This is a genomic window from Vibrio sp. C8, assembly GCF_054051265.1.
On sequence record NZ_JBPAOE010000005.1, the window covers coordinates 1 to 57,671 of the forward strand.

Annotated in this window: 52 protein-coding genes and 2 tRNA genes (1 of these 54 running past the window's edge); 19 read left to right on the top strand and 35 right to left on the bottom strand. The window is 43.3% G+C overall.

All coding sequences use genetic code 11. From position 1 onward, the window contains the following. Positions 1-134: 134 nt before the first annotated feature. Entirely contained in the window at positions 135-569 is a 435-nt protein-coding gene (gene flgP, locus ACRQQK_RS03010) for a flagellar assembly lipoprotein FlgP (protein ID WP_457510003.1), read from the bottom strand. Between the two features lie 9 nt (positions 570-578). Next, positions 579-1,214: a FlgO family outer membrane protein gene (locus ACRQQK_RS03015; RefSeq protein WP_457510004.1), complete on the bottom strand. Its 636-nt coding sequence runs from the start codon at positions 1,212-1,214 to the stop codon at positions 579-581. A 162-nt stretch (positions 1,215-1,376) separates the two neighbouring features. On the opposite strand from ACRQQK_RS03015, the gene ACRQQK_RS03020 reads away from it, so the two are divergent. Next, positions 1,377-2,510, top strand: a complete 1,134-nt coding sequence (locus ACRQQK_RS03020) for a flagellar assembly protein FlgT (protein ID WP_457510005.1) — start codon at positions 1,377-1,379, stop codon at positions 2,508-2,510. 53 nt (positions 2,511-2,563) lie between these two features. After that, positions 2,564-2,640: transfer RNA gene (locus ACRQQK_RS03025), tRNA-Arg, on the top strand. 141 nt (positions 2,641-2,781) lie between these two features. Here ACRQQK_RS03025 and ACRQQK_RS03030 read toward each other — a convergent pair. Beyond that, on the bottom strand, positions 2,782-4,257 hold the full coding sequence (locus ACRQQK_RS03030; RefSeq protein WP_457510006.1) for an EAL domain-containing protein: 1,476 nt from the start codon (positions 4,255-4,257) through the stop codon (positions 2,782-2,784). A gap of 776 nt (positions 4,258-5,033) precedes the next feature. Between ACRQQK_RS03030 and ACRQQK_RS03035 the strand changes: the two genes are divergently transcribed. Then, on the top strand, positions 5,034-5,564 hold the full coding sequence (locus ACRQQK_RS03035) for a GNAT family N-acetyltransferase (RefSeq protein WP_457510007.1): 531 nt from the start codon (positions 5,034-5,036) through the stop codon (positions 5,562-5,564). An 84-nt stretch (positions 5,565-5,648) separates the two neighbouring features. Here the strand turns inward: ACRQQK_RS03035 and ACRQQK_RS03040 are convergent, their stop codons facing one another. After that, positions 5,649-7,184 (bottom strand): methyl-accepting chemotaxis protein, encoded by a 1,536-nt coding sequence (locus ACRQQK_RS03040; RefSeq protein ID WP_457510008.1) that lies wholly within the window; start codon positions 7,182-7,184, stop codon positions 5,649-5,651. A gap of 523 nt (positions 7,185-7,707) precedes the next feature. Here ACRQQK_RS03040 and ACRQQK_RS03045 point away from each other — a divergent pair. Beyond that, the gene (locus ACRQQK_RS03045; RefSeq protein ID WP_457510009.1) at positions 7,708-8,214 is read left to right on the top strand and encodes a Fe3+-citrate ABC transporter substrate-binding protein; all 507 of its coding nucleotides are present in this window, start codon (positions 7,708-7,710) and stop codon (positions 8,212-8,214) included. Positions 8,215-8,324: 110 nt separating this feature from the next. Here the strand turns inward: ACRQQK_RS03045 and gltX are convergent, their stop codons facing one another. After that, the gene (gene gltX / locus ACRQQK_RS03050; RefSeq protein WP_042480045.1) at positions 8,325-9,752 is read right to left on the bottom strand and encodes a glutamate--tRNA ligase; all 1,428 of its coding nucleotides are present in this window, start codon (positions 9,750-9,752) and stop codon (positions 8,325-8,327) included. A gap of 191 nt (positions 9,753-9,943) precedes the next feature. Here gltX and ACRQQK_RS03055 point away from each other — a divergent pair, with 191 nt between their 5' ends. Both ACRQQK_RS03055 and ACRQQK_RS03060 read left to right on the top strand, forming a co-directional pair. Next, positions 9,944-12,715: a heavy metal translocating P-type ATPase gene (locus ACRQQK_RS03055; RefSeq protein ID WP_457510010.1), complete on the top strand. Its 2,772-nt coding sequence runs from the start codon at positions 9,944-9,946 to the stop codon at positions 12,713-12,715. A gap of 136 nt (positions 12,716-12,851) precedes the next feature. Then, a complete protein-coding gene (locus tag ACRQQK_RS03060) occupies positions 12,852-13,724 on the top strand; it encodes a TraB/GumN family protein (protein ID WP_457510011.1) in 873 nt (290 codons plus the stop codon). Between the two features lie 189 nt (positions 13,725-13,913). Here ACRQQK_RS03060 and ACRQQK_RS03065 read toward each other — a convergent pair. After that, positions 13,914-13,990, bottom strand: a tRNA-Pro gene (locus ACRQQK_RS03065). Between the two features lie 252 nt (positions 13,991-14,242). Between ACRQQK_RS03065 and ACRQQK_RS03070 the strand changes: the two genes are divergently transcribed. The 3 genes from ACRQQK_RS03070 to rluF all read left to right on the top strand — a co-directional run bounded on the left by ACRQQK_RS03070 (position 14,243) and on the right by rluF (position 16,448). Continuing rightward, a complete protein-coding gene (locus ACRQQK_RS03070; RefSeq protein ID WP_457510012.1) occupies positions 14,243-14,383 on the top strand; it encodes a DUF3149 domain-containing protein in 141 nt (46 codons plus the stop codon). 267 nt (positions 14,384-14,650) lie between these two features. Further along, positions 14,651-15,247 carry a DNA endonuclease SmrA gene (smrA, locus tag ACRQQK_RS03075; RefSeq protein ID WP_457510013.1) on the top strand — a complete coding sequence of 199 codons (597 nt, stop codon included), beginning with the start codon at positions 14,651-14,653 and terminating at the stop codon, positions 15,245-15,247. Positions 15,248-15,398: 151 nt separating this feature from the next. Beyond that, a complete protein-coding gene (gene rluF / locus ACRQQK_RS03080; protein WP_457510014.1) occupies positions 15,399-16,448 on the top strand; it encodes a 23S rRNA pseudouridine(2604) synthase RluF in 1,050 nt (349 codons plus the stop codon). 59 nt (positions 16,449-16,507) lie between these two features. Here the strand turns inward: rluF and upp are convergent, their stop codons facing one another. Beyond that, positions 16,508-17,134: a uracil phosphoribosyltransferase gene (gene upp, locus ACRQQK_RS03085; RefSeq protein WP_457510015.1), complete on the bottom strand. Its 627-nt coding sequence runs from the start codon at positions 17,132-17,134 to the stop codon at positions 16,508-16,510. 166 nt (positions 17,135-17,300) lie between these two features. Between upp and purM the strand changes: the two genes are divergently transcribed. Further along, a complete protein-coding gene (gene purM / locus ACRQQK_RS03090; protein ID WP_457510016.1) occupies positions 17,301-18,341 on the top strand; it encodes a phosphoribosylformylglycinamidine cyclo-ligase in 1,041 nt (346 codons plus the stop codon). Between the two features lie 3 nt (positions 18,342-18,344). Beyond that, a complete protein-coding gene (gene purN / locus ACRQQK_RS03095; RefSeq protein WP_102940339.1) occupies positions 18,345-18,983 on the top strand; it encodes a phosphoribosylglycinamide formyltransferase in 639 nt (212 codons plus the stop codon). 87 nt (positions 18,984-19,070) lie between these two features. Here purN and ACRQQK_RS03100 read toward each other — a convergent pair whose 3' ends face one another. Then, complete coding sequence (locus tag ACRQQK_RS03100) at positions 19,071-19,916, bottom strand: class II glutamine amidotransferase (RefSeq protein ID WP_457510017.1); 846 nt, start codon at positions 19,914-19,916, stop codon at positions 19,071-19,073. 99 nt (positions 19,917-20,015) lie between these two features. Beyond that, entirely contained in the window at positions 20,016-20,591 is a 576-nt protein-coding gene (gene lpcA, locus ACRQQK_RS03105) for a D-sedoheptulose 7-phosphate isomerase (RefSeq protein ID WP_167411531.1), read from the bottom strand. A gap of 334 nt (positions 20,592-20,925) precedes the next feature. Between lpcA and fadE the strand changes: the two genes are divergently transcribed. Then, the gene (gene fadE / locus ACRQQK_RS03110; protein ID WP_457510018.1) at positions 20,926-23,370 is read left to right on the top strand and encodes an acyl-CoA dehydrogenase FadE; all 2,445 of its coding nucleotides are present in this window, start codon (positions 20,926-20,928) and stop codon (positions 23,368-23,370) included. Between the two features lie 69 nt (positions 23,371-23,439). Here the strand turns inward: fadE and ACRQQK_RS03115 are convergent, their stop codons facing one another. After that, positions 23,440-24,690, bottom strand: coding sequence for a TIGR03503 family protein (locus tag ACRQQK_RS03115; protein ID WP_457510019.1), 1,251 nt, complete (start codon positions 24,688-24,690; stop codon positions 23,440-23,442). A 24-nt stretch (positions 24,691-24,714) separates the two neighbouring features. Further along, a complete protein-coding gene (dnaQ, locus tag ACRQQK_RS03120; protein WP_457510020.1) occupies positions 24,715-25,458 on the bottom strand; it encodes a DNA polymerase III subunit epsilon in 744 nt (247 codons plus the stop codon). A 56-nt stretch (positions 25,459-25,514) separates the two neighbouring features. Between dnaQ and rnhA the strand changes: the two genes are divergently transcribed. After that, positions 25,515-25,979, top strand: a complete 465-nt coding sequence (rnhA, locus tag ACRQQK_RS03125) for a ribonuclease HI (protein WP_457510021.1) — start codon at positions 25,515-25,517, stop codon at positions 25,977-25,979. Positions 25,980-25,982: 3 nt separating this feature from the next. On the opposite strand, the gene ACRQQK_RS03130 is transcribed toward rnhA, so the two are convergent. Beyond that, positions 25,983-26,717 (bottom strand): class I SAM-dependent methyltransferase, encoded by a 735-nt coding sequence (locus tag ACRQQK_RS03130; protein WP_457510022.1) that lies wholly within the window; start codon positions 26,715-26,717, stop codon positions 25,983-25,985. Between the two features lie 37 nt (positions 26,718-26,754). On the opposite strand from ACRQQK_RS03130, the gene gloB reads away from it, so the two are divergent. The 3 genes from gloB (at position 26,755) to ACRQQK_RS03145 (ending at position 29,846) form a co-directional block, all read left to right on the top strand. Next, positions 26,755-27,513 carry a hydroxyacylglutathione hydrolase gene (gloB, locus tag ACRQQK_RS03135; protein WP_457510023.1) on the top strand — a complete coding sequence of 253 codons (759 nt, stop codon included), beginning with the start codon at positions 26,755-26,757 and terminating at the stop codon, positions 27,511-27,513. Positions 27,514-27,585: 72 nt separating this feature from the next. Then, positions 27,586-29,163: a LysM peptidoglycan-binding domain-containing protein gene (locus tag ACRQQK_RS03140; RefSeq protein ID WP_457510024.1), complete on the top strand. Its 1,578-nt coding sequence runs from the start codon at positions 27,586-27,588 to the stop codon at positions 29,161-29,163. Beyond that, positions 29,160-29,846 (top strand): YIP1 family protein, encoded by a 687-nt coding sequence (locus ACRQQK_RS03145; protein WP_457510025.1) that lies wholly within the window; start codon positions 29,160-29,162, stop codon positions 29,844-29,846. The genes ACRQQK_RS03140 and ACRQQK_RS03145 overlap by 4 nt, the downstream gene beginning before the upstream one ends. Here ACRQQK_RS03145 and ACRQQK_RS03150 read toward each other — a convergent pair. The 21 genes from ACRQQK_RS03150 to rpsB form a co-directional block, all read right to left on the bottom strand. Then, positions 29,830-30,681: an endonuclease/exonuclease/phosphatase family protein gene (locus ACRQQK_RS03150; RefSeq protein WP_457510026.1), complete on the bottom strand. Its 852-nt coding sequence runs from the start codon at positions 30,679-30,681 to the stop codon at positions 29,830-29,832. The genes ACRQQK_RS03145 and ACRQQK_RS03150 overlap by 17 nt on opposite strands. Before the next feature lie 100 nt (positions 30,682-30,781). Then, on the bottom strand, positions 30,782-31,120 hold the full coding sequence (gene glnB / locus ACRQQK_RS03155) for a nitrogen regulatory protein P-II (protein ID WP_042480092.1): 339 nt from the start codon (positions 31,118-31,120) through the stop codon (positions 30,782-30,784). Positions 31,121-31,201: 81 nt separating this feature from the next. Further along, positions 31,202-31,513 carry a c-type cytochrome gene (locus ACRQQK_RS03160; protein ID WP_457510027.1) on the bottom strand — a complete coding sequence of 104 codons (312 nt, stop codon included), beginning with the start codon at positions 31,511-31,513 and terminating at the stop codon, positions 31,202-31,204. A 71-nt stretch (positions 31,514-31,584) separates the two neighbouring features. Continuing rightward, a complete protein-coding gene (tilS, locus tag ACRQQK_RS03165; protein ID WP_457510085.1) occupies positions 31,585-32,886 on the bottom strand; it encodes a tRNA lysidine(34) synthetase TilS in 1,302 nt (433 codons plus the stop codon). A gap of 142 nt (positions 32,887-33,028) precedes the next feature. Beyond that, on the bottom strand, positions 33,029-33,988 hold the full coding sequence (accA, locus tag ACRQQK_RS03170; RefSeq protein WP_457510028.1) for an acetyl-CoA carboxylase carboxyl transferase subunit alpha: 960 nt from the start codon (positions 33,986-33,988) through the stop codon (positions 33,029-33,031). 45 nt (positions 33,989-34,033) lie between these two features. Beyond that, positions 34,034-37,513 (bottom strand): DNA polymerase III subunit alpha, encoded by a 3,480-nt coding sequence (gene dnaE, locus ACRQQK_RS03175; RefSeq protein WP_457510029.1) that lies wholly within the window; start codon positions 37,511-37,513, stop codon positions 34,034-34,036. A 76-nt stretch (positions 37,514-37,589) separates the two neighbouring features. Beyond that, complete coding sequence (gene rnhB, locus ACRQQK_RS03180; RefSeq protein WP_457510030.1) at positions 37,590-38,228, bottom strand: ribonuclease HII; 639 nt, start codon at positions 38,226-38,228, stop codon at positions 37,590-37,592. A 2-nt stretch (positions 38,229-38,230) separates the two neighbouring features. Further along, on the bottom strand, positions 38,231-39,373 hold the full coding sequence (lpxB, locus tag ACRQQK_RS03185; protein ID WP_457510086.1) for a lipid-A-disaccharide synthase: 1,143 nt from the start codon (positions 39,371-39,373) through the stop codon (positions 38,231-38,233). Positions 39,374-39,506: 133 nt separating this feature from the next. Next, on the bottom strand, positions 39,507-40,295 hold the full coding sequence (gene lpxA, locus ACRQQK_RS03190; protein ID WP_457510031.1) for an acyl-ACP--UDP-N-acetylglucosamine O-acyltransferase: 789 nt from the start codon (positions 40,293-40,295) through the stop codon (positions 39,507-39,509). Between the two features lies 1 nt (position 40,296). Next, the gene (gene fabZ, locus ACRQQK_RS03195; RefSeq protein WP_174435408.1) at positions 40,297-40,728 is read right to left on the bottom strand and encodes a 3-hydroxyacyl-ACP dehydratase FabZ; all 432 of its coding nucleotides are present in this window, start codon (positions 40,726-40,728) and stop codon (positions 40,297-40,299) included. Positions 40,729-40,855: 127 nt separating this feature from the next. Further along, positions 40,856-41,890 carry a UDP-3-O-(3-hydroxymyristoyl)glucosamine N-acyltransferase gene (gene lpxD, locus ACRQQK_RS03200; RefSeq protein ID WP_457510032.1) on the bottom strand — a complete coding sequence of 345 codons (1,035 nt, stop codon included), beginning with the start codon at positions 41,888-41,890 and terminating at the stop codon, positions 40,856-40,858. A gap of 31 nt (positions 41,891-41,921) precedes the next feature. Continuing rightward, on the bottom strand, positions 41,922-42,431 hold the full coding sequence (locus ACRQQK_RS03205) for an OmpH family outer membrane protein (RefSeq protein ID WP_457510033.1): 510 nt from the start codon (positions 42,429-42,431) through the stop codon (positions 41,922-41,924). Positions 42,432-42,445: 14 nt separating this feature from the next. Then, the gene (bamA, locus tag ACRQQK_RS03210) at positions 42,446-44,860 is read right to left on the bottom strand and encodes an outer membrane protein assembly factor BamA (RefSeq protein WP_457510034.1); all 2,415 of its coding nucleotides are present in this window, start codon (positions 44,858-44,860) and stop codon (positions 42,446-42,448) included. A gap of 48 nt (positions 44,861-44,908) precedes the next feature. Next, on the bottom strand, positions 44,909-46,267 hold the full coding sequence (gene rseP, locus ACRQQK_RS03215) for a sigma E protease regulator RseP (protein WP_457510035.1): 1,359 nt from the start codon (positions 46,265-46,267) through the stop codon (positions 44,909-44,911). After that, complete coding sequence (gene ispC, locus ACRQQK_RS03220) at positions 46,264-47,472, bottom strand: 1-deoxy-D-xylulose-5-phosphate reductoisomerase (protein ID WP_457510036.1); 1,209 nt, start codon at positions 47,470-47,472, stop codon at positions 46,264-46,266. The genes rseP and ispC overlap by 4 nt, the downstream gene beginning before the upstream one ends. A gap of 51 nt (positions 47,473-47,523) precedes the next feature. Further along, on the bottom strand, positions 47,524-48,366 hold the full coding sequence (locus ACRQQK_RS03225; protein WP_457510037.1) for a phosphatidate cytidylyltransferase: 843 nt from the start codon (positions 48,364-48,366) through the stop codon (positions 47,524-47,526). Positions 48,367-48,382: 16 nt separating this feature from the next. Next, positions 48,383-49,135 (bottom strand): polyprenyl diphosphate synthase, encoded by a 753-nt coding sequence (gene uppS, locus ACRQQK_RS03230; protein ID WP_457510038.1) that lies wholly within the window; start codon positions 49,133-49,135, stop codon positions 48,383-48,385. A gap of 94 nt (positions 49,136-49,229) precedes the next feature. Continuing rightward, positions 49,230-49,787 (bottom strand): ribosome recycling factor, encoded by a 558-nt coding sequence (gene frr, locus ACRQQK_RS03235; protein ID WP_457510039.1) that lies wholly within the window; start codon positions 49,785-49,787, stop codon positions 49,230-49,232. Between the two features lie 42 nt (positions 49,788-49,829). Then, a complete protein-coding gene (gene pyrH, locus ACRQQK_RS03240) occupies positions 49,830-50,555 on the bottom strand; it encodes a UMP kinase (RefSeq protein WP_188232735.1) in 726 nt (241 codons plus the stop codon). Between the two features lie 196 nt (positions 50,556-50,751). Continuing rightward, complete coding sequence (gene tsf, locus ACRQQK_RS03245) at positions 50,752-51,594, bottom strand: translation elongation factor Ts (protein WP_042480138.1); 843 nt, start codon at positions 51,592-51,594, stop codon at positions 50,752-50,754. A 131-nt stretch (positions 51,595-51,725) separates the two neighbouring features. After that, entirely contained in the window at positions 51,726-52,454 is a 729-nt protein-coding gene (gene rpsB / locus ACRQQK_RS03250) for a 30S ribosomal protein S2 (RefSeq protein WP_457510040.1), read from the bottom strand. Between the two features lie 349 nt (positions 52,455-52,803). Between rpsB and map the strand changes: the two genes are divergently transcribed. From map to ACRQQK_RS03265, 3 genes are all read left to right on the top strand, one after another. Further along, the gene (map, locus tag ACRQQK_RS03255) at positions 52,804-53,697 is read left to right on the top strand and encodes a type I methionyl aminopeptidase (RefSeq protein WP_457510087.1); all 894 of its coding nucleotides are present in this window, start codon (positions 52,804-52,806) and stop codon (positions 53,695-53,697) included. Positions 53,698-53,835: 138 nt separating this feature from the next. After that, positions 53,836-56,460 carry a bifunctional uridylyltransferase/uridylyl-removing protein GlnD gene (gene glnD / locus ACRQQK_RS03260; protein ID WP_457510088.1) on the top strand — a complete coding sequence of 875 codons (2,625 nt, stop codon included), beginning with the start codon at positions 53,836-53,838 and terminating at the stop codon, positions 56,458-56,460. 161 nt (positions 56,461-56,621) lie between these two features. Next, positions 56,622-57,002, top strand: a complete 381-nt coding sequence (locus ACRQQK_RS03265; RefSeq protein WP_457510041.1) for a DUF3461 family protein — start codon at positions 56,622-56,624, stop codon at positions 57,000-57,002. A gap of 124 nt (positions 57,003-57,126) precedes the next feature. Here the strand turns inward: ACRQQK_RS03265 and pgpA are convergent, their stop codons facing one another. Further along, entirely contained in the window at positions 57,127-57,633 is a 507-nt protein-coding gene (gene pgpA / locus ACRQQK_RS03270; protein ID WP_457510042.1) for a phosphatidylglycerophosphatase A, read from the bottom strand. Positions 57,634-57,642: 9 nt separating this feature from the next. Then, positions 57,643-57,671: the 3' end of a thiamine-phosphate kinase gene (gene thiL, locus ACRQQK_RS03275; protein WP_457510089.1), read on the bottom strand. The gene runs 946 nt beyond the window's last position; 29 of the gene's 975 nt are visible here — the last part of the coding sequence; its start codon lies off the right edge, out of view; its stop codon occupies positions 57,643-57,645.

The following is a 57,671-nucleotide window of genomic DNA, read 5'->3' on the forward strand; positions in this document are numbered from 1 at the left end:
CTTAAAATACAAAACGCCCGATGAAGTACACCGAGCGTTTTAACTAAAATGTGTCAACCCATATCAGGACGGGTCACCGATTTTAAGTATCTGGAGAGTGATAATTAAAACTACAATAGATAGAACCGAGATAGTTAGAACAGTGTTTGCTGACGTTTTTCAGGCACCTGCTGAACTTCACCATAATCTCGAAGCATGTTCATCTTATTAATGTCTAGACGTAATTCCGTTACATAGCTGTCGCCAACTTTATAGCTACGAACCACTTCTGCGCCACGAATAACACCATCAACTTCACCGCTGGTACGTTCAGTACCAAGACGTTGATCGCTTAGCTCAGAACGGCCGCTAACACGCATGCCATACACTTGTTCAGCCAACTCTCGGTAAGCATCAATTTTTGAAGCTCGCATCGCTCTAACTCGTTTCTCTTCAACATCACGCCCTTTCTGCTCACTGATACTCGCGTATCCCACCGCAGTTAACCAATCATCGGCTCTTGTTGTTTGAAGAGGCTGGCATCCCATCATTACAAACGCTGTCACTAGGACCAATAACCATTGTTTCATCATAAACTCCTATGGGCGCAGAATGACGGTGTAAGGTTGCTTCATCGTTGGATCAGAACGAATGAGAACACCATCTTGAGTACGCATACTGTTCAAAGTATCTAGATCTCTACCGATGCGATCAGCAGGTAGGAAACCTTGCGCAGTCGCCACAACAATACGAGATTGCAAACCAACAACTCGAGCGTTGACAATAACCCCGCCATCTTGACGAAGCATAGTACCTGTTAGCACGTATTGGATTTCTTGCTCTTGAGCCAAGTCTTTCCAGTCACGGCTAAAGGCGAAATCACCTTGCTGCGTTACTTGAATCGTACCTGTGGTTTTATAGTCAACAACTTTGAAACCACGGCGCTGAAACTGGTAAATAAAACCTTCAGATACCGAATTACCTAACCAGTTAGTCGTATCCATATTTTGCAGATCAACAAACGAAGTAACAGCAATGGAATTACGAGAAGTAATGCTCGTATTCGATATCATTAAATCTTCAGTCATACTTTCTACGAAAAAATCCAATGTATGCCTTGGACTTTCCATCAACATAAATTGTGAGCCCGTGTACGGTTCTTTACCGTTATAAATCGGGGCATAGGCACAAGCAGTTAAAAAAACTGCTGGCACTAAAGGAAGCCATTTTCTCATTCTCTTCATCTCCAGATATACTAAGGCATCGGTTCCATTTCACTCTCACTGATGAAACTGGAACACTCTTTGCTTTTCTAAATTCGTCTACTATTCAGAAACGCTATACCTACATCAGCTACGAATTAAGAAGCAAAATTTATACCTAACTGGTAATTCATAATGAAAAAAATTATTTATTGTTTAATTTCAATGCTTTCAGCAACACTCAGCGTACCAAGAGCTTATGCAGAATGGTATGAAGTGACAGGTACTGCCGCTGTTGTTTCGACAGAAAGTGCCGCCAGACTCCACGCATTAGAAAACGCCATTTATAAGGCGGTAAAATTTGCCGGGGCAGATATTGGCAGTATCAGCAACTTAATGCCGCTATTAGAATCGGAACGTACCGAATACCAGTTTTCAAACCACGAAGTCCGTTACATTCTGGTTGAAGAGACGATTTCCAGAAGTGATGTAATGAGTATTCGTGCTCGTATTGATATTTATCCTTCGGCAACTGGTTGCCAGCAAAACCAATATAAAAAGACCTTCTTAGTCGGCAATATTGATTTAGCATCACCTCAACAAGCGGTCATGGGTCAGATTTATAGTCTGGGTGATGATTTTGCTGAAGTGGTAAACCGCCAAATCGGTCAGGAGTCAGGAAGTTTTGTCTCTGTGGGTACCACCAACTATGATATCAACGCCCGTAATCCTGAACGAATAAAAATGATTGCTCAAGATACCGGCGCACAATACATCATTGGGGGTGTAATTACTGACCTTACGGCGACTATCGAGCAGAAGTTACTACAAGATGATGTCATTAACCGTCAGTTCGCTTTAGAGATGAAAGTGTTCGATGGCAAAACTGGCAGTGAAGTCTTTAAACATAACTATCGTGAAGTCGCCCGTTGGCCTTTTGCGAAAACCAGCCAAATTGATACACGAAGCGCACGCTTCTGGGCTTCTACTTATGGCGATATGTTACTTAGAGTAAGCCGAAATATTATGTTGGACTTAGAGTCTGAAATTTCGTGCAAGATTACGCTTCCTGAAGTTGTTGCCAAATTTGGCAACACACTAACCATGGATTTAGGCAGAATTCACGGCGTTCAAGAAGGCGATAAACTGCAACTGTGGCACACCGGTGCATTCATTGACCAAAAAGGATTACCACGTAATAAAGTCACCCAAAGTGATATCACTCTAACGGTGTCTCGTGTTTATGAAAACGATGCTGAATTGATGATTGATCAGCCAGAGCTACTATCGAGTGTGCAAATTGGCGACGTTATGCACAAACAGAATTAAAAGTGTTTATCAGTGGTTAACTTATTCAAATAATTGAGTAATATAAGAGCCCTGCTCCCGTGGCACAGCTGGATAGCGCGGCCCCCTCCTAAGGGGCAGGTCTCAGGTTCGAATCCTGTCGGGAGCGCCAAATAAAACAACGCCTTAGCTAACATTTAAGCTAAGGCGTTTTTGTTTATGTCCACATATTGAGCTCGTTTATTACCAATTAGTTTCTCATTACGGCAGCATTGAACTGTATTCGTTATCTCTAACAACTGATTAGATGATGTTATGAAAAATATTTTTCAATAAATTCTTCTATTGGCATTGGTTTATCAAAATAAAAACCTTGATACTGACCAATTTCTCGTCCATGTAAGTAGTTGAACTGTTCTTGAGTCTCTACTCCTTCAGCAAGCAGTTCAATATTTGTAGTCTTAGCCAAATTAATAATTGCATCAAGTACATGAGTACTCTCTCCATTCGAGATTGTATTAATGAAAGCACGATCTATTTTAATAATATCTACTTTTGTATTTATCAAATATTTTAAAGAACAGTGGCCAATACCAAAATCGTCAAGTGCTATTACAACATTCTTATCTTTTAGCCTGCTGATATATGAAGTAAAGACCTCATTTTCAAATTCTTGGCGTTCAGTAATTTCTAAAGCTATTTTAACTTTGTGAAATAACTCTTTCTGGATTTTCAATACATCTTCATACAATCGATTCGAATCAAATTGTATCGCACAAACATTGAATCCTAAATGAAAGTCGTTATTTCTCAAATATTCAACATTACGCAAGTGCAATGAACACTTGTTCATAAGAATCCTGGTTATGTCTTTTATTTTTCCATTTGCTTCAACTTCATGTATGAAATCACTGGGTGGAATTATACCTTTGGTAGGATGGAGCCAACGAACAAGTACCTCAGCCCCAGTCAGTGTTCCATTAATGTCGAACACTGGTTGAAGATAAGGATGAAACTGAGAGCGTTTAATTGCTTTATCTATAGACCAGTAGCTTGCTTTAAACTTATCAAAAATTGGTGAACTTCTATTGACTACAACCAGATAAGCTACAGTCCAAAAAACAACAATGAAGCCATGGTTCATGAAGAAGTAAGCCAAGAATGAATATAACTTCAGATTAAAATCGACTTTGTATAAATCACCTGTTGGCAAAAGATTGCTTCGACCAACTGATCCTCCTTTGTATAACGATGCATTTTCAAGTTTGATAAACACATCATACTCAGAATAATCGTCCATCAGCTCAGTTAATGCCTCTGGATAAAAAGCAAAGTAAGTAGCATAGGTTGGTGTATAAGAAATCTTGAGTAAGATAGCTCCGGCATCTTTTGGCACCAGAGAACCAGTATAGGGCGCTCTTGGAAGGTAAAACAGTCTGATTCTACCGGATACTTCTGTTTGAGTGGGGACATCTATTCCGTTTAGGGACACTACGGAAGAACAGCTAATTGTATTCTTATCAGTAACACCGATACTTCTAATATCCCTATTGAATAGCAACAGCTCTGTATTTTTCTGCAAAAAAGCAGCGCAGTCTTTCAATGGGATGTCTTGACTAATTTGTTCTTGATAGTACTTAATATTTTCGTCGACGATACTTCGCAGCTCAGTAGACACTTTTCCAGCAACTTCTTGAGAGTCGAAGTAGTACTTCGCAAATGACAAGAGCGTTATTAATGACAAGCCTGCAATGTAAATGTAGTTCTTTGTTGATCTCTTAAGCTTCATCTTAACTCTCAATCTGCCTTCAAATTACTAAAAGCAATTAACTCAAATAAGGCAGGCTCATCCATAAGTACAATCCCACTTCCTTAATTAGAATCCCACTATATACCTAGAAGATAATCACACTTTTCCTATGCAACAAAAGTACGGGATACAAAAACGCGTGATTTTTAATCAAAACACAAATGCAATGCAAGCAATAATTCTCATTTTTGATAAAAACATGCACTAAGTATAATTATGCCAAGAATATTACTGATAATTGGATCAATAGCACATTAATCAGTATTGTTTATTAACAGATTGGAAAAAGATTTAGTTAAATGTGATTGAACGCACTTACTAAGCGAAACAGAACGCAACTTTGCATAGAAAGTCTGCAAAGTTGCATTTTTTGAAAAGAATGAGCTCAAAAAATAATAAGTAGTGATTCAGGTCTGAGTAGATAGGTTCAAAGCAAAATCAATGTCCACATTTTGTCCACAAACATCAATTTTCAGCATATCCAACCACAACACAATTAACATATCACACTGAATTTATTAATAAATCTTACTTATCATTTTTTAACATTTTTAATTTCCGTCCCTCCTAAGGGACAGGTCTCAAGTTCGAATCCTGTCGGTAGCGCCAACTTTACAGAGACTTAGTGGGATATCTCGCTAAGTCTTTCTTATCCGATTAATCTCTATAGCTATAATTTAAAAACGTTGCCATTGCTTAAAATTTCTTTGTTTATATGATGACGGAATACAAGCAACATCAAAGGAATAATAACAATGAGTAAGGACGAGGCAGAACATCTTCGCATTTCACTCCGTGGTCTAGACATCACTATCAGACCAATTACCCCTGAAGACAATGATGCTATTGCTGACGTCATTCGTAACAGCTTCATAGATAATAAAATTGACCATCTAGAAGGCGTAAGCCTACATGACCCAGCTTTAGCCAGCCTGAGTACCGCTTACACCCTTGATAAATCCGGTTACTGGGTAGCAACGCTTAATGGTCAAGTTGTTGGTGGAGTAGGCGTTGCACAGCTATTAGGGGCTGGTGAAGAGTATGGCGAAATGCAAAAGCTGTACTTGGATAAATCCGTGCTCGGTATTGGTCTTGGACGGTGTTTAATTGATTTATCGATAAAGAAAGCGAGAGAGTTTGGGTACAGTTTCTTATATTTGGAAACACTGGAAGAGTTGAGCTCCGCGGTTTCTTTATACGAGCAATTTGGTTTCGAACATATAGAGGGAAGTATCGGTAATACAGGGCACGGCAGTTGCGAAATTTGTATGCTTAAAACGCTTTAACTTGTCAGAACTTTTTGTTTAGAGACAAAAGACTAACCTAGCGCCGTTAGTCTTTTGTATTTGTAAGATTGATAAGAGTTATAGCTATCGAAAGTTAGTACTTAACGCATTAATATTGTTAGCACTTAAATGTGCTTCACAAGCATTCTCACTAGCCTGACCAACTAGTGACACATTCTTGTTAGATACGGTTTGAATGTGATGAACGTTTTGACTTATCTCAGAGGTCACTGCGCTTTGTTCTTCCATCGCAGTAGCAATCTGAATAGATTTATCCTCAAGTAACGACATCATATCAATGACACTGGACATGATATCCTCAACAGTATGAGCCTCACTATTACAACTTTGTGACTTATCTTGATTAGTCATCATCGACTTTTGCCACGTCTGCATTGAGCTTTGAAGATTGGTTACTGAACTCTGAATATTCTGTGTCGCAATCTGCGTTCTGCCCGCGAGTGTGCGAACTTCATCAGCAACAACAGCAAAGCCTCGACCTTGTTCGCCAGCCCTTGCCGCCTCAATTGCCGCGTTTAATGCCAACAAGTTAGTTTGATCAGCAATACCCTGAATTTCTGCCATTACACCTGAAATTTTGTTGGTATCTTCTACTAACTGAAGCAAACTTTGAGCGGCAGCTCCAATATCGTCGGACAACTCGTTTAGGTTTTTTCCATTTCTAGAGAGTGTTTCAGCGGCGTTACTGCACTTAGATTTCACTTCTCTGACGAATTCTCGAGTATCTAAAGTGGCGTTATTTACCTCTTGTATTGATGCATTCATTTGGGTAGCCGCTGTTGAAAGCTGCTCCAAAAGTTCACTCTCCGCTTTCAAGCTTTCTAAGGACGACTCGCTGGTAGATTTTAACTGCTCAGAAATGCCCACTAATGCCTTACCTGAATCCGAGCTTCTTCCCAAGATTGTTCTAATTTTGGCTAATTGAATATCGACGTTATAGGCCACTTTGCCACTTAATCCTGTACCGCAAAAAACGACTCTGGAAGGGCTGTTTACCGTATCAGATTGTTTTTGCATCAAAGCAGGTAATTTGAAAATTTCGTCAAAAAACAAACCACTGAAAATAACGAGTGATGCCAAAATTAATGCAAACATCGTCAATCCTGCTATCCAATAAGCGCTGCCCAACAAAGCTATTGCGACTATCGCAGCGGCGATTCTCTGAAATAAAATATGTTCTGTGACTGGGAAGGGTTTCTTTCCATTATTAATACGCTTATATAACTGCTCCGCAGAGGCAATATCTTTGCGTGACGGACAATGTCTGACAGACTGGTAGCCAATGATTTTGTCTTTGTCGTAGATGGGTGTTACGAATGCATCAACCCAGTAGTAGTCTCCATTCTTACAACGGTTTTTGACCATCCCTCGCCAACTGTTGCCTTTTTTTAGCTGCCCCCACATATCTGCAAAAGCCGCTTTAGGCATGTCAGGATGTCGAACAATGTTGTGAGGTTTGCCAATCAGTTCTTGAGCGGTAAAACCCGCCACACGGCAGAACTCATCATTAGCATAAGTGATGATACTGTTTGTATCCGTTGTTGAGACCAAAAACTCCGATTGGGAGAAGGTCACTTCTTTTCCTTTATGAGTAGACATAGCCAATTGCGTCCTTACTTGCTCATTTTTATTATTAAAATAGATATATAAAATTGTATATTTCTTGCTCTAGAGCCCAACAAACAAAGGTTAATGACAAGACACACAATATTAACAATATAGTTACGAGAAGGTATTCGGTATGGCAAATATGGCAAAATGTGACAAACATTCACCTCGGTGCATAGCTGTTACATTATCTACATTCCATCAGATCGCATATTGAACAACATGGTTAATTAGCCATCTATGAAAACTCTTTCGAGATAAACGTGTAAATGTTTATCTCGCAGAATCTTTACTCAATTTTGATATAAAAAATTAACATTCAACTAGACTGTTTATTCTCGTTATTCGGGATTTCATCTAAAATTACTATTAACAAAAATATTTATAACCCCAAGGCACTTGCTGCTTTGGGTGGTTGGTAGAGTCATCTAACTTACGGCACGTCTAAGTTCTGGAATTAGGAGAGAAGCCCGCCACCTAAAAACCATCAAGTTGTAAGGGAAACCGCTAGCCTATGAAAAAAAGTAACCTTGAAACCAATACAGGCCACCGATTTATCTCTAAAGCTAAAACGGCTTACAAAATTCATATTCACACTCCCGATGACAGCGTTCTGCACAGATCGGTCGGTTACATACGTCTAGGAGAAACAAAAGGACTTAAAAAGGCGATTAAGCTGAGAAACGAATTAGGCACAGAGATGTGGGGTAAGCATTGGCGACGCATATTGAAAGATCCTTATCTGATGACCCGTTTACCTCATAGCTTAGAGCCTAAGATCATCTATAAGCCTCGCCCAACAAGCGATAATCCGGATAGTCGAGATGCTTGCTATATTGCCGCTTGGCGCGATTACGACAATAAAGGCAAATGCACCTTTAGGAGTGTGGTTTGCTCTATCAATAAACACGGCAAACTCGCCGCTTATACCAAAACGAAAAAAGCGCTATTGGAAGCCCATAAAGACTGTTTGGATATTCTTATTTATATGGGACGTTTGAGCAGTATTGATTTGAAATAATCTCGTTTAAACAGAGAAATCCAGAGCCATTTCAACAGTTTCCCGAACACCAGATAACAAAAAAGCTGTGGTTGTTACACCACAGCTTTTTTCGTCACTCAATAAATAGCTTATTGTGCGTTAGCTTCACGCTCTTCGATAAACGCTAGAGCCATCTTGATACGTGCAATAACACGCTCTTGACCAATTAGCTGCATTACCGCGTCTACAGAAGGTGATTGACCGCCACCAGTGACTGCTACGCGTAGAGGCATACCGATTTTGCCCATACCGATTTCAAGTTCTGCACATACTTGTTCAATCACTTGGTGCAGTGCTTCAGTTGTCCACTCAGTCAAAGCTTCAAGTTTGCTTAGCGCAAGCGCTAGAGGCTCTTTTGCTACACCTCGCAGGTGCTTTTTAGCTGCGCCTTCTTCAAACTCAGAGAAATCTTCATAGAAGTAACGAGACTGCTGAGCAAGCTCAACAAGTGTATGGCAACGCTCACCAACAAGACTCACGATCTCTGCTAATGCTGGACCGTTGTCTTTGTTGATACCTTGGTTGTCAAAGTGCCATTCTAGGTGCTTCGCCACATACTCAGGATCAGAAGACTTGATGTAGTGATTGTTCAACCAAAGTAATTTGTCAGTATTAAACGCTGATGCAGATTTAGAAATCGCATTCAGGCTAAACAAGTTAATCATTTCTTCTTGAGTAAAGATCTCTTGGTCGCCATGACCCCAACCTAAACGAACTAGGTAGTTGATCAACGCTTCTGGCAAATAACCTTCATCACGATATTGCATTACAGATACCGCGCCATGACGTTTAGACAGCTTAGCGCCATCGTCGCCTAGGATCATTGCACAGTGCGCAAACGTTGGAACTTTAGCGCCAATCGCTTCGTAAATGTTAATTTGACGAGGCGTGTTGTTGATGTGGTCTTCACCGCGAATAACGTGAGTAATACCCATATCAATATCGTCAACCACAACACAGAAGTTGTAAGTTGGAGAACCATCAGTACGGCGGATAATCAGATCATCAAGTTGGTCGTTGCGAATTTCGATACGGCCACGGATTTGGTCATCAAATACTACGCTGCCTTCTTTTGGGTTACGGAAACGAATAACGCAAGGATCACCCTCTTTCGCTGCTTCATTCACCGCTTTGATTTTAGGGTGGTTCGCATCGTAACGAGCCATCTCTTTATTGGCTTCTTGCTCAGCACGGATCTCGTCGAGAAGCTCTTTAGACGCATAACATTTGTAAGCTTTGTCTTGAGCTAGAAGCTGATCGACCACTTCGTTATAACGATCAAAACGTTTTGTTTGGTAGTAAGGACCTTCATCCCATTCCAAACCTAACCAACTCATACCTTCAAGAATCGCATCTACTGCCGCTTGAGTAGAACGTTCAAGGTCAGTGTCTTCGATACGTAGAACAAATTCACCACCTTGGCTTTTTGCGTATAACCAAGAGTAAAGTGCTGTACGTGCACCACCAACGTGAAGATAGCCCGTAGGACTTGGGGCAAAACGAGTTTTAACCGTCATTTGACTTCCTTAGATATAAAAACAACAGCGGCACATTAAGCCACTGCGACTGAAAGGATAAAATTTGGCGCCATTTTACCATTGATGACTAATTCCACAATGGAAGATTAAATCATATTCCATAACACCGCTTGACCTTACCTTTAGGTTAAGGTTTATGCTTTTCTTACTGTCGATTGGAGGAAGAGAAAATGGGCCATTACGCATTACCTTTATCAGGCTTGAATTGCATGGGTTGCGCTCGAAAAGTTGAACGTCAACTCAACACTGAATTCACGGTTGAAATCCAAACCCTATCACCCACTTTTATAGAATTGGATGTCAACTCTCCGCTCGAAAAGGTCATCGACAGTATCGAATCGCTGGGCTATCACGCAGGCAACACCCTGCAATTTAGTCTGCAAGGACTAAACTGCGGCAATTGTGTAAACAAACTCACTAAACATTTGCAGGCCTTTGACGATATAGCTCGTCTGAATGTTTCCAAAGAATCTCTAACACTGATTACTTCAAGCTCACACGAAGAAATTATTAACCGAGTGGCAGAGGTTGGTTACCAAGCGACTCTTATCAACACCCCTCAAGTTGATGAAGAAGAACAAATTAAAGCAGCCGTTGCTGAGCCAGCTCAAAAAGAGAAAGTTGCAGAGCCGAAAGTCGCCACTGAAGAACCAACATCGGCTGACCCCGAATCGGCAGAGCTAACGCCAACGCAAGCTGATGATTTAGTAAATACTCACTTACTGATTAAAGGTATGACGTGTGCCAGCTGTGTTTCATCTGTAGAGAAATCTCTGCTTTCAGTTTCAGGAGTAGAAAAAGCGCAGGTCAATTTGGCTGAACAAAGTGCTCTCGTCATTTCAAATCAAGATGTCACATCGGCATTGGTGGCAGCGGTAAGCCAAGCAGGATATCAGGCTGAATGGGCCGGTGACCCAACCGAGCAACAAAAGAAACAACAACTCCATTTAGATAATATCCAGAAAGAACATAAACGTAATGCGTTTCTTGGTTTAGTCATGGGTGTGCCTTTAATGGCATGGGGTGTATTGGGTGGCAACATGATGATCCAAACCACCAGCGACCAAATGGCTTGGGGTGTAGTTGGATTACTGTGCCTTGCACTTTTATCTACCGCAGGGAAAGGATTTTTCACCAGCGCTTGGCAAGCGTTCACTCACCGCCGTGCCACTATGGATACACTCGTTGCCTTGGGCACAGGTGCAGCTTGGTTCTATTCAACACTGGTTGTCATTGCGCCAAACTGGTTCCCAGATAATGCTCGTCACGTTTATTTTGAAGCGACAGCAATGATCATCGGTTTGATTTCTCTCGGTCACTACATCGAAGCCAAAGCCAAAGCCAAGACGACGCAATCACTGCAAGCTCTAATCAATTTACAACCACAACAAGCCACTTTGGTTGTGACCAATAACGGAGAGACAACAGAGCAAACTATTGCTATCGCAGATATCAAACAAGGGATGACTTTACGCGTAAAACCGGGTGAACAATCTCCGGTAGATGGTGTGGTATTAGAAGGCAGCTCTTACGTTGATGAATCCATGCTAACCGGCGAACCGATCCCTGTACATAAATCGGCTTCAAGTCATGTCTCTGCAGGCACCATCAATCAGGATGGTAGCTTATTAATTGAAGCTACAGGTATTGGTTCGCAAACCATGCTATCACGCATTATCAAGATGGTTCGTCAGGCTCAAAGCAGCAAACCAGCCATCGCAAAAATGGCTGACCAGATTTCGGCGGTATTTGTTCCGACCGTAGTGTTAATCGCTATTTTTTCTGCGCTAATCTGGTATTGGTTTGGCCCTGAACCGAAAGCCAGTTATATGTTGGTTATTGCAACCACAGTACTGATTATTGCTTGTCCTTGTGCGCTTGGTCTGGCAACACCTTTGTCTGTAACAGTGGGTGTGGGTAAAGCGGCTGAAATGGGAATCTTGATTCGAGATGCCAACGTTTTGCAATCTGCCAGCAAAATCAATACGGTGGTGTTTGATAAAACAGGCACTCTTACTCAAGGCAGACCGAGCGTTCAACAGCTTGTGGCTTTTAATACAGACCAACAACAGGTGTTGAGTTTAGCTTACGCCTTGGAATTACAGTCAGAACATCCTTTAGCTAAAGCGGTGTGTCTGTATGCCAAAGAAAATGAAATCACGGCAGCTACGATTGAAAACTTCGTTAACTCTCGCGGTCAAGGTATACAAGCAGATTATCAAGGCCAAACGGTACATATTGGTTCAGTCGGTTACTTCCAGTCTTTAGCAATCGACCTAACAGAAGCACAGCAAACGCTTGATTATTTCTCATCAAACGCTTGGACACCGGTTGCCATTGCTCTCGACAAACAACTGATTGGTCTGTTTGCGATAGCTGACCCTGTAAAGGAAAATGCGTCACAAGCAATTCAAGCTCTTAACGAGATGGGAATTCATACCGTGATGCTGACAGGTGATAATCAAAGCGTAGCGAATTCTATCGCCAGCGAGCTGGGCATAAGCCAAGTCATTGCGCAGGTACTGCCTGACCAAAAAGCTCAGCATATTGAAGAGCTACAAAAACAAGACCGTATTGTTGCTATGGTTGGTGATGGCATTAATGACGCACCAGCCCTTGCTCAAGCTGATATTGGTATCGCAATGGGCAGCGGCAGTGATGTGGCAATAGAAAGCGCGCAAATGACACTGTTAAACTCATCACCGTTGTCTGTAGTCAGTGCTATCGAACTGTCACAAGCGACAATTAAGAACATGAAGCAAAACCTGTTTGGCGCGTTCATTTACAACACCTTTGGTATTCCGATCGCCGCAGGTGTGCTCTATCCGGCATTTGGATTTTTACTCAGTCCAGTAGTAGCTGGCGCAGCAATGGCGCTGTCATCCATTACCGTTGTGAGCAATGCCAACCGACTACGACTAGTCAAAACACGCTTTCATTAGTCGAATGATCTTAAACATAGCGGGGGGAGACCGAAGGTATCATCAACGATTAAATAGAGCGTTCTGAGTACAACTAAGCTAATCTCTTCTAAAGTAAGGTGTTTATCCTAGTTTTAGTATTGGTATAGGGAACTGCATGTCTGGCATTACTCAAACACTCCGTTGGTTGCTACCTTTATTTGTCTTTTCTGCTCAAGCAGAACCTTTGTACTGGAACGCAACAAACGGCAAAATAAACCTCACCATTATTGGTTCGGTACATGTCGGGGAACCATCCATGTTCCCCTTACCTGATGATATTTACCAAGCGCTCAATAACAGTGACGGTCTGATTGTTGAATCAGATACAACCCAACAACAGAAAATCGTCTATCCCACAACTTCCAAACAGGCAGAGCAAGTACTTTCCCAAGAACAATTATTCAACCTTGATCAAATCGCCTCTGAGTTTGGGTTGAATGTTGAGCAATTCCATACACTTCCGCCATGGAGTGCCGCTTTATCACTTCAATTCTTACAATTGCAAAAGCTCGGCTATGAAACAAAAGATGGCGTTGACCTTCATCTGATGCAAAAGGCAACAGAAACTAAGGTTCCACTGATACCTTTAGAAACAATGCAGTTCCAAATTGATCTGTTAACCCGTCAACCAGAAGACGGTAAAGAACTGTTAGTTAGTATTATCGATGAGTGGGAAAGCAATGAAGCCATGACTCACTGCATGATCGAAAGTTGGAAAGCTGGCGATAGACTGAACCTTGAAAAGATGATGCATCTGACTGAGATGTCGCCAGAAATGGAGCTAGCTTTTGTAATTGACCGTAACCAAGATTGGGCCAATAAGATAAGTTCAGACAAGTTCTTACCTAAACCGAAAGGTCAATACGTCATGATTGTTGGCGCACTTCACTTAATCGGTCAGCAGAGTTTTATTGAACTACTGGAAAAGAAAGGTTTCAAAATCACACAGAAGAACCGAAGCCAAAAAGCAAACTGCGAGTTCTTTTAACCCCACTCTGTTCAACATGATTATTGATATCCCAAAACGACAAAAGCCCAGCATTTCTGCTGAGCTTTCTAAATGTGCTCGGTGAAGAGCCGAATTCTGAACATCAGGCGAACCCCACTCTGTTCGAATCCTTAAACAACCTGAAACGAAAAAGGCTCCAGTCTTTCGACTAGAGCCTTTTTCTAAATATGGTCGGTGAAGAGGGATTCGAACCCCCGACCCTCTGGTCCCAAACCAGATGCGCTACCAAGCTGCGCTATTCACCGAGATTGTTCCGTTCATTGGGAACGGATGCGTATATTACGGATTCTGTTTCGTTACGCAAGTCATTTAATTAACTTTTTCTTAAATTCAGTTCGTTCGCTCAAAAAGCACTCAACAAATTATAAAATGTGACCAAATACACAGCTAAAGAAACATTCACACAACCTATCAATCACAATTGATCCAGATCAGTGTCGGTTTTTTATCCAGAATTTAACTTATGCAGTGTCTCAAGCACTTCTAGAGGAAATACTATGGACTTATGGCTAGATCTCCTGTTCGGTAATGCAGTTGGGTTATCTTCAATGCTGGTTATATTCGGCACTATAGGGCTGATGCTATTTTATGGCAGCTATTTCATCTACAAAGTGCTGAACGACAAATCTCCTCACTAGATCGCTTAGCATCTATTTTTAAATAGAATCACGCTTTGCACCGGAGTTGATCGCTTGTCTGCTCCGGTTTTTTATTGCCCGCTATTTTACTTCTAATCGAAGTAGCTATTTTGTTAGTTTAATTATTCGCTAGCTAGTTCCTTGGTTAGATCAGTTAGTCCCCGCCTTCTAATCACAAACTCACTTTGACTACACAAACAGAACAGGTTGCTTGAGCAGTCTCGATTGTTATACTTCCGACATCCGTGATTAATTCGAGATGGCACTATGTCTAACGATGACTTCGAGTCTCAAGATGATTTCGAACTATTTCATCAAATGATGGGTGATGTAAGACCGATCAAGCAAGATACTGCTGAACTTAGTAAGTCTTATCAGGTTACAGAGGCTCAACTCGCTAAACGAGAAGCCGCCATTACCCATTCAGAAAATGACCCTGATTATCTTTCTATCGACCATGCTCCAATGCTAAAACCAGATGACCACGTTGAGTTTAAGCGTAATGGCGTTCAGGACGGGGTCTACAAAAAAATGCGCTTGGGTAAGTACCCGATTCAGGCTCGCCTTGATTTACACCGCAAAACACTCAAACAAGCGCGTGACGAGGTGGTAGCCTTCGTTAATCAATGCATGCGAATGGATGTCAGAACCGTGATTATCGTGCATGGCAAAGGAGAACGTTCTAATCCTCCCGCATTGATGAAAAGTTTTGTCGCACACTGGTTAACTCAGATGAAAGAAGTGCAATGCATTCATAGCGCACAACGCTTCCACGGCGGCACGGGGGCTCTTTACGTATTGTTTAAGAAAAGTGTAGATAAGAAAAACGAAAACAGAGAGCGCCACCAGAAACGGCTTGGCTAAGCATAGATACCTGTTAGAATGCGCCCTCGCCAAATTTTGAACACTTTAATTATTTCGAAAGCATTCTTGATTTCGAAAACATTATTTATTTTGAAAACATTACTATCATCGTTTTCAAGAAAAGCCGTTGTGAAACGTTACAGGAGACAACATGTCACAATCTGAAGGCAAACGCCTAAACAAATACATTAGTGAAACTGGTTATTGCTCTCGTCGCGAAGCCGATAAGCTCATTGACCAAGGTCGAGTCACCATCAATGGTAAAGTGCCTGAGATGGGTACCAAAGTCACCGATGATGATGAAGTGCTGATTGACGGTAAGTCACTTCGCACCAAAGAAAAACCTATCTATATCGCACTCAACAAACCTACTGGTATCACTTGTACGACTGAACGAGATGTTCCGGGGAATATTGTCGATTTTATCGGCCATAAGAGCCGTATTTTCCCTATCGGCCGCTTAGATAAACCTTCAGATGGCTTGATTTTCCTGACTAACGATGGCGACATCGTTAACAAGATCCTGCGCGCGGGCAATAACCACGAAAAAGAGTACGTGGTTCGTGTCGATAAGCCAATCACACCGGATTTTATTAAGCAGATGTCTTCTGGCGTCAGAATTCTCGATACGGTGACCTTGCCATGTAAAGTGGAAATGGAGACCAAATTTTCATTTCGTATCGTTCTGACCCAAGGTCTCAATCGTCAAATTCGCCGTATGTGTGAAGCTCTAGGGTATGAAGTATTTAAACTGCGTCGTGTTCGTATTATGAATATTTCTTTGGATGGTATTCCAAACGGGAAATGGCGCTATCTTACCGACGCTGAAGTGGCAGAGATTTTGGCTATGTGTGAGGGTTCTACTGGTACTGAAGAAGCATCAAAAGTTGACGCGAAAGGACACAGTATACGCAAAGCGACAGATGCAAAATTGTTCGATAGCCGAGAAGAAAACCGAGAATCAAAAGCTCGCAGAAACCAGAGTTCTAGCTCTTTCAAAGATAAAACATATCAAGGTCACAATGCAGATACCTTCCGCCATGCGCCAAACTCAAAGAAAGGCAAAGCGAGAAGTGACAACCAAGGCAGAGCTCAGCAAGGTAAACCTCAACATAGCAAACCGAATCAGCAAATTGCGAGAGGCAACAATAAGCCATCAAACACACCTAGAGTCGGTGGAACCTTAGGTTTAAAGAAGTAAGACTTTCAGTAAAAACAGAAAAGGGAGCCTAAGCTCCCTTTTCTTTTCAGTAACCTAAGTTACTTAGTACCAAAAATCTTATCGCCAGCGTCACCAAGACCCGGAACGATGTAACCTTTGTCATTCAGTTTTTCATCAATCGCCGCAGTGTAAAGCTCCACATCTGGGTGAGCTTTTTCTAGCGCTTCAATACCTTCTGGCGCAGACACAAGAACCAATACTTTGATTTGGTTACAGCCTTTCTCTTTCAGAAGATCGATCGTTGCGATCATAGAACCGCCAGTTGCCAACATAGGATCAACAACCAGTGCAATGCGTTCTTCAATATTTGAAGCAAGTTTGTTGAAGTATGGTACTGGTTCTAGAGTTTCTTCATCACGGTAAATTCCGACTACACTGATACGTGCGCTAGGAATATGCTCTAGTACACCGTCCATCATACCTAAGCCAGCACGTAGGATAGGAACTACAGTTACTTTTTTACCTTTAATTTGGTCAACTTCAACAGGACCATTCCATCCATTAATGGTTACTTTCTCAGTTTCAAAGTCTGAAGTTGCTTCATAAGTCAGTAGGCTACCTACTTCTGTTGCTAACTCACGAAAGCGCTTAGTACTGATGTCACCTTCTCTCATCAAGCCAATTTTATGTTTAACAAGAGGGTGTTTAACTTCAACAACTTTCATTTCCATCTCCGGCACAATTTAAATAAACCTCGGGATTATACACCTATTTTTTCAACTTTACCGACCAAAAATCGCGATAAAAAACTGACGCAAACGTTTTCCTTTTTGTTTTAAGCCCTGTAGAATAGCGCCGTTTTCATATCCAATTAGACCGAGGAACTTCCCCGTGAGCGGTAACAAGACTTCACTTAGCTACAAAGATGCTGGCGTTGATATCGATGCAGGCAATGCACTTGTTGAACGAATTAAAGGTGCTGTAAAGCGTACTCGTCGCCCTGAGGTAATGGGTGGCATTGGTGGCTTTGGTGCATTGTGCGAGCTTCCAACCAAATACAAACAACCTGTACTTGTTTCTGGTACAGATGGTGTGGGTACCAAACTTCGTCTTGCTTTGGATATGAAAAAGCACGACACCATTGGTATCGACTTAGTGGCTATGTGTGTAAACGACCTGATTGTACAAGGTGCTGAGCCACTGTTTTTCCTAGATTACTACGCAACAGGTAAGCTAGATGTAAACACAGCAGCTGATGTTGTGTCTGGTATTGCTGATGGCTGTGTTCAAGCTGGCTGTGCTCTAATCGGTGGCGAAACTGCTGAAATGCCAGGAATGTATGAAGGCGAAGATTACGACGTAGCGGGTTTCTGTGTCGGCGTAGTAGAAAAAGAAAATATCATCGACGGTACTAAAGTTGCCGCGGGTAATGCACTGATTGCTGTGGGTTCTAGTGGTCCACACTCAAACGGCTACTCTCTAGTTCGTAAAATCCTAGAAGTTTCTGCTGCAGACAAAAATGAACTGCTTGAAGGTAAAACCATTGGTGAACACCTTCTTGAACCAACTAAGATTTACATCAAGTCAGCTCTTAAACTGATTGCAGAACACGACATTCACGCTATTTCTCACATCACTGGCGGTGGCTTCTGGGAAAACATCCCTCGCGTACTGCCTGAAGGTACCAAAGCGGTTATTGATGGTAAGAGCTGGGAATGGCCTGCAATTTTCAAATGGCTACAAGAGAAAGGCAACGTAGATACTCACGAGATGTACCGTACATTTAACTGTGGTGTTGGTCTAATCATTGCCCTTCCACAAGATCAAGCTGAAGCCGCTGTTAACCTTCTAAAAGCAGAAGGCGAAAACGCATGGGTTATCGGTAAAATTGCAGCAGCTCAGGCTGGTGAAGAGCAAGTAGAGATCAATTAATCCATGAAGAGTATTGTTGTTTTAATTTCAGGAAATGGTACCAATTTACAAGCGATCATCGATGCTTGTGAGTCAAGCATTAGTGAAGGCAGAGTAACGGCTGTTTTTTCAAATAAAGCAACTGCTTATGGCTTAGAGCGAGCTAAGAAAGCAGGTGCAGCGGCAGTATTTGTCGATCCAAAAGAGTATGAGACTCGTGATGCTTACGATCATGCACTGATGGAACAAATTGATGAATATAAACCTGACCTTATAATTTTAGCGGGCTATATGCGTATTCTGAGTAGTGAATTTGTACGTCACTACTTAGGACGTATGATCAATATTCACCCTTCACTGTTACCTAAGTACCCAGGTCTGAATACTTACCAGCGTGCTATCCACGCGGGTGACGAAGAGCATGGCACCAGTGTTCACTTTGTGACTGAACAACTCGATGGTGGTCCCGTAATTCTTCAGGCAAGGGTGCCAATTTTTGATGAAGATACTGTAGAGATACTGACAGAACGCGTTCAAAATCAAGAATATCGTATCTATCCGTTAGTGACTCAGTGGTTCGTTGAAGGCAGACTTGAGATGATTGAAGGCAAAGCGTTCTTAGATGGCGAGCCTTTAGGCATGCACGGTTATGCTAGCGAATAAACGCTAGTGAAAGCTTAGAGTTAAAGTTAGCAAAAAGGGTTGATACTGTATCAACCCTTTTTATGTTCGTTTTCTATGCGCAGCTTTTCACTCAAGCGGCTCTGTGGGAGCTTGGTTTCCCGGTTTAGGTGCAGCAAATGCCACATCGATTAAATCGGCACTGTTACTTTCGAACAGTTCACCATAGTGGAAAATATTAAATTCACCAGGCTTCATTCTTTGCCACTGCTCATTTCCGGTTAAAGGCTGGGTCGCAATCACAGAAACCACATCATTCGGCGTCGTTTCTTCCTGAAAGTTGATTTCAATATCTTCATCGAGCAAAGCGGCTCGTCCAAATGGCGCACGGCGAGTGATCCAGTAAAGATGATTCGTACAGTATGTCATCAGGTATTCACCATCAGACAGCAACATATTGAACACACCTTTCTCGCGCAGTTCATCACAGCGCAAAGAGATATAGCGAAAAACCGCGTGCATATCTTTCGGTGGTTCAGGATAGCGGTTCTCTAACTTATCGAGTAACCAACAAAAAGCAGCTTCACTGTCTGTTTCTCCGACAGGACGATGACGACCGGTTGGCAAACCTTGGTAATCGGTTAGTTGTCCATTGTGAGCAAATGTCCAATAACGCCCCCACAACTCACGAGTAAATGGGTGTGTATTCTCCAAATTGACACCGCCTCTATTCGCTTGGCGAATATGGCTTATCACCGCACAGCTCTTGATTGGGTATTCTTGGACTAACTGTGCAATCTTCGATTGGTAACTAGGATTGGGATCTTTAAATGTTCGAAAGCCTTTACCTTCATAAAACGTGATACCCCAACCATCTCGGTGTGGTCCGGTATTACCGCCACGTTGAATCAAACCAGTAAAGCTAAAACAAATATCAGTCGGGACATTGGCGCTCATTCCGAGCAATTCACACATCTTAACTCTCTCTCCTACTACCCTAAAACTCCTGACTACCGATTATATTTCGAGCTGACCTTTATAATTTGTTATAAAAACCAGCTCGATAAACATCAATTATTCCATTTCTTTTTCAATCAGCTGGATAATGATGTGGATAATTTTGATGTGTACTTCTTGAATTCGGTCAGCATAGCCAAAATGTGGTACACGAACTTCAACATCCGCAATACCTGCCATTTTGCCGCCATCTTTACCAGTCAAAGCGATAGTTTTCATGCCTTTCGCTTTTGCAGCTTCGATCGCTTTTAAAATGTTGCCTGAATTACCAGAAGTCGATAAACCAAACAGTACATCACCGGCAGAACCAACCGCTTCAACATAACGAGAGAAAACAAAATCATAACCGAAGTCGTTACTCACACATGAAAGGTGGCTTGGATCAGAAATAGCGATACCAGGGTAACCTGGGCGATTTTCACGGTAACGACCCGTTAGCTCTTCAGCAAAATGCATTGAGTCACAGTGTGAGCCACCATTACCACAAGACAACACTTTGCCACCTTGTTTGAATGAATCAGCAATAAGCTTAGCAGCAGCTTCAATTTGAGCGATGTTGTGATCGTCACTCAAAAACTTGTTCAACACTTCAGCGGCTTCTGTTAGTTCACTTCTAATTAGATCCTGATACATAGTTATTCTCTTCTTAAATCTGCTTGCAGATGAACTCTCTTCTCCGAGAGTTAGGACACTATTGAGTTTACCCAAACCAGTGATTCTGTCGATAGATAAGCCTCAATAATTGCACTTTGAGAACAATTTTCATCTCTCTAGAATCGAATCAGAGCGCACAACTTTAGAATATTCACTCTACTTAGATCACTTTTTGAACATTTAATGGTTTTACATTTTATTAATATTTCATTTACACTTTACTGGTTAGACCACTCTAACAACTTCAGAAAGCTCATAAAAATGAATGCTGATAATTCGAAAAAATAAACAGCATGACTAAAAGGACATTAACATGGACATCTTGCTCTCAACATTAGGGTTCTTTGCAGTACTAAGCGCTTGCCTGTATCACAGAACTTCATTGTTTGTATCACTCGCGGCACTCACCATCACTATGCTGGTGCTTTCGCTATTCGGCCCTGTAGGCATCATAGGCTGGAGTTTATATTTAGCAGCAATCGCGCTTTTTACTGTCCCTTCTATTCGCCAAGCTGTAATTAGCGCAAAAGCATTAACCGTATTTAAAAAAGTACTTCCTGCTATGTCGCAAACAGAAAAAGAAGCGTTAGATGCAGGCACAGTATGGTGGGAAGCAGAGCTGTTCAAAGGCAAACCGAACTGGCAGCAATTGCACGACATTCCTGCGCCTCAATTAAGTGAAGAAGAACGCGCTTTTCTTGAGGGGCCGGTGAATAAAGTCTGTGCCATGGTCAACGACTATCAAGTGACCCATGAACTGGCCGACCTTCCTCCTGAGGTTTGGCAGTACCTGAAAGACAACAAATTCTTCGCCATGATCATCAAGAAAAAATATGGCGGCTTAGAGTTTTCAGCCTATGCGCAATCTTTAGTTCTGCAAAAGCTAACAGGGGTATCGGGCGTTCTTTCATCAACCGTGGGCGTACCTAACTCATTAGGCCCAGGTGAACTACTGCAACACTACGGCACTAAAGAGCAGCAAGACTACTACTTACCTCGACTAGCGGAAGGTAAAGAGATCCCATGTTTTGCTCTAACCAGCCCAGAAGCAGGTTCTGATGCAGGTTCAATTCCAGATTTTGGTGTAGTCTGTAAAGGCCAATGGGAAGGCAAAGAAGTTCTTGGCATGAGACTGACTTGGAACAAGCGTTACATTACTCTTGCGCCAGTAGCGACCGTACTTGGCTTGGCATTCAAATTACAAGATCCAGAGCACTTACTTGGTGAGAAAGAAGATATTGGTATCACTTGTGCCCTTATACCAACCAATTTAAAAGGTGTGGAAATTGGTAATCGCCACTTCCCGCTGAACGTGCCATTCCAAAATGGTCCTACTCGCGGTAATGACATCTTTGTTCCACTAGATTTCATTATCGGTGGCCCTGATATGGCAGGGCAAGGATGGAGAATGTTGGTTGAGTGTCTCTCGGTTGGACGTGGTATCACTCTACCGTCGAACTCAACTGGCGGCACAAAAAGCGCGGCGTTGGCAACAGGTGCTTATGCGCGTATTCGTCGTCAGTTCAAACAACCTATCGGTCAAATGGAAGGTATTGAAGAGCCATTAGCACGCTTGGCAGGTAACGCGTACGTGATGGACGCGGCAAGTAATTTGACCGTTGCAGGTATCGACCTTGGTGAGAAACCATCGGTAATTTCTGCAATTGTAAAATACCACTGTACCCATCGTGGCCAACGTTCAATTATTGATGCGATGGACATTGTCGGTGGTAAAGGTATTTGCTTAGGTCCTTCAAACTTCTTAGCGAGAGGTTATCAAGGTTCGCCAATTGCAATTACGGTAGAAGGCGCAAACATTCTGACTCGTTCAATGATCATCTTTGGTCAAGGCGCGATTCGCTGCCATCCTTATGTATTGAAAGAGATGGAAGCCGCTCACTCTGAAAGTTCGAATGCAGTTGAGCAATTTGATAACGCATTGGCAGGCCACGTTAGTTTTACCACCAGCAACTTAATTCGTAGTATCTGGTTAGGTCTAACCGATGGTATTGGCTCTTACTCACCAACCAAAGATGCGACACAACGCTACTACCAACAGCTAAACCGTTACAGTGCGAACTTAGCGCTTTTAGCTGACATATCTATGGCTGTTTTGGGCGGTTCTTTGAAACGCAAAGAGCGTTTATCTGCGCGTCTGGGTGATATTTTGAGCCAACTCTACATGAGCTCAGCAACCCTAAAACGTTTTGAGAACGATGACCGACCAGTTGAAGATTTGCCATTGGTTCATTGGGGATTACAAGACAGCTTGAAACAAACAGAAGTAGCGATAGATGAGTTTCTTGCTAACTTCCCGAACCCAGTGATCGGCAAAGTGTTACGTTTCTTAATTCTGCCTTTTGGTCGCGTTCGCAAAGGACCAAACGACAAACTGGACAGCAAATTGGCGCAAATACTTCAAACGCCAAGCGCCACACGTACACGCCTTGGCCGCAACCAGTATTTAGCACCTACAGCCCATAACCCCGCAGGTCGTATTGAACTGGCGCTAAGCGTTGTCCTTCAAGCAGAACCTATTTTTAATAAAGTATGTAAAGCGCTTGATAAGCGTTATCCATTCACGCAACTCGATAAAATTGCGGCAGAAGGATTAGCAAACAAGCTCATCAATGAACAAGAAGCTGAGCTTTTAATCGAGGCTGAAAGCCACCGCTTGTACACCATTAATGTTGATGACTTTGCACCAGCGGAACTTGCGGCAAAAAAGACAAAAACCAAACTGGAACAAGTCGCTTAAAGAAAAATTGAGCATCACTAAAACGTAAAAAGGGAGGTTTAACCTCCCTTTTTTATTATCAGCTCTGTGCTATTTCTTGGGCATATTGAGTTGCATTTCAGGCAGCATTTCCTTGCGCGCTTTAAACTTACGCATAATAAACCAACCAACCAACGCCAGAAGAATCACAATTACATTACCAATGGCGATATAAATAATGTACTGATTACGACGCTCTTCACGTACCTTTTGCAGCAACTGTTCTTGAGCGATTTTACGGCGCTGTTCTGCTTCTGCTTCCTGTATCAATCGAGCTTGTTCAAGATCGAGCTCTTGAACCACACTGTAAGTACTCTCTTTAATCGGGAAATACAACGGACGCTTAGAAGCCAGATCGGTAGCATAAACACCACCTTCCCACGCGTAGTTACCTAGATCGCCATCATAAGGAACAGTGAGCGTCATCTTTAATGAATCAGGCTCAGCAACCCCTTCCACAAGAAACTCTTTATTATCGGGCGATTGATGGCGAATGTGCGCAGCAAGTGAGCCGGGCTCGATCATCCCCTGTTCACCACTGATTACCACCTGATGCGGTTCGTTCGCGATACGAGACTGAATAAAGCTCGAACTTAGTGGAGATGGGTATACCAACACTTCTTGTTCAAGTGCGCGTAAAAACACGCCATTACCAGAAGTAATTCGCACCCTATATTTGCCAGGTTCCGGCGTAATATTAAGCTTAACCGTAAAGACGCCATCTCCGGGCTTTTCATCTAAATCTCGCCCATCATCAGCAAACTCACCAATCACTGTTGGCACAGGTCGCGCCTCTTTAACTAAGCTCTCTTCATCTTCAATATATTTACGAAAAGTGACTTTGAGATTCACTCTTTCAAGGAAATCTTTAAGCAGAAGAGGTTTGTCATCTGAAGTTAAGCGAGCCGTGAACTTCATTTCCTCGCCTTGATAAATTCGGGTTGGAAAGGTATCTGAGGTCAATTGCAGGTGTGAAATCAGCTTTACATTATTTTTAGGCGACACTTTACCAATTGCTTGCCAAGGTCCCGGCATAGGATTGTCGATAGAGATGATGTCCATCGTCGGTTCTTGATACCAGCGTACACTATCTGGGTTTCGTGTAGCGTAATACTTCTTACCATCGGGACGTACTAATACTACGGGCTGAGAACCTTGCTCTCGGTAGATGACAAACGTTATTTGAGTGATGGTAGGGTCAACACGAAATCGATTATCTAACAAAGAAAGTGAGGATTCACGGCTAGCAAAAGTATTCAAACTCAAGAGGAGCCCCAAAAGAGCAATTCCAATCCTCAACATATCATCTCCTAAAATAGACCACTCTTATTGACGCCAAAGACAAGAGCCACTCTTCGCGACTAAATCTAAACGCTCTTGATGCGCTTCTATTTCATCGGCGGTAGCCATCAATACCTTTAGCGCTTTTCGTCCACTTTCTACTCGTTTAATCAATCCTGCACCATTCTCGCCATCGGTTTGTGAGCCAGCGTTAAACTGGAGTGACGTTTGCCCACCAGTCATTAGCAAATAAACGTCTGCAAGAATCTCAGCATCGAGCAAAGCTCCGTGCAACGTTCGGTGTGAGTTATCTATGCCATAACGTTCACAGAGAATGTCCAAGTTGTTGCGTTTGCCGGGGAAGATTTTCTTCGCCATGGCAAGGGTATCTGTGATTTTGCAGATCTGTACGGTTTTAAGTGAACAGCCAGCTAACTTAGAAAATTCATAGTCCATGAAACCGACGTCGAAGGGCGCGTTATGCGCAACCAGTTCCGCGTCTTTAATAAACTCTAGAAATTCTTCATGAACATCGCGATATTCCGGTTTATCAACCAAGAACTCATCGGTAATACCGTGAACTTCAACCGCTTCATCTTGAATAGGTCTGTCCGGTTTAAGATAAACGTGAAAGTGGCGTCCGGTGAGTTTTCGATTAACGATCTCCACCGCACCGATTTCAATGATTCGGTGACCTTCGTAATGTGGGCCGCCTTCTAGGTTCATACCCGTGGTTTCAGTATCGAGAACCACAATGCGGTCGTATTCAGAATTGCTGCTAGTATTCATAAGGATATATATGTCAGACTATGCCAAATGTGTGCGTAACCCAATAGTATCAAATCATGAAGAAACAGGTGGAAATTTTCACTGATGGATCGTGTTTAGGCAACCCTGGCCCTGGCGGTTATGGTGTTGTTCTTCGCTACAAGAGCAACGAAAAGACCCTAGCAAAAGGCTATAAGCTCACCACGAACAACCGCATGGAAATGCTCGCAGCCGTTGTTGCGTTGCAAACGCTTAAAGAACCTTGCCATGTAATTCTCACCACAGACAGCCAGTACGTGCGTCAAGGCATCACTCAGTGGATCCACAACTGGAAAAAACGCAATTGGAAAACCTCTGCCAATAAACCAGTCAAAAATGCAGATCTCTGGCAAGCACTTGACCACGAAACAGCTCGTCACCAAGTTGACTGGCATTGGGTTAAAGGTCATGCAGGACACAGAGAAAACGAAATGTGTGACGAGCTAGCACGAGCGGCAGCTGAAAACCCGACAGAAGAAGATGTAGGTTATAAGCCCGAATAACCGTTATTTTTCATCGTGTTTGACGCGGTAGTTTACTCCAACAGGAGAAAGCCGCCGTTTCAAACGCCAGTGCGGTTTAATCGGTTTAAGTGGATAGGTACGCTTACGGGCAACAATAAAATACAAGCTACAAAACGTTGAACCAAAATCCCCTCTGCCATTTTCCAACCAAGTCCAGAATGTGCGGTACCTCTGCATCGGAAACAATGCATATTGGTCACACTCAATCACCTGATAGTTCAGCAACCCTAACCAATCCTTAACTCGATTTGGTGTGAACATCCGACCGCTCCAAGGCAAATTATTTTTGCGCCACGGCATTAAGCTCGCAAGACCAGTAAAGCTAATCGGATTAAAACCCGTGATAATAATGTAGCCATCATCAATCAGAACTCTGTCCACTTCTCGCAACATTCGGTGCGGGTCGCTACTATAATCCAGTTGATGTGCAAGGATTGCTGTATCTATACTTTTTTCGAAGAAAGGCAAATCGAAGTCATCGGCGATAACTGTATGCAATGGATTTTGTTTATCCAAATGGACTTGATGTTGAATATTGCAGTTACAACTGGCAAGCTCGCAACTCAAGCCGCCCAGTTTTAGCATATGATAACCAAAGAGTTTCGGGCACCACTCATCGAGCCGTGTTTGGATAGACTCACTAACCCATTGACCATTTTTCAATTGAGACCAAGAATGAGGCTTCTCAATTTTTTTTTCGCTGCGTGCTGGTTTCATCGCTAACCCGCTTCACCAAGGTGACTGGAGACAACTCATGTTACAGATCAAAAGCATACCTGCATTTAACGATAATTACATCTGGCTGATTCAAAATAGCGACAACCGTTGCGCTGTTGTAGACCCGGGTGATGCCAATCCAGTTCTTGCGTATTTAGAGCAACACAACCTCACCTTAGATACGATATTGATCACGCATCATCACAATGATCATACGGGTGGAATACGAGAACTGGCAAAACACTACCCAGATATTGAAATCATTGGACCTACTCATGATCACGTGCCTTATTTAACGCAGAGTGTTTCGGGTGGCGATCAAATTGAACTGTTTGGGGAACGTTTCTGGGTATTAGGATTACCAGGACATACCTTAGGACATATTGGCTATGCCGGTGATGGCAAGTTGTTTTGTGGAGATGTGCTTTTCTCCGGTGGCTGTGGGCGAGTATTCGAAGGCACAATGGAGCAGATGTTTACTTCGTTAGAAAAAATTCTAGCCTTACCAGAAGAAACCGAAGTGTATTGCGCTCATGAATACACTGCGAGCAACATCGCTTTTGCCATTGCTGTTGAGCCAAATAACGAACAGTTACAAATTTATCGCGATGAAGTTATTCGTCTTCGAGCTCAAAACAAATCAACCATTCCGACCACGCTAAGAAAAGAGAAATGGATAAACCCCTTCTTGCGTACAAGAGAAGCAAGCGTAATCAAGTCGGTAGCAAATCGTACGAAACAAAATGATCCTATATCAATATTTACCGCATTACGCGAATGGAAAAACGATTTTTAGGAATTTGCCACTTGTCAGGGTAATTAATAGGCAAGTATTATCACCAGCCATTTATTGAAAAGATTGTTTTGCATGCGAGTAAAAACCAGCTGTCTGTTGGCTCTCTTATTGGCGGGGTGCCAACTTAACCAGACGGCAGAACAAACCACACAAAACGACGTTGAAGTAAACACGCCTCAACAGCAAGCCACTAAGAAAAAACCAACGGTAGCACCGAAACCTGCATCCGTTGAGCGCGTTGCTGAACCTGTCGTGATTACGCCACAAGAACAAGAAGATGTCTGGCAACGCATTGCCATGCAGCTCTCCATGGGAATACCAAAGCAAAAATCGGTTGATTACTACCGCACTTGGTACCTGAAACATCCAAGCCATTTACAAAAAGTGGCGGAGCGTGCACAACCATTCCTATACCTCATTACCGAGAAAATTGAGCAAAGAGGCTTACCACTAGAACTCGCCCTTTTGCCAATTGTAGAAAGTGCATTTGACGCGTTTGCTTATTCACACGGCAGCGCTGCAGGGCTGTGGCAGTTTGTACCTGCAACAGGAAAAATGTACGGCCTTGAGCAGAATTTTTGGTACGACGGTCGTCGCGATGTAGATGCATCAACCGATGCGGCTTTGACTTATTTGACCAATCTAAGTAAACGTTTTGACGGAGATTGGCAACACGCTATCGCCGCTTACAATAGTGGTGGAGGTCGAGTTTCAAGTGCTATCCGTAAAAACAAAAATTTAGGAAAACCTATCGACTTCTTCTCGCTCGATTTGCCTGAAGAAACCAGCGGTTATGTGCCAAAGCTACTCGCCCTTGCTGACATCATCGCGAATCAGGAAAAGTACGGCATTCAACTTCCAGCCATTGCCAATAAACCTGTGCTGAAGTTGGTCGATCCTAAGGAACAGCTCGATCTTGCTATCGCAGCAAAATACGCAGGCTTGAATGTTAAAGAGCTTCAAAGCTATAACCCAGCATACAATCAATGGGCAACCGCACCGGATGGTCCATTCCAACTACTTCTACCAGTCGATAAAGCAGACACTTTCCTTGCGAATGCAGCAAAGCACCGCGGAGAAGGAATGAAGTTAGTTCGATACAAAGTGAAAAGTGGTGACAGCCTAAGCGTGATTGCTGCGCACCACAACACAACGACTAAAATAATTCAAACTGCCAATAATCTTTCAGGCAACTCTATCCGTGTTGGACAATATTTAATGATTCCAACATCGGTGAAAGATGAGAAAGCGTATGTTTTGAGTGCCAATAACCGTCTGCAGAAAACTCAATCTATTGCCAGAGGCAAATACAAGCTGACTCATACCGTTGCCAGAGGTGACAACCTATGGACCATCGCTCGTAAACACAATGTGTCGACCACTTCACTGGCTAAATGGAACGGAATGGGGCCAAGAGATACCTTGAGTATCGGCCAGAAACTGGTGATTTGGAAAAACAATACTGATGGCGCGATCATCCGCACCGTTTTCTATAAAGTGCGTAACGGCGACACGCTCAGTGCTATTGCCAGCAAGTTTAAAGTGAAAACAGCAGACATAGTGAAATGGAATGACTTGTCTAATAACAAATACCTGAAACCAGGTCAGAATCTAAAACTCTATGTCGATGTCACTAAGGTTAGTGTATGAACCCGTCCAGTAATCCTTTAATTATGCTGGTGGATATATTCCGTTCACCTCAAGATTGCTTTGCTGCACTGTATGAAAGAAGTGCATGGGGATGGCAGCCATTTATTGTATTGCTGCTCACTCCGTTCTTATTCTGGGGAGCTTATTTCGCAAACGTTGATTTCGAATGGCTTAGAGCTGGCTTGTCAGCTCAGATGGAAGCGACTAATCCTGATCTCATTCATTTGCTGGAAGCCGATACTTTATTAGCGAGTGAAATCATCAGTGACGTTATGAGCCGAACTCTGACGATTGTTCTTCTAGCGCTTTGGTTTAACCTTGCAACCCGTCAAGGCTCGACAAAATTAGGTTTCTGGAAATGGTTTGCTGCAAGCTCAGTTGTCATTTTTCCAGCCGTCATCGGCGATCTAGCCAGCTATGCAAGCATGCTGTTAAAGCATGGACAAGTAATGAGCTACGCAGCCGATCTCAACAGTGTGAATGGCTTAATTAAGCTGCCGTTAACCAATCCTTGGTCACCCTTTACCAGTTCATTCCCTCTGCTGTTGCCTTGGTACATTTTCCTAGGTTATGCAGCGGTCATTACTTGGACTCAAATAGAGCGCGCTCAGGCAATCGTTATTGCTACCTTGCCTTGGATTGCTTACTACGGTATCTGGGCGATAACTATTGCAATAAGCTAAAGTTAAGCAGTAAAGGGTTATGATCAGAAGCGTCCGATTCGGGCGCTTTTGCATTTTCTAGCGTTAAGCCCCGATAAAACACATGATCCAACGCTAGGCCGCTGATAAAACGCACTCGGTTATCAGGAGAAAAACCGGCCTCACTCAACCCTAAAGAAGTCAGTACCTGCTTCATCACAGTCATTCTATCTTCACTCCAGCTATTGAAGTCTCCTGCAACAATGATAGGGCCTGTATGCTGACTCAATTCATTGGCTAATGCCTGTAACTGAAGTTGGTATTCATCTGTGCCATAAGTGAAGTTAACCGCATGTAAATTCACAACCGCGAGCACTTGGCCGTTGCTGAGGGGATATTGAGCGTAGATTCCCGATTTAGGAAGTCGTAACCAAGGTTCCATCTCTGTATAACCACAGGCTAAGTTAGGTGTCGTCCGGGCAAGATTAATGACTCCAGCAGACTCCCCCATCACTTTAAAGGCGTTGACCTGATTACCTTCCCATCCTTGCTCTGACAGCCACTGTTTTAATCCAATGTTAAGGCTGGCTTCCTGCAGCAGCAGTAACTGCATATCTGAACTTAAACGGCTAAGCTCTTCGCTCCAGCCCTCTCTATTCTGCTTATAAATATTCCACACTAGAAGGCCCAGATGACCTTGCTTGTCTAAAGGTAAAGCATTGTCGTCCTGATAGCAGACTAACGGTTGCCCAACGCTGTTTTCACCGACAGTGATCAGTTGAGGGTGTTCTGGAATGTTAAAAACCAGCTTATAACCAGAGAAGACTATCGCTAGACAACTCAATAAGCCCAATAACAGCAAATAGCGCTTTTTCATAACAAGTACAGGTTAGGTGAAAAACTCATGGTAGGGAAAGAAGATATCTGAATTTCACTGGCGGCGAGATGGAAAAAGAGGAGCATTCGCTCCTCTTCTTTTAAACTGCGTCTTCGTCTTCTTCGCCAGTACGAATACGGATAACACGTTCGACATCAGTAATGAAAATTTTACCATCACCAATTTTGCCTGTTTGAGCGGTTTCGATAATAGTATCGACACATTGATCAACGACATCTTCGTTAACCACAATTTCCAACTTCACTTTTGGCAAGAAGTCGACCATGTATTCAGCGCCACGATACAGTTCCGTGTGACCTTTTTGACGACCAAAACCTTTGACTTCGGATACCGTCATACCCGTAATACCCACTTCCGCTAACGCTTCACGAACATCATCGAGTTTAAATGGCTTAATAATGGCTTCAATTTTTTTCATGTTCATCCCTTAAACTTGTATCAATGCTCGGCATTATCCGCTAGCCCTTGAAAACAATCAAATAATTAAGTCGCTTTATACTTATTTCAAACTTGCGTAGTAAGCGGCTAAGTTAGCAATATCTGCATCGTTCAACATAGAAGCTTGTGCTTGCATTACAGGTGCAAGTCCACCCGTACGCTGACCCGCTTTATAAGCTTTAATTGAAGACACTATGTATTGTTCACTTTGTCCTTTGAGGTTCGGATATCCCGGAATAACCGCAATACCATCCGCACCATGACAAGCTGCACACACCGCAGATTTTGCTTTACCAGCAGCCACATCTCCAGCGACTGCATTACCCGCTAGAAGTCCAAGTCCTAAAACAACACTCAATGCTAATTTACTCATTGCTCTTCCTTATGTTATTGAATTTTCTTTTTATATCACTGCTACTATTAGGGTTAATTCTGGCACGAAAATTAACGCTTGTCCCAAACCAGCGTGCAATCTTGCCCACTGAAATCACGATCAACAAACAAATTTGCCACCGCAACCACTTTATCTTGATACATGAGTATCGGCGTGCGGCGTCTTAGCCAACTTGGCACTCCGTATTCCTGAAAGAGCTTTTTCATTTTTCTTGAGCCACTTCTTCCTACCGGACACGCTCTTAACCCCTCCGGATTAAAGCTCACCCACAAATCTGCCACCCTTTCAGGCAGTCGAATCTCTCCTTTATGCAAAGTAAGATTCAAAACGCCCAAGCAATCGGGTAATGGCAGATTTTGTCCAAGAAAAATGGGACTTTTCCAGTCAGAAATATCTCGACTCTCTTCAACACAATATAGACGATTATCAAAACGGCGGATCTCACGCTCGCCAAGTTTCAGTTTTGGATTGGCATCAGCTGCGGCTAAAGCGACTTCCAGCCAAATCATCTCTGTATGTTTACGGCTTGGCATCACCATTTGATGACTAGCTAACCATTGGCGAATGATTTGCCGACGTACGACATCACTTTTTGCGCTCAACGCATCAAGCTTCAAACTTCCGTCATCATGAAGTGTTTGTACAAGTTCATCTCGCAAGAGTTCTTCAAGCAACGCTTGTTGTTCAGCACACAACTCTGCACTACGTTGAACCGCTTGGTGGATCGATGGCCAGCGATGACTGAGAATAGGGGTGACTTGGTGACGAATGAAATTGCGCTCAAAGCGAATATCATCATTACTTTCATCGGTTACCCAAGTGAGATGATTATTCGCCGCAAAAGCCTCTATATCAGCGCGTTTCACACTCAATAACGGCCGTAACATCAATCCGTTTGAAAATGGCGCAGAATGAGCCATAGAAGCCAAACCTTTTGGCCCACTTCCTCGTTTAAGGGCGAGTAAAAAAGTCTCTATCTGGTCGTCTGCGTGCTGACCTAACAACAGTACATCATTCGCTTGTACATGTTTAGCTAACACCTCATAGCGAGCATCACGAGCAAGCTTTTCAATACTCTCTCCGCATTGAGTATCCAGATGCACTCGTTCTACAGTCAAAGGGATAGCAGAGTCATCACACAACGCCTGACAACACTCAGCCCAATCATCTGCATTGCTGCTCAAGCCATGATGAACATGCACCGCCGCAATTGATGCGCCGGATTCATCGCGAAAACGCGCGAGCAGTGACAACAGAACACGAGAATCAACGCCACCACTCAAAGCGAGAACAAAACGACGGGAAGAGTATGCATTCAACTGTTGGCAAAAGTGAGAGTACAAATCGAGCATAGTAGGTTTATCAACCAGTAAGGCCATCAACAAGAAACTGTGTTTAAGTGTAACGTTAAGCCATACAAACAAAAAGGGTTGGAATGAATCCAACCCTTTAGCAAAGCAATCAGCTTTAGTTGCTACTTGTTCGGAGCAATTATTAGCAGTAACCGTAGCTCAGCAGACGTTGGTAGCGGCGCTCAAGTAGAGAATCTGTATCCAGAATTTCTAGATCCGCTAACTGACGTAGTAGTGTTGCTTTCATGTTCGCAGCCGTCTCTTCGTGGTTACGATGTGCACCACCTAGAGGCTCTTCAATGATTTCATCAATCAGCTCTAGCTCTTTCAAGCGAGGAGCAACAAGACCCATAGCTTCTGCTGCTTGTGGTGCTTTATCTGAATCACGCCATAAGATTGATGCACAACCTTCTGGTGAGATTACTGAATACGTAGAGTATTGAAGCATGTTTACGTAATCACCCACACCGATAGCCAATGCGCCACCAGAACCGCCTTCACCGACAACGTTACAGATAACAGGAACTTTCAAACCTGACATCACTTTGAGGTTTTTAGCAATAGCTTCAGACTGACCACGCTCTTCTGCACCAACACCTGGATATGCACCAGCAGTGTCAATGAAAGTAATGATTGGCATGTTAAAACGCTCAGCCATTTCCATCAGACGCAGTGCCTTACGGTAACCTTCAGGCTTTGGCATACCGAAGTTACGTTTTACTTTCTCACGAGTTTCGCGACCTTTTTGATGACCAATAATCATCACAGGACGGTCTTCTAAACGAGCGATACCACCAACGATAGCTTTGTCATCTGCAAAAGCGCGGTCACCCGCTAGTTCATCAAACTCAGTAAATACATGTTCAATATAATCAAGCGTGTAAGGACGCTTTGGATGACGCGCCAATTGCGCTACTTGCCATGCACCTAAGTCGCCAAAAATTTTCTTTTTCAGCTCTAAGCTTTTCTTTTCTAGTTGTGCAATTTCTTTGTCGAGGTCAACTGAGTCGTTACCACCGTGACGAGACACGTCACGCAGTGCCTGAATTTTAGCTTCAAGTTCGGCAATTGGTTTTTCAAAATCTAGAAAATTTAGGCTCATCTACCTATCCTTTTTTACTCAGCATGCCTTTGGCATTGCTGAATTTTAGTTAAATTCAAGTTCTACCTGATCACTGCCAAGTAGCTGTTGCAATTCGTCTAACAATGTATCGCTAGGTGTGACACGCCATTCTGTACCAAGTACTAGACGCGCTCGCGCATCAGGGCGCTGGTAGTATACATTGACAGGAACCGTTCCTGCTCGGTGAGGCGTAAGTATTTCACTAAAACGCTCAAAAAACTGCTCATCAATTTGAGATTGCTCTATCGATATTGATAAGCCACGGGCATATTTTTCACGTGCGCTGCCCATGTCCATGACTTCGCGCGCCGACATTTTAAGGCCACCATTGAAGTCATCAAAGCTGACCTGTCCAGAAATCACTAAAATTTTATCTTTTTCTAGCAATTCTGCATACCGTTCAAGCGCATCAGAGAATAACATCACCTCCATGCGACCGGAACGGTCATCCAAAGTCATCAGACCAATTCGGGTTCCGCGCTTAGTCGTCATTACACGCGCAGCAATGACCAAACCAGCCACTGTAATCGATTGATCACGACGCGTTGGTGTCGCTTCATTTAAACGACAGCTAGTATATCGATTAAGTTCCTTCAGATAGGCGTTAATTGGGTGGCCTGTCAAATAAAGCCCCAAAGTTTCACGCTCACCTTCTAGCCACACTTTTTCTGGCCACTCAGGGACTTGGGTATATTTTTGTTCGACTTCTTCCGGAGCATCCGTCAATACACCAAACATGTCTGCCTGACCAAATGCTTCTGCCTGATGGTGTTGGCTTGCCGATTTCACAGCATCGTTCAATGATGCCATCATAGCAGCTCGATGCGGACCTAAACGGTCCAAAGCTCCCGCCAAAATCAACTTTTCAATGACCCGTTTGTTGACCTTTTTCAAATCAATACGAGCACAGAAATCAAACAGATCTTTAAAATAACCGCCTTGAGCACGAGCTTCTTGTATCGCTTCGATTGGACCTTCACCAACCCCTTTAATCGCACCAATACCATACACAATGGCACCTGTTTCATCGACATTGAAACGGTATAAACCTGAGTTTATATCCGGCGGCAGGACTTTCAGTCCCATACGGATACATTCATCCACCAAACCAACGACTTTTTCGGTGTTATCCATATCGGCGGTCATTACCGCAGCCATGAACTCTGCAGGGAAGTGCGTTTTCAGCCATAGTGTTTGATACGATACTAAAGCATAGGCTGCCGAGTGCGATTTGTTAAAGCCATATCCAGCGAATTTCTCTACAAGATCGAAGATCTTCATTGATAATTCGCCATCAACGCCGTTTTTGATCGCTCCTTCTTCGAAGACGGCACGCTGCTTTGCCATCTCTTCTGGCTTTTTCTTACCCATTGCACGGCGCAACATATCTGCACCACCAAGTGTATAACCAGCAAGGATCTGGGCAATCTGCATGACCTGTTCTTGATACAAGATAATGCCGTAGGTTGGTTCAAGCGTCTCTTTGAGAGATTCATGCTGCCACGTTTCATCCGGATAAGAGATCGCTTCACGGCCGTGTTTACGGTCGATAAAGTTATCTACCATGCCTGATTGCAACGGCCCCGGACGGAACAGTGCCACCAATGCGATGATATCTTCGAAACAGTCTGGCTGAAGACGCTTGATCAAATCTTTCATACCGCGAGATTCAAGCTGGAATACCGCCGTCGTTTCTGAATTCTGCAGAACTCTGAAAGAAGCTGGATCATTTAATGGAATAGACTCGATGCGTACAGGATCTTTACCTTCTCTCTCCATTCGAGGGTTAATCAAGCCCAATGCCCAGTCGATGATGGTTAAGGTTCGTAGACCCAAGAAGTCAAACTTAACCAGGCCAGCGGTTTCAACGTCATTCTTATCAAATTGAGTAACAGGGAAATGGCCTTCTGAATCTGCGTAGATAGGTGCAAAATCAGTAATTGTGGTTGGCGAAATTACTACACCACCAGCATGTTTACCGGCATTTCGTGTACAACCTTCTAGGATTCGGCATTTATCAATTAGCTCTTTGACATCCTCATCTGAGTTATATAACTCAGGAAGTGCAGGTTCTGCCTTGAAGGCTTTTTCCAACGTCATACCGGGATCTGGCGGAATGAGCTTTGAAATACGGTCGACAAAACCAAACGGGTGACCAAGAACGCGCCCCACATCGCGGATAACCGCTTTTGCCGCCATAGTACCGAAGGTGATGATCTGTGATACCGCATCACGACCATACATTTCTGCCACGTGATCAATAACTTGGTCACGCTTATCCATACAGAAGTCGACGTCGAAATCTGGCATGGATACACGTTCTGGGTTCAAGAAACGTTCGAACAGCAAATCGTACTCAAGCGGATCCAAGTCTGTTATTTTCAGGGCGTAAGCCACCAAAGAACCAGCACCAGAGCCACGTCCCGGCCCAACCGGAATATCATTGTCTTTGGACCACTGAATGAACTCCATTACGATCAGGAAGTAACCTGGGAAACCCATGTTGTTGATTACTTCAAGTTCAATTTGCAGACGTTCATCGTATTCAGGACGGCGCTGAGCACGCACTTCAGGATCTGGGAATAAGAACTCTAGACGGTCTTCCAAACCTTCTTCTGATTTTTTGATCAGATATTCTGTTTCCAGCATTCCTTCAGTCGGGAACGCAGGTAGAAAGTATTCACCCAATCGAACAGTCACGTTACAACGCTTGGCTATTTCGACCGTGTTTTGCAGTGCTTCGGGGATATCAGCAAATAGCTCACACATCTCTTCTTCAGAGCGTAGATATTGCTGTGGACTATAAAGTTTCGGTCTGCGTGGGTCTTCTAAAGTATAACCGTCATGGATGGCCACACGAATTTCATGCGCGTCAAAAAACTCTTCGGTCAAGAATACCACTTCGTTAGTGGCAACAACTGGCAAGCCTTCTTTTTCCGCCACTTCCAAAGCAAAGTGTAAGTAGCTTTCTTCATCCGCACGACCTGTTCTTATCAGCTCAATATAGAAATGGTCAGCAAAATAGGTTTTATAGAACTCTACGCATTTTTCCACCAGCGGTTGGTTGCCTTTAAGCAGAGCTTTACCAATCTCACCCTGTTTGGCTCCGGATAGAATAATCAAACCTTCTGCGTATTTGATTAGCCACTCTTTATCAATGACAGGTTGGTGTTGAACATGACCACGCAGATAAGCATCTGAAATAAGAAGAGTCAGGTTTTTATAACCAACATTATTTTTCGCCAAGACAGTAATTCGAGTTAGCTCATCACCTAACTCTTCTGAACGCATGGCGAAATCCGCACCTATGATGGGTTTCACACCGCTGTTGTGTGCGGTTCCGTAGAACTTAACTAAGCCACACAAGTTAGTAAAGTCGGTTAATGCCATTGCTGGCATGCCCATTTCAGCCACTTTTTTAACCAAAGGAGGCACTTTTGACAGGCCGTCAACCATGGAGAAATCACTGTGAATGCGTAAGTGGATAAACTTAGGGTCTGACATTCAATTCTGTCCTAGATACTCAATATTCGCTTTTATGGGGAGGTATTCTACGTCAATACCAAACGTATTGCAGGGCTTATTCCAAGCCTAAAACGCGTTTAACAGGCCCAAAACTTCTGCGGTGTTGTTCGATCACACCGTGTTGTTCAATGGCCTCAAAATGCGCTTTGGTCGGATAGCCTTTGTGTTTGGCAAAACCGAACTGTGGAAATTCTTTGTCCAGCTGTTCCATTTCCTGATCACGCACGACTTTTGCAATGATTGAGGCGGCACTGATCTGCGCCACTCGTAAGTCACCTTTGACAACGGCAATCGCGTCCATAGGTAACTGTGGAACTTTATTACCATCAATCAGTACTAAATCTGGCTTAATGTTCAATCCTTCGACTGCACGCTGCATTGCAACCATAGTGGCTTGAAATATATTCAGTTGGTCAATTTCTTTTGGGCTACAACGTCCTACTGACCAAGCAAGGGCTTTTTCTTTAATTTCCGGTAAAAGCGCAAGACGTTTTTTCTCACTGAGTTTTTTGGAATCATTCAAGCCTTCAATAGGGTTATTAGGATCTAAAATCACAGCGGCAGTCACCACATCTCCAACGAGAGGCCCTCTTCCTACTTCATCCACACCGGCAATAAGCTGGTAGCCTTGTGGTATTTCAAACGGAGGTAACTCTTGAGCAGGCTTCTTCGCTGAAGTCTTATTTATCGACATAATTACGCTTTCTCTATTAATTTCAGTACAGCGTGAGCAGCTTGTTCATCTGCACCTTTTCGAATCCATTGGTGCATTTCGGCAAATTTTTCCAACATTGCTTGATTATCACCATCCAAAAGTTGGCTGACATGTTGCACTAAGTTTTCAACGGTACAGTCGTCTTGCAGCAATTCTGTCACTAACTCTTGCTCGGCTAATATGTTCGGTAGCGACACATAAGGTGTTTTCACCAATCTTTTCGCCAAGAAATACGTTAAGGCATTGACGCGGTAACCAACAACCATAGGGCGTTTTAACAGCATGCATTCCAACGCCACAGTGCCTGAAGCCAATAACACCGCATCTGAAGCTGTAATGACATTGCGCGCGGTATCGTCCACTAATACAAAATCAAGATCTGGGGCCGTCGCCTTCCAAACAGCTTCAAACTGCTCGCGACGCTTCTGATTGACTAACGCAACGACGAAGCCAAGATCAGGGTATTTCTCACGCAGTTTTTGACAAGTTTCGATAAATGGTTGTGCGAGCATTTTCATTTCACCACCACGACTTCCCGGCAATACAGCTAACCAACGTCGGGCTGGGTCTAAGCCTAGCAATTGCTGTGCTGGCAATTTATCATTTTGCAGTGGAATCGAGTCTGCCAATGTATGACCGATAAATTCACAAGGCACATTAAACTTGTCGTAAAAGGCTTTTTCAAACGGTAAAAATGCTAAAACAAGATTGGTCGCCGCTTCAATTTTAAAAATGCGCTTTTGGCGCCAAGCCCATACTGAAGGGCTGACATAATGCACAGTCTTGATACCCGAATTTTTCAGGTCCAACTCAAGACGCAAGTTGAAGTCTGGTGCATCGATGCCCACAAACACATCTGGCGGGTTAGAGGTAAAATACTTAACCAATTCAGCTTTGACTTTCAGTAGACGAGATAAGCGACCAAGCACCTCAACTAAGCCCATTACAGACAGCTCTTCCATATCAAAGAGTGACTCACACCCTTGAGCTATCATCTTCGGGCCACCAATACCGACAAACTCTGCGTCTGGATATTGCTGCTTAATTGCTTTGATAAAGCCTTCACCTAACGTATCACCAGACATTTCTCCAGCAACAATACCTACGCGCAGCGGCTTTCTCACTTCAGACATACTTTTATTAGCCTTAAATTATGGAAGAATGTGAGCATAGCAATTGAATATCGCTAGCCTTAAAACACAAAAAGACCGCAGCATTTAAGCTGCGATCTTTTCCAATCGTCAGTTCAATCGAATATTAACGAATGATACCACGTTCCGTCGTTTCCAAAATGGAAATGAAACGTTCTACAGCAGGCCACTCTTGCGCGATCTCTTTCAGTACAGGCAGCACTTCTGCTTGTGTTTTACCTGAACGGTAGATCTCTTTGTACGCTTTTTGAATGGCGCGAATCTCTGCTTTTTCAAAACCGTTACGTTTCAAACCAACAAGGTTCAAACCGAAAGGTGTTGCGTGGTTACCCTGTGCAAGTACGTATGCAGGTACGTCCTGAACAACCGCTGAACAGCCACCAACGTAAGCATAAGCACCTACACTACAGAATGGGTGAATGGCAGATAACGCCATTACGCCAGCGTGGTCTTCGACTGTTACGTGTCCGCCAAGGATCGCATTGTTACCAATGTGAGTATTATTGCCGACAACACAGTCATGAGCGATATGCGCGTTAACACAAAGTAGGTTGTCATTACCCACAATAGTAGTCGCTTTGTCTTGCACCGTGCCACGATGAATTTGCACCGCTTCACGGATCACATTGCGATCACCGATAACCACTGTTGTATCTTCACCGCTGTATTTCTTGTCTTGGTTTTCTTCGCCAATAACAGCATGAGGGAAAATGCGGTTCTCTTTACCGATAACCGTATTACCTTTGATGACAACATGCGACATCACTTCTGTGTTGTCGCCAATTTTCACGCCAGAAGTGATGTAAGTAAAAGGTCCAACAGTTACGTTTGCACCAATCACCGCACCTTCTTCTACTACTGCGCTTGGATGAATTTTTGCTGATTCGTGAATCATCTTAAAACTCTCTACGTGCACATTTTAGTTCAGCAGAACATACAACTTCACCGTCTACTTTCGCAACACCATTAAACAGAGCGATACCACGACGTTCTTTCAAGAATTCCACTTCGATAATCAGTTGGTCGCCCGGAACAACTGGCTTACGGAATTTTGCATTATCAATACTCGCGAAGTAGTAAAGTTCATTTTCTTTCGATGAGCCAAAAGATTTAAACGCTAGCAAACCCGTAGCTTGAGCCATCGCTTCAAGAATAAGTACACCAGGGAAAATCGGTAGCTGCGGAAAATGACCTGTAAACTGAGGTTCATTTACTGAAACGTTTTTAAGGCCAACCAGATATTTGCCTTCTTCGTAATCGGTTACGCGATCAATCAACAAAAACGGATAGCGATGAGGAAGTAGCTCCTGAATTTCGGTGATATTCATCGTTTTCTTTTCAGTCGTCAAAGTCATATTCCTATTCATTAAATTTTCAAAAAATCTTTTCGGCATTATAGACGAAAAAGACTCGCACTTTGCGAGCCTTATCGACAAAGGTCTGTAAAATATGCCATTAAGCGTCGTTTTTTTGCGCGATTTGCTTTTCAACTTCTTTAAGACGCTTGTTCATCTCATCAATACGATGAACACGAGTCGCAGTCTTACGCCACTCTTTGTTTGGCTGTAAAGGAATACCTGACGAGTACATGCCTTTTTCTTCGATACTGCGCATTACCATCCCCATACCCGTGATGGTCACACCATCAGCAATAGTAATGTGGCCGTTAATAACACATGCACCACCAATAATGCAGTACTTACCAATTTGAGTGCTTCCGGCAACAACTGTACCACCAGCCATGGCTGTACCATATCCGATGTGCACGTTGTGAGCGATTTGAATTTGGTTGTCGATGATCACGTTATCTTCGATCACGGTATCGTCTAGAGCACCACGGTCGATAGTGGTACATGCACCAATTTCAACACGGTTACCAATTCGTACAGAACCGATTTGAGGGATCTTGACCCATTCGCCACGCTCATTCGCATAACCAAACCCGTCAGAACCAATAACAGTGCTGGATTGAATCAAGCAGTCACTACCGATTTGCACTTCGTGGTAGACGCTCACATTCGCCCAAAGCTTGGTGTTGTTGCCCAATTTGGCATTTTTGCCAACAAAGCAGCCAGCACCAATAACGACGTTGTTACCCAACTCAACACCTGACTCGACTACAGCATTGGCACCGATAGAAACGTTAGTACCCATAACTACGTCTGCAGCGACAACCGCACTTGCTGACACACCATTTTCAGCCGGTGCAGGCGTCAAATCTAACGCTTGTGCTACCTTAGCGAAGGCAACGTAAGGGTCAGCAACAACCAACACATTCGACGGACACAGCGATCGCTCTGACTCTTTCACCATCAACACTGTCGCTTTTGATTCGGCTAAGTGTTTGCTGTATTTAGGATTAGACAAAAAGGTCACATCGCCTTCTTGTGCGCTGTCCATTGGAGCAACACGACGAACAACAGCATTGCCATCACCGTGTAACTCACCGCCAGTAATTGCTGCTAATTCAGCTAAAGTCAGTGTTTTCATGTTTAATTGCTATTTTGTCTATAAGAGCTAGTTATTTGATTGATTTAATTACTTTCTCTGAAATATTGAATTCAGGCTTACCATATTGCATAGCACTGATATCAATAATCATATCGTAACCTTCTTTCTCTGCCACTTTTTTCACAGCTTCTTGAATCACGTGGAATAACTTTTGTTTTTCTTCATTTTCACGTTGTGCAGACGCTTTATCCAGTGCCTGAGCTTTGATTTTATATGTGCTGTCTAACTGACCAATTTCAATACGCAGTTTTTCAACTTCATCTTGACTCATTAGAGAAGAATCACGCTTAAGTTTTTCAATTTTGGTTTTAGCTTGCGCTTGAATGCTCTGCAATTCCGCCGCTTTATCTTCAAATTCAGCTTTCATTTTTTGCAACACTACTTCACGTTGTGGCAGTGCTTGGAATACTTGTGCAGTGTTGATATAACCGACTTTTTGCGCTGCTTCAGCTGCATTTGCGAACATTGATGAGCTAAGAACAAGAAGACTAACACCAGCAGCTTTCATAATATTTTTCAAAATACTTTCCTCTATTAGAACGTTTTACCGATGGTGAATGTAAAGAACTCTTCATCATCACCTTCGTAAATTTTTATTGGCTTAGCCAACGAGAATACCAATGGGCCCATCGGTGACATCCATTGTAATGCTACACCGTAAGACGAGCGGTAGTTTGTTGGATCGGAGTAGTCGTAGTAGTACTCGTTAGCATAATCTGCTCCACCTTCACGGTAATCAAATTCTGTATCCCAGACACTCGCCATATCGAAGAAGATACTGGTACGGATTTGGTTTCTAGCTTCATCCGATGCAAATGGCGTCGGGAAGATTAGTTCTAAACTACCTAAAGCAACGGCGTTCCCCCCCACAGACTCATCAGAAGCAATATCCGAACCATTATTTGAGCTCGAGTAATCACGATACACCGCTTTCGGGCCAACTGAGTTTGAACCAAAACCTCGTAGACTCGTGAAACCACCAGCGTAGAAGTTTTCATAGAACGGATACAAATTATCATTGCCATCCGTTTGACCATAACCGTTACCATACCCCAATCGACCGCGAAGCAACAATGCAAACTCATGTTTCTTGGTTAATGGGAAGTACTGACGGACATCATACTGCAGTTTGAAGTACTTTGCGTCAGAGCCAGGTACGGTCATCTTATAAAAGGCGCGTTGATAATTACCTGCTGTCGGGAAGTAGCCTTTATTAAGGTTGTTACGTGTCCATGACAAGTTTATATCAAAATCATTCGTGACCAGACTACCATCACTATCAACGTTACTTGCCTGCGCAACCAAGAACCGCTCTACTTGCAAATAAGGAGACAAATTGCCGAGCTTATTGTGGGTATAACCGACACCAAACTCAAAGCGGTTTAATTCATCGAACGGGAAACCCCAGGTCAGGTTGGTACCGTAACTTTCGTTGGTATAGTCAACAATACCCGCCTCTGAAGCTTCAAATTGGTTGTAGAAAACTTTACCACCTAAACTCACACCATCTAAGTTCCAGTATGGGTCTCGGTATTCTAAGGTGACGTTCTTTTGGTAATCGTTAGTCATTGCACTGATACCAACACGATTACCCGTACCTAAAAAGTTGTCTTGTTGCAGACCGACTTGGAAACTAACACCAGATTCAGTACCGTAACCAATACCAAAGTTTACGCTACCAGAGTTGGCTTCTTTAACATTATAAACAAGGTCAACTTGGTCTTCGCTGCCGGGAACTCGAACGGTTTGTACATCTACCGTTTCGAAGAAACCTAAACGACTTAGACGCGCTTTACCGGTATCTATCGCTTTCGAACTTAACCAACTGCCTTCCATTTGACGCATTTCACGACGAAGGACTTCGTCACGAGTCGCATTGTTACCAACAAAACGAATGTCGCGCACATAAATACGCTTACCAGCTTCAACATTGACAACTAGCGATACTTCTTTGGTGCCGTCATTAAATTCTGGAATAGTACGGACTTGGGGATAAGCATACCCAGCCTCACCAAGAACGCGCTTTACGCCCTCTTCAAGTTGAGTAACAGCAGAGCCGTTATAGGTCTCACCATCTTCAAACGGGATAAGAGCATTAAACTCATCTTCTTTGCCGATAAGTTCACCACGGAATTTTACGCCCTTGACTGTATAAGGCTCACCTTCAGTCAGGTTCAACGCGATATAGACCCCTTTCTTATCTGGAGAGATAGATACGTTGGTCGATTCAACCTGAAACTTTAAGTAACCGCGATCAAGATAGTAGGAGCGAAGAGCCTCGATATCACCTGCTAGAACTTGCTTTTGATACTTATCATCAGAAAGGAAGTTCCACCATGAGACATCAACATTGAGGTTAAAGCGAGACAAAAGTTCTTCATCAGAAAAAACTTGGTTACCGATAAAGTTGATCTGCTGAATTTTTGCAGAAACACCTTCAGTAAAAACAAATTTCAAATCCGCACGGTTTCGTGGCAGAGGCGTAACAACAGCCTGAACAGTCGCGTTGTATTTACCGACACTGTAGTAAAAGTCTTCAAGACCTTTTTCAATGTTGCTCAACGTAGTGCGATCTAATGCTTCGCCCACGCGAATACCTGAAGCATCAAGGTTTTGCTGAAGCTGCTCTTCTTTAATTGCCTTATTACCAGAGAAAGAAACCGTAGCTATCGTCGGGCGTTCTTTCACCTCAACGACCAACACATCACCATCTCTAAGAACTTTCACATCCTCAAAGTTACCAGATGCGTATAACGCTTTGATAATCCCTGCAACATCTTGAGAGTCTACAGAATCACCGATTCGAACTGGCATTTTCAACAAAGCTGCACCAAGTGCCACACGTTGTAAGCCGTTGATCTGAATGTCCTGTACAACAAAATTTTCGGCACTATTCGCCGACACGCTGGTTGCGAGCAGTGTCGCGAAAAGGATCTTTTTCATTGCCATATGTATTTGAATTATTCCTTACTACCGCTTTTGCCTAATGCTAATCAATCACAGGCGAGTAAAATCGTTAAATAATGCCACTGCCATTAAAGAGAATATGATTGCCCCACCAATTCGATAGCCCATTTCTTGTACTTTTTCTGGTACCGGGCGACGGGTAACCCCCTCAATAGCAAAAAATAAAAGGTGTCCGCCATCTAACATCGGTAGTGGCACCAAGTTTATAATCCCTAAATTCACACTAATCAGTGCTAAAAAGCCCAAGAAGTAAACCAGACCGTAATCGGCTGTTGTTCCGGCGCCTTTGGCAATCGAAATTGGACCACTTAAATTATTCAGACCAACATCACCAACAATAAGTTTCTTCAACATATTGACGGTTAAACCAATAACTTGCCCTGTTTTTTCGACCGCTTTGCCAACCGATTCAATTACACCATATTGGAGATCAAAGCGATAATTTTCAGGCCATTCTGCGACTTCAGGTGCGATACCAGCAAAACCGATCACTTTCCCTTGAGCCACATTCTTTGCCTGAGGGGTTAAAACCAGAGATAACTCTTCACCTTCTCTATCAACTTTCAACTGAAGTGGCTTATCAGGGCTGTTTTGGATAGCCGTTACAACCTGTTGCCAGTCATTGATTGGATGCCCATCAATGTGAGTAAGAACATCACCAACCTCGAGACCAGCAAGCTGACCTGCTCCCCCTTCGGATATACTCTGTAAAGACATATAGATTTCAGGGGTATAAGGTTTAAAGCCTAAAGCCTCCATAGCAGACTCTGATTCTGGGTCAAAGTTCCATGCAGACAGATCTAAAGTTTTAATTTCGTCGAGTCCGACACCTTCTTGAGAGGTCACAGTCATTACGAGCTGTTTATCGCCGATATGATCGACCAACCCCATGTTGACCGATTCCCAATTCAGTGTTTCGACACCCGCAACGGATTTAATTTGCATACCTGACTCAAGACCAGCCTGAGCAGAAATAGAATGAGGAGCGACTTCGCCAATAACTGGCTTCACGGATGGAACACCGACCAGAAAAACCAGCCAGTAAGCAAAAATAGCGAAGAAAAAGTTAAATGCTGGACCAGCAGCAACGATAGCTGAACGTTTCCAAAGTGGCTTTTTATCAAATGCAAAGCACTGTTGATCTGCAGGCACATCGTCAACGCGCCCATCAAGCATTTTAACGAAGCCACCAAGTGGAATCATTGAGATGCTGTATTCCGTACCATCTTTGCCAATTTTGCTCCAGATGGACTTACCGAAACCAATAGAAAATTTTTCGACTTTGACGCCACACTTTCTGGCAACCCAGAAGTGCCCAAATTCATGCACCGCGACTAATATGCCAAGGGCAACGATAAAGGAGACAAAGTTCCACAAAATGCCACTCATAATATACGCTCTTTAAGTGCTTGGTTAGCTAGCTTGCGAGCCATTGTATCGAGCTCTAACAGGCTTTCCAAGTCGTAGGAATGTAACTGGTTATTAGTGCCACATACTTGTGTTAGCACTCTTTCATTAATCACTGCAATATCGGTAAAACGGATTTTCCCTTTCAGGAACGCATCCACTGCAACTTCATTTGCGGCATTAAGAGATGTTGTTGCATGTTGTCCTTCATAACAAGCATCGATAGCCAATTTCAAACAAGGGTATCGCTGGTAATCAACATCCATGAATGTCAACTCGCTCAAACGAGTGAAATCTAAAGAGTTCACATTCGCGCTCACGCGATTTGGATAAGCCATAGTGTACGCGATCGGAGTTGCCATGTCTGGTTCCCCCATCTGGGCGATCACTGAGCCATCTTTAAACTGCACCATGGAATGGATCACCGACTGAGGGTGAATCAAAACTTTGAGTTGCTCTCTTGAAGCATTAAACAACCACTTAGCTTCAATGTACTCCAAACCTTTGTTCATCATTGTTGCTGAATCAACAGAAATCTTAGGCCCCATAGACCAGTTTGGATGAGCAATTGCCTGCTCAGGAGTAACACTTGCTAACGTGCTGATATCACTATAGCGAAACGGACCACCCGAGCCTGTCAGCAAAATGTGAGACACACCATTAGAAGCGAGCTCGCAACGACCTAGCTGAGACTGCACCTCTCTAGGTAGACACTGGAAAATAGCATTATGTTCACTATCGACAGGTAAAAGTTCAGCATCATATTGTTCAACGGCATCAATAAACAACTGGCCGGACATAACAAGCGCTTCTTTGTTGGCAAGTAACACTCGTTTGCCCGCTTTCACTGCAGCCATCGTTGGCACTAAGCCCGCCGCACCTACGATAGCAGCCATGACCGTATCAACCTCACCCATAGAGGCGACATGACACATAGCATCAACGCCATACGACACTTCGGTACGAAGGTTAAGTTCAGACAACTGTAAGGAAAGTTCTTGCGCAGCTTTAGCCGTCGCCATCACAGCATATTGTGGCTTCCAAATCAGGCAGAGCTCTCGCATTTTTTCAACGTTCACACCTGCAGCTAAAGCAACAATTTCAAATTGTTCCGGATTTTCTTTAACTACTTTCAGTGTGCTAGCACCAATAGAGCCTGTTGCACCAAGAATCGTTAACTTACGCATAGCAAAACCGTTGTTAATAATAGGAATAGGCAAGACGTGCTTGCCTATCTGTTAAAGCATGAAGTAAAGAAAAGCGAAAACAGGGAAAGCAGCTGTCAGGCTGTCTATACGATCAAGTATACCGCCATGCCCTGGAATAATATTGCTACTGTCCTTGATACCGGAAACACGTTTGAACATACTCTCAACTAGGTCACCAAGCACAGAAATAACCACCGTAACTAAGATGGTGAATAACATGACAGGCACAGATGTGAACTGAATACTAAACAAATCAGCAAATATCCACCCCACCAACATTGCAGCAATAACACCACCTACTAGGCCTTCCATCGTTTTGTTTGGACTTACAGCAGGCGCCATTTTGTGTTTACCGAAGCTTTTTCCAGCAAAATAGGCTCCGCTATCTGCAGACCATACGATAAAGCAAACAAACAGCACTAAGCGTGCACCGTGATACGAATCAACCTCAATATTTTCGGCGCGAAGGAAAATCACACTCCAGAAAAACGGGATCAATGTAAGAAGCCCAAACAGGTGACGCAACACATTGGAGTTTTCCCACCATGGGCGAGATTTAGGATAACTAATGGCTAGGAAACTGGAGAACACCCACCATAAACTACCCACGATAAGTAACAAGAAATGAGAATCACTGAGAGAATGAAACCAAGCTTCGTCTGGAGCTAACCAAAAGTAACTTCCGACCCCAACAATAGCCGCAGGGACTAAAGCAAGGTAACGAGAAGAAGCATTTACAAACTGTGTCCATTCCCATGAACCAATAAAAGTCACCGTTGCCAATGCAACCATGAACCAAGGAAGAGAGAGATAAAAAATGGCTAAAATCACCAAAGGTGCAAGTATGAGCGCTGTAATTATTCTTTGCTTCAAACTTTAAAATCCTATTTTATTTTTCCATCAATGCCTTGATTTGTTCACCAGTGCAGCCAAAACGACGCTCACGATTAACAAACCAAGTCACTGCTTCAACCAAACTTTCCTCACCAAATTCTGGCCAGTAAGTTGGAGTGAAATACAGCTCAGCATAAGCCAGCTGCCACAGCATAAAGTTACTGATGCGACATTCACCGCCAGTACGAATCATTAAATCAACTTCAGGAATATCTGACATGGTCAAATGTGCACGAATGGTTTCCTCTGTAATATCAGAAGCAACCAGCTCACCTTGTGCCACTTTTTCTGCAATACTTCGAGTTGCTTGAGTAATATCCCATTGACCGCCATAATTTGCCGCGATGTTGATCAACATGCCTGTATTATCTTTCGTCAGCTCTTCCGCTTGAGCAATTTTATTTTGCAAGCGTTCACTAAAACGACTCTTATCACCGATAACACGCAGACGTAATTGATTTTTATGCAACTTCTTAACTTCCGTCGTTAAGACCGCCATAAACAATTCCATTAGCACACCCACTTCTTCTTCAGGGCGACGCCAATTTTCACTACTAAATGCGAATAATGTGACAGCTTTGATACCCAAACGAGCGGCAGTTGAGATTGTCTTACGAACAGATGCTACACCATTTTTGTGGCCGAAGACTCGAGGTTTCCCCTGCTCTTTAGCCCAACGACCATTGCCATCCATAATGACAGCGATATGTTGTGGTAAAGCTTCTGGAGAGAGTTGCGAATTTTGCATAAGGAAGTTTTGACGATAAAAAGATTGTGAAGAGTAGCATAGTTAAACGCTGTGCTGCGAGCACAGCGTTTATAACATTGAAAGTTATGAGAGATTAAACTTCCATTAGTTCTTTTTCTTTCGCTGCAAGAACTTCATCTATTTTCTTCACAGCTAGGTCAGTCAGTTTTTGAATCTCATCTTGAGCTTTACGATCTTCGTCTTCAGAGATTTCTTTATCTTTAAGCAGACCTTTAAGATCGCCGTTCGCATCACGACGAATATTACGTACTGCAACACGGCCACCTTCTGCTTCACCACGTACGATCTTAACGAGATCACGGCGACGCTCTTCAGTTAGCGGAGGAAGTGGTACTCGGATAACAGTACCTGCAGACATAGGATTCAAACCTAAGTCTGATGCCATAATTGCTTTTTCAACTTTTGCTGTTAGCTCTCTATCAAATACTGTGATTGCTAGCGTACGTGCATCTTCTGCTACAACGTTTGCAACTTGACTTAGAGGAGTTGGAGCACCGTAGTACTCAACAGAAATGCCAGAAAGTATGCTTGGGTGCGCACGACCAGTACGAATCTTAGAAAGGGTGTTCTTTAATGCTTCAACACTTTTGTCCATACGCTCTTGAGCGTCTTTTTTAATCTCATTAATCACAATTTCACCTTAATTCTTATTTCATCTACAGAGTGATTATACTTAGGCGCTGATCAGCGTACCTTCCGCTTCACCCATAACCACACGGCGTAGAGCGCCAGGTTTGTTCATATTGAATACACGGATTGGCATGCCGTGATCACGAGCCAATGTAAATGCCGCTAAATCCATTACTTTCAATTCTTTCTCAAGAACGTCGTTGTATGAAAGTTTATCATACAACTGAGCTTCTGGGTTAGCCACAGGGTCAGCCGAGAACACACCATCAACTTTCGTTGCTTTTAGTACAATATCCGCTTCAATTTCAATACCGCGCAGACACGCAGCTGAATCCGTTGTGAAGAATGGGTTTCCAGTACCTGCCGAGAAAATCACAACACGACCGCCACGTAGTTGGCTGATAGCATCTGCCCAGTTGTAATCGTCACACACACCATTCAATGGAATTGCAGACATTACACGAGCATTCACATACGCACGGTGAAGTGCGTCACGCATTGCTAAACCATTCATTACCGTTGCAAGCATTCCCATGTGGTCGCCCACTACACGGTTCATTCCTGCTTTCGCTAGACCAGCGCCACGGAATAAGTTACCGCCACCGATAACAACACCCACTTGGACACCAAGTTCCACCAGTTCTTTCACTTCTTGAGCCATACGATCAAGAACGGCTGGATCAATACCAAAACCTTCTTCACCTTGAAGCGCTTCACCGCTAAGTTTTAACAGAATACGTTGATATACTGGTTTAGGGTTCGTTGTCATGGACTTTACCTTCCAAAGAGAGTTGTTGATTAACAGTCATGAATAAGCTTACTCAAGTAAGCACATTCGTCACGGCTAAACTGCTTGCTAATTTATATAAGTTCGTGAGTTATACACATGAACGATCATTCACCGGCTTATTCGTGAAAAGACCGCAGCCTTGGCTACGGTCTTTTTATAAGCAATTCGCTAAGGATTAACCTTTTTGAGCCAATGCAACTTCTTCAGCGAAGCTTAGGCCTTCAGCTTTCTCGATACCTTCACCCACTTCTAGGCGAACGAAAGTAGAAACAGCAGCGCCACGCTCTTTAAGGATTTCACCAACAGATTTCTTAGGTTCCATTACGAATGGTTGACCAGTTAGAGAAACTTCGCCAGTGAATTTCTTCATGCGGCCTTCAACCATTTTCTCTGCGATTTCTTTTGGCTTGCCTTCGTTCATAGCGATTTCAACTTGAACTTCACGCTCTTTAGCAACTACGTCTGCAGGTACGTCTTCAGGGTTAACGTACTCTGGACGAGAAGCAGCTACGTGCATAGCAACGTGTTTTAGAGTTTCAGCGTCGCCTTCACCAGCAACAACAACACCGATCTTCTCACCGTGACGGTAAGTAGCTAGTGCAGCACCCTCAACGTATTGTACGCGACGGATGTTTACGTTTTCGCCGATTTTAGCTACTAGAGCAACGCGAGTTTCTTCGAATTTAGCTTGTAGTTCTTCAACAGAAGCTTTTGACGCTAGTGCATCTTCAGCAACTTGGTTTACGAACGCAGTAAAGTTAGCATCTTTTGCAACGAAGTCTGTTTGACAGTTAACTTCAAGAAGAACAGCTACACCGTTTGCTTCTTTGATTGCGATAGTACCTTCAGCAGCTACGTTACCTGCTTTTTTAGCAGCTTTAGCAGCGCCAGACTTACGCATATTTTCAATTGCTAGCTCGATGTCACCGTTTGTTTCAACAAGCGCTTTTTTACATTCCATCATACCTGCGCCAGTACGTTCGCGCAGTTCTTTTACTAGAGCAGCAGTAACAGCCATTCTCTATTCCTCAGTTAAATTCTGGATAAGGTAAAAATTGAGGGCCTACATTATCGGCCCCCAATACTAACTATAACCTAGCATATGTTTCAGTTTTTGACTCATACGCTAAGTGAGACTCGGAGCCGCTATTATTCAGCTTCTACGAAACCGTCTTTTTCAGCAACTACAGCTACGTCTTTGTTACGGCCTTCATTTACTGATTCAGCCGCTGCGTTTAGGTATAGTTGAACTGCACGGATTGCGTCGTCGTTACCAGGGATAACGTAGTCAACGCCGTCTGGGTTAGAGTTAGTATCAACAACCGCGAATACTGGGATACCTAGGTTGTTTGCTTCTTTAACTGCGATGTGCTCGTGATCAGCGTCGATTACGAATAGAGCGTCTGGAAGGCCGCCCATGTCTTTGATACCACCAAGAGATTTCTCTAGCTTCTCCATTTCGCGAGTACGCATTAGAGCTTCTTTCTTAGTTAGTTTGTCGAAAGTACCGTCTGTAGACTGTGCTTCAAGTTCTTTAAGACGCTTGATTGATTGACGAACAGTTTTCCAGTTAGTTAGCATACCACCTAACCAACGGTTGTTTACGTAGTATTGGTTGCTTGCAATAGCAGCTTCTTTAACAGCTTCAGATGCAGCGCGCTTAGTACCTACGAAAAGAACTTTACCTTTTTTCTCGCCAACTTTAACTAGCTCTGCTAGAGCTTCGTTGAACATTGGTACAGTTTTTTCTAGGTTGATGATATGAACTTTGTTACGAGCACCGAAAATGAATGGCTTCATTTTTGGGTTCCAGTAACGAGTTTGGTGACCGAAGTGAACACCAGCTTTCAGCATGTCGCGCATTGATACAGTTGCCATTATAAAATCCTCTATGGGGTTAGGCCTCCACATCCCCCATGCATCCGACTCCTAAGCTAATACTTGGAGCACCCCGGAACACGTGTCGGAATGTGTGTGATTTAAAATAAAAGTTAATGGAACAAAATCTGATTCGCCAATAAAGAAGAAAACAGACCCTGATTCCGGCGCGCTTTATACCATATTTTTCACCTTTATGGCTAGAAAAAAATGCCTTTCACTTGTCAGCGGCTAACGCTCACCCTAGTGAAAAACCATGAATAAATGCTCAACGCTTAGAAGTAATTGTAGGCAATCATAACAATTCTTATTTGAGTGTTTTCTTGCGCTTCCACTTTCCACTGATACAATAACGCCATTAGCACATACCAAGTGCAAAAACGAATATAGAGTAAAGCCGATGTCTGTAAAAATTAAGAATGCTGAAGAAATAGAAAAAATGCGCGTTGCTGGTCGCTTAGCCGCAGAAGTTCTAGAAATGATTGAACCTTTTGTAAAACCAGGAGTGACCACTGAAGAGCTGGATCAGATCTGCCATAAACATATCACCGAAGTTCAAGGCGCAATCCCAGCACCTCTCAATTATCACGGCTACCCTAAGTCAATTTGCACATCGATCAACCACATTGTGTGTCATGGTATTCCTGCAACTCAAGATACCACTTTCGGTCAGTTGGTTCGCCCTGCGGTACTAAAAGACGGTGACATCATCAATATCGATATCACTGTTATCAAAGATGGTTACCACGGCGACACGTCAAAAATGTTTTTAGTAGGAGATGTATCTCCTGCGGATAAGCGCTTATGTATGGTTGCACAAGAAAGCTTGTACTTGTCACTGAAAAAAGTGAAACCGGGTATCCAACTTGGTGAAATTGGTACAACTATCGAGAAGTACATCAAAACGAACAATAAGAACAACCCTAGCACTAAGTTTTCTATTGTCCGTGACTACTGTGGCCACGGCATTGGCGCTGAGTTCCATGAAGAACCGCAAGTGGTTCACTACAAGAACAGTGATCGCACCATCCTTCGCGAAGGCATGACATTTACCATCGAACCAATGATTAACGCTGGTAAGTTTGGTTGTCGTTTAGATGATGAAGATGATTGGACTGTTTACACAGCAGACGGCAAGAAATCAGCACAATGGGAGCACACGATTTTAGTCACTGCTGACGGTTGTGAAATTCTGACCTTACGTGAAGAAGAATCACTGCCTCGCTTCCTAGTCAACGCATAAGCGTTAGTAAAATTGCATACTTATAAAAATATCCCTGCTCTCAGGGATATTTTTTTATCTGTTCTTATCTGTTAGATTCATTTCAACACATATTTAATTGTTATCTCAAAACGAGATACCAGCATGGATGCTTTAACTATGCCTTTTCAGTCCCCTTTAACTTTTTCTGATGAACAACTGACCGTCAGTGAGTTAAAACAACAACTTGAACATTTTGCCCAGTATCAAAAGCAAGAATTTTTGAATCACCATCCAGTAACTGACCTTGTTTTAGGTCGTTCAGAGTATATGGATCTACTCCTGCACCGTTTATGGCAACATTTCGGATTCATTGACAACCCTGAGCTTGGCTTAGTCGCGGTAGGCGGCTACGGGCGTGGAGAACTTCATCCACTGTCTGACATCGATATTTTGATCATCTCAAACAACAAAATACCCGAGCAAACTGAGCAGAAAGTGAGTGAATTCATTACCCTACTCTGGGATTTACGCTTAGAAGTGGGACACGCAGTTCGCACCGTTGATGAGTGTTCAGAAATTGGCCGAGCAGACCTGACGGTCGCAACCAACTTACAAGAAGCAAGATTATTAGCAGGCAGTGAAGATACCTTCCACCGTTTGAAAATGCTGATTCATTCAGAATCTTTCTGGCCAAGCGAAACTTTCTACAAGGCGAAAATTCAAGAACAGCGTGAACGCCATGCACGTTATCACGATACCACTTACAACCTTGAGCCAGACATCAAGTCTACTCCCGGTGGTCTACGTGACATTCATACTCTAAGCTGGGTTGCCCGCCGTCACTTTGGCGCAACCTCTCTTTATGAAATGAGCCGCTACGGATTTTTAACCGATGCAGAATATCGAGAGCTGGTTGAATGCCAAGATTTTCTCTGGCGTGTGCGCTTTGCACTTCACATGGAACTCAAACGATACGACAACCGCCTGACGTTTGGCTTGCAAGCACAAGTCGCAGAACACTTAGGTTTTGCCGGTGACGGCAACCGAGCGGTTGAGATGATGATGAAAGAGTTCTACCGCACGGTTCGCCGAGTTGCAGAACTTAATAAAATGCTGCTAAAGCTGTTCGACCAAGCCATTTTAAATAATGGTGAAGAGTGCGAGCCTGTGATCCTTGATAAAGATTTCCAACGTCGCGGTAGCTTGATAGAAGCAAGAAAACCAGCACTGTTCCAAGCAAGACCAGAAACGATTTTGGATATGTTCCTCCATATCGCCAACGACTCAACCATTGATGGTGTCGCCCCGGCAACCATGCGTCAGCTGCGCACTGCTCGACGCCGTTTAAATAAGTTCTTGCATACCATTCCTGAAGCGCGCGAAAAGTTTATGGAACTGGTACGGCATCCTAATGCGTTGCACAAAGCATTCAGCTTAATGCACAAACTGGGGGTTCTAGCCGCTTATCTGCCGCAATGGAGCCAAATCGTCGGTCAGATGCAGTTTGACCTGTTCCACGCGTATACCGTAGATGAACACAGCATTCGACTTCTCAAACATATCAATACCTTTGGTGATCCAGCAAATCACGACAGGCACCCCATCTGTTGCGAAATCTATCCAAAATTGCAGAAAAAAGAGTTACTCATTCTCGCTGCAATTTTCCATGACATAGCTAAAGGGCGTGGCGGGGATCACTCAGAGATCGGCGCGGTAGAAGCTTATGATTTCTGTATTGAACATGGGCTTTCAAAGCCAGAAGCCAAACTTGTCTCATGGTTGGTGCTCAATCACCTTCTGATGTCAGTCACTGCACAGCGCCGAGATATTTACGATCCTGAAGTCATCATCGAATTTGCGAAAAAAGTTCGTGACGAAGAGTACTTGGAATATTTGGTTTGTCTGACGGTTGCTGACATCTGTGCAACCAACCCAGAACTGTGGAACAGCTGGAAGAGAACCCTGCTTGCTGAACTTTTCTATTCAACTCAACGAGCCCTGCGTCGTGGATTAGAAAACCCTGTGGATGTGCGCGACCGTATTCGACACAACCAACAACTTGCTTCCGCTTTGTTGCGTAAAGAAGGCTTTAGCAGCAGAGAGATTGAATTACTTTGGCAAAGATTCAAAGCAGACTATTTCCTGCGTCATACTCACAAACAAATCGCATGGCATTGTACTCATTTACTTCGCCACAAAGATCCAACACATCCATTAGTAATATTAAGTAAACGAGCGCCTCGTGGCGGTACAGAAATATTTGTCTACACCAAAGACCAACCTTCCCTCTTTGCCAAAGTGGTTGGTGAGTTGGACAGACGCAATCTTAACGTTCATGACGCACAGATCATGACTAGTAAAGATGGCTATGTACTCGATACCTTTATGGTGCTCGACCAAAATGGCGCGGTAATCGAAGAGTCTCGTCATCAGGCGTTACGCAAGCACATTATCAACGTGCTAAAAAGCGAAAGTGATCTCGAACTGAAAACACGTCGACTGCCTCGTCAATTGAAGCATTTTACGGTGAAAACCACTATCGACTTTTTGCCTACTCGAAGTAAAAAACGCACGCTTATGGAATTCGTTGCTCTGGATACTCCTGGGCTGTTAGCGACTGTCGGTGCAACCTTCTCCGAGCTAAATTTGGACCTGCACGCCGCGAAAATCACCACTATGGGCGAACGAGCGGAAGATTTATTTATCTTAACCAGCCCACAAGGAAACAAGCTGAGCGAAGAAGAAGAAGCACAATTACGCGAACGACTAATCGAAAATGTTTCAGAACTCGCACCGGATTGAAACTGTGATAAATAGCGATCTTGTCCACAACTTGATCTATTTAAGCAAAATCAGCTATCTAACACACTTCGAGGCTGCTACATTTACCTCAGGGTCTGTCTAAATTTCAAACTGATCAGACCCTATAAAATTGATGTAAAACACAAACCTAGAGGTCGCTTATGTTTCCACACCTCATTGGCTTAGGAATTCATGATCCTAGCCAGATAGAACGCTACTCTTTACGCCAAGAGGCGCAAAAAGATGTGTTAAAAATCTACTTTAAGAAGCAAAAAGGCGAATTATTCGCTAAAAGTGTTAAATTCAAATACCCAAGGCAGAAAAAAAGCGTTTTGGTTGACAGTGGAAGTCATCAATATAAAGAGGTCACAGAAATCAACCGCAACTTAACGTTGATTATTGATGAGCTCAACAAAATAACCCGACATGAGACACCAGAAGAAATCGATGTTAAGCAGAAGATATTAAAAGATCTTCGCCATTTGGAGAAAGTGGTCGCAAGCAAGATAGCGGAAATCGAAGCAGACCTCGAAAAGCTGTAAACTCAACGGTTTTAAACAGAAAAGGTTCCCATTGGGAACCTTAATTTTTTTCTATGATTACAGTGAAAGCTAGAACTTAATCATAAAGAGTTGCCAGTTGTCTCTTCGCCAGAATACCAAGAGACTAGACCATCCAACCAGCCCAATAGCCAATCAGTCCAAGGCTAATAGCGGACATAACTCCCGCAACTAAATCATCAATCATGATGCCCAGCCCGCCATGAACACGTTTGTCAAGCCAGCCTATTGGCCAAGGTTTTACCATGTCGAAAAAGCGGAACAAAACAAAGCCTGTCACAAGCCACTTCCAATCGAAAACAGGCAGATTAAACAGCGGCACTACCAGCATAGTGATCCAAAAACCTGCGAACTCATCCCAGACAATCGAGCCATGATCATGCACTTTCATGTCATCGGAAGTAATTTGGCAAATTTTAATCCCTACGATACTCGCGATAAGCACAACAAATACGTACAACCATAAAGGCAACTGCACAAGAAACAAGTAGAACGGCACTGAAGCCAGTGTACCCATAGTGCCGGGAACAATGGGAGACAAGCCACTTCCAAAACCTGTAGCCAGCAAATGCCAAGGATTACTTAATGAGATGAGTGATTTAGGGTTTGTCATATTTCTACCTTATACATCTGCCTTAAAATGATCGTATC

Bases quoted from the DNA above. Each gene is read 5' to 3' on its own strand.
- flgP (WP_457510003.1), bottom strand. From the start codon at position 569: ATGAAACAATGGTTATTGGTCCTAGTGACAGCGTTTGTAATGATGGGA.
- ACRQQK_RS03015 (WP_457510004.1), bottom strand. From the start codon at position 1,214: ATGAGAAAATGGCTTCCTTTAGTGCCAGCAGTTTTTTTAACTGCTTGT.
- ACRQQK_RS03020 (WP_457510005.1), top strand. From the start codon at position 1,377: ATGAAAAAAATTATTTATTGTTTAATTTCAATGCTTTCAGCAACACTC.
- ACRQQK_RS03030 (WP_457510006.1), bottom strand. From the start codon at position 4,257: ATGAAGCTTAAGAGATCAACAAAGAACTACATTTACATTGCAGGCTTG.
- ACRQQK_RS03035 (WP_457510007.1), top strand. From the start codon at position 5,034: ATGAGTAAGGACGAGGCAGAACATCTTCGCATTTCACTCCGTGGTCTA.
- ACRQQK_RS03040 (WP_457510008.1), bottom strand. From the start codon at position 7,184: ATGTCTACTCATAAAGGAAAAGAAGTGACCTTCTCCCAATCGGAGTTT.
- ACRQQK_RS03045 (WP_457510009.1), top strand. From the start codon at position 7,708: ATGAAAAAAAGTAACCTTGAAACCAATACAGGCCACCGATTTATCTCT.
- gltX (WP_042480045.1), bottom strand. From the start codon at position 9,752: ATGACGGTTAAAACTCGTTTTGCCCCAAGTCCTACGGGCTATCTTCAC.
- ACRQQK_RS03055 (WP_457510010.1), top strand. From the start codon at position 9,944: ATGGGCCATTACGCATTACCTTTATCAGGCTTGAATTGCATGGGTTGC.
- ACRQQK_RS03060 (WP_457510011.1), top strand. From the start codon at position 12,852: ATGTCTGGCATTACTCAAACACTCCGTTGGTTGCTACCTTTATTTGTC.
- ACRQQK_RS03070 (WP_457510012.1), top strand. From the start codon at position 14,243: ATGGACTTATGGCTAGATCTCCTGTTCGGTAATGCAGTTGGGTTATCT.
- smrA (WP_457510013.1), top strand. From the start codon at position 14,651: ATGTCTAACGATGACTTCGAGTCTCAAGATGATTTCGAACTATTTCAT.
- rluF (WP_457510014.1), top strand. From the start codon at position 15,399: ATGTCACAATCTGAAGGCAAACGCCTAAACAAATACATTAGTGAAACT.
- upp (WP_457510015.1), bottom strand. From the start codon at position 17,134: ATGAAAGTTGTTGAAGTTAAACACCCTCTTGTTAAACATAAAATTGGC.
- purN (WP_102940339.1), top strand. From the start codon at position 18,345: ATGAAGAGTATTGTTGTTTTAATTTCAGGAAATGGTACCAATTTACAA.
- ACRQQK_RS03100 (WP_457510017.1), bottom strand. From the start codon at position 19,916: ATGTGTGAATTGCTCGGAATGAGCGCCAATGTCCCGACTGATATTTGT.
- lpcA (WP_167411531.1), bottom strand. From the start codon at position 20,591: ATGTATCAGGATCTAATTAGAAGTGAACTAACAGAAGCCGCTGAAGTG.
- fadE (WP_457510018.1), top strand. From the start codon at position 20,926: ATGGACATCTTGCTCTCAACATTAGGGTTCTTTGCAGTACTAAGCGCT.
- ACRQQK_RS03115 (WP_457510019.1), bottom strand. From the start codon at position 24,690: ATGTTGAGGATTGGAATTGCTCTTTTGGGGCTCCTCTTGAGTTTGAAT.
- dnaQ (WP_457510020.1), bottom strand. From the start codon at position 25,458: ATGAATACTAGCAGCAATTCTGAATACGACCGCATTGTGGTTCTCGAT.
- rnhA (WP_457510021.1), top strand. From the start codon at position 25,515: ATGAAGAAACAGGTGGAAATTTTCACTGATGGATCGTGTTTAGGCAAC.
- ACRQQK_RS03130 (WP_457510022.1), bottom strand. From the start codon at position 26,717: ATGAAACCAGCACGCAGCGAAAAAAAAATTGAGAAGCCTCATTCTTGG.
- gloB (WP_457510023.1), top strand. From the start codon at position 26,755: ATGTTACAGATCAAAAGCATACCTGCATTTAACGATAATTACATCTGG.
- ACRQQK_RS03140 (WP_457510024.1), top strand. From the start codon at position 27,586: ATGCGAGTAAAAACCAGCTGTCTGTTGGCTCTCTTATTGGCGGGGTGC.
- ACRQQK_RS03145 (WP_457510025.1), top strand. From the start codon at position 29,160: ATGAACCCGTCCAGTAATCCTTTAATTATGCTGGTGGATATATTCCGT.
- ACRQQK_RS03150 (WP_457510026.1), bottom strand. From the start codon at position 30,681: ATGAAAAAGCGCTATTTGCTGTTATTGGGCTTATTGAGTTGTCTAGCG.
- glnB (WP_042480092.1), bottom strand. From the start codon at position 31,120: ATGAAAAAAATTGAAGCCATTATTAAGCCATTTAAACTCGATGATGTT.
- ACRQQK_RS03160 (WP_457510027.1), bottom strand. From the start codon at position 31,513: ATGAGTAAATTAGCATTGAGTGTTGTTTTAGGACTTGGACTTCTAGCG.
- tilS (WP_457510085.1), bottom strand. From the start codon at position 32,886: ATGCTCGATTTGTACTCTCACTTTTGCCAACAGTTGAATGCATACTCT.
- accA (WP_457510028.1), bottom strand. From the start codon at position 33,988: ATGAGCCTAAATTTTCTAGATTTTGAAAAACCAATTGCCGAACTTGAA.
- dnaE (WP_457510029.1), bottom strand. From the start codon at position 37,513: ATGTCAGACCCTAAGTTTATCCACTTACGCATTCACAGTGATTTCTCC.
- rnhB (WP_457510030.1), bottom strand. From the start codon at position 38,228: ATGTCGATAAATAAGACTTCAGCGAAGAAGCCTGCTCAAGAGTTACCT.
- lpxA (WP_457510031.1), bottom strand. From the start codon at position 40,295: ATGATTCACGAATCAGCAAAAATTCATCCAAGCGCAGTAGTAGAAGAA.
- fabZ (WP_174435408.1), bottom strand. From the start codon at position 40,728: ATGAATATCACCGAAATTCAGGAGCTACTTCCTCATCGCTATCCGTTT.
- lpxD (WP_457510032.1), bottom strand. From the start codon at position 41,890: ATGAAAACACTGACTTTAGCTGAATTAGCAGCAATTACTGGCGGTGAG.
- bamA (WP_457510034.1), bottom strand. From the start codon at position 44,860: ATGGCAATGAAAAAGATCCTTTTCGCGACACTGCTCGCAACCAGCGTG.
- rseP (WP_457510035.1), bottom strand. From the start codon at position 46,267: ATGAGTGGCATTTTGTGGAACTTTGTCTCCTTTATCGTTGCCCTTGGC.
- ispC (WP_457510036.1), bottom strand. From the start codon at position 47,472: ATGCGTAAGTTAACGATTCTTGGTGCAACAGGCTCTATTGGTGCTAGC.
- uppS (WP_457510038.1), bottom strand. From the start codon at position 49,135: ATGCAAAATTCGCAACTCTCTCCAGAAGCTTTACCACAACATATCGCT.
- pyrH (WP_188232735.1), bottom strand. From the start codon at position 50,555: ATGACAACGAACCCTAAACCAGTATATCAACGTATTCTGTTAAAACTT.
- tsf (WP_042480138.1), bottom strand. From the start codon at position 51,594: ATGGCTGTTACTGCTGCTCTAGTAAAAGAACTGCGCGAACGTACTGGC.
- rpsB (WP_457510040.1), bottom strand. From the start codon at position 52,454: ATGGCAACTGTATCAATGCGCGACATGCTGAAAGCTGGTGTTCACTTC.
- glnD (WP_457510088.1), top strand. From the start codon at position 53,836: ATGCCTTTTCAGTCCCCTTTAACTTTTTCTGATGAACAACTGACCGTC.
- ACRQQK_RS03265 (WP_457510041.1), top strand. From the start codon at position 56,622: ATGTTTCCACACCTCATTGGCTTAGGAATTCATGATCCTAGCCAGATA.
- pgpA (WP_457510042.1), bottom strand. From the start codon at position 57,633: ATGACAAACCCTAAATCACTCATCTCATTAAGTAATCCTTGGCATTTG.